42 protein-coding genes and 3 pseudogenes (1 of these 45 running past the window's edge) are annotated in these 57,671 nt (G+C 70.3%); 21 read left to right on the forward strand and 24 right to left on the reverse strand.

The genetic code is table 11. The annotated features are described in order from the left end of the window. Both ACFV2X_RS43920 and ACFV2X_RS43925 read right to left on the reverse strand, forming a co-directional pair. The coding region (locus ACFV2X_RS43920; RefSeq protein WP_385627199.1) for an SDR family NAD(P)-dependent oxidoreductase at nucleotides 1-7,254 on the reverse strand (7,254 nt) is incomplete at its 3' end. 58 nt (nucleotides 7,255-7,312) lie between these two features. Beyond that, complete coding sequence (locus ACFV2X_RS43925) at nucleotides 7,313-10,201, reverse strand: LuxR C-terminal-related transcriptional regulator (protein ID WP_385627201.1); 2,889 nt, start codon at nucleotides 10,199-10,201, stop codon at nucleotides 7,313-7,315. A gap of 293 nt (nucleotides 10,202-10,494) precedes the next feature. Here ACFV2X_RS43925 and ACFV2X_RS43930 point away from each other — a divergent pair, with 293 nt between their 5' ends. Both ACFV2X_RS43930 and ACFV2X_RS43935 read left to right on the forward strand, forming a co-directional pair. Beyond that, nucleotides 10,495-11,655 carry an acetyl-CoA carboxylase biotin carboxylase subunit family protein gene (locus ACFV2X_RS43930; RefSeq protein WP_385627202.1) on the forward strand — a complete coding sequence of 387 codons (1,161 nt, stop codon included), beginning with the start codon at nucleotides 10,495-10,497 and terminating at the stop codon, nucleotides 11,653-11,655. 201 nt (nucleotides 11,656-11,856) lie between these two features. Then, entirely contained in the window at nucleotides 11,857-13,296 is a 1,440-nt protein-coding gene (locus ACFV2X_RS43935; protein ID WP_385627203.1) for a rhodanese-like domain-containing protein, read from the forward strand. A 129-nt stretch (nucleotides 13,297-13,425) separates the two neighbouring features. On the opposite strand, the gene ACFV2X_RS43940 is transcribed toward ACFV2X_RS43935, so the two are convergent. The 3 genes from ACFV2X_RS43940 to ACFV2X_RS43950 all read right to left on the reverse strand — a co-directional run bounded on the left by ACFV2X_RS43940 (nucleotide 13,426) and on the right by ACFV2X_RS43950 (nucleotide 15,466). Continuing rightward, nucleotides 13,426-13,617: a hypothetical protein gene (locus ACFV2X_RS43940; protein ID WP_385627205.1), complete on the reverse strand. Its 192-nt coding sequence runs from the start codon at nucleotides 13,615-13,617 to the stop codon at nucleotides 13,426-13,428. A gap of 155 nt (nucleotides 13,618-13,772) precedes the next feature. Then, complete coding sequence (locus ACFV2X_RS43945) at nucleotides 13,773-15,269, reverse strand: sodium:solute symporter (protein ID WP_385627206.1); 1,497 nt, start codon at nucleotides 15,267-15,269, stop codon at nucleotides 13,773-13,775. Continuing rightward, a complete protein-coding gene (locus ACFV2X_RS43950; RefSeq protein ID WP_089511843.1) occupies nucleotides 15,266-15,466 on the reverse strand; it encodes a DUF3311 domain-containing protein in 201 nt (66 codons plus the stop codon). Before ACFV2X_RS43950 ends, ACFV2X_RS43945 begins: the two co-directional genes overlap by 4 nt. A gap of 307 nt (nucleotides 15,467-15,773) precedes the next feature. Between ACFV2X_RS43950 and ACFV2X_RS43955 the strand changes: the two genes are divergently transcribed. The 4 genes and pseudogenes from ACFV2X_RS43955 (at nucleotide 15,774) to gcl (ending at nucleotide 19,862) form a co-directional block, all read left to right on the forward strand. Further along, the gene (locus tag ACFV2X_RS43955; RefSeq protein WP_385627208.1) at nucleotides 15,774-16,163 is read left to right on the forward strand and encodes a gamma-glutamylcyclotransferase; all 390 of its coding nucleotides are present in this window, start codon (nucleotides 15,774-15,776) and stop codon (nucleotides 16,161-16,163) included. After that, nucleotides 16,163-16,993: a hydroxypyruvate isomerase family protein gene (locus ACFV2X_RS43960; RefSeq protein ID WP_385627209.1), complete on the forward strand. Its 831-nt coding sequence runs from the start codon at nucleotides 16,163-16,165 to the stop codon at nucleotides 16,991-16,993. The genes ACFV2X_RS43955 and ACFV2X_RS43960 overlap by 1 nt, the downstream gene beginning before the upstream one ends. A 120-nt stretch (nucleotides 16,994-17,113) precedes the next feature. Continuing rightward, a pseudogene (locus tag ACFV2X_RS43965) lies at nucleotides 17,114-18,013 on the forward strand (2-hydroxy-3-oxopropionate reductase); the annotation flags it as partial. 70 nt (nucleotides 18,014-18,083) lie between these two features. Beyond that, complete coding sequence (gcl, locus tag ACFV2X_RS43970; RefSeq protein ID WP_385627211.1) at nucleotides 18,084-19,862, forward strand: glyoxylate carboligase; 1,779 nt, start codon at nucleotides 18,084-18,086, stop codon at nucleotides 19,860-19,862. A 30-nt stretch (nucleotides 19,863-19,892) separates the two neighbouring features. On the opposite strand, the gene ACFV2X_RS43975 is transcribed toward gcl, so the two are convergent. The 4 genes from ACFV2X_RS43975 to ACFV2X_RS43990 form a co-directional block, all read right to left on the reverse strand. Next, complete coding sequence (locus tag ACFV2X_RS43975; protein ID WP_385627213.1) at nucleotides 19,893-20,741, reverse strand: mandelate racemase/muconate lactonizing enzyme family protein; 849 nt, start codon at nucleotides 20,739-20,741, stop codon at nucleotides 19,893-19,895. A 445-nt stretch (nucleotides 20,742-21,186) separates the two neighbouring features. Next, nucleotides 21,187-21,564 carry a fumarylacetoacetate hydrolase family protein gene (locus ACFV2X_RS43980; RefSeq protein WP_385627215.1) on the reverse strand — a complete coding sequence of 126 codons (378 nt, stop codon included), beginning with the start codon at nucleotides 21,562-21,564 and terminating at the stop codon, nucleotides 21,187-21,189. After that, nucleotides 21,510-21,641 (reverse strand): hypothetical protein, encoded by a 132-nt coding sequence (locus tag ACFV2X_RS43985; RefSeq protein WP_385627282.1) that lies wholly within the window; start codon nucleotides 21,639-21,641, stop codon nucleotides 21,510-21,512. Before ACFV2X_RS43985 ends, ACFV2X_RS43980 begins: the two co-directional genes overlap by 55 nt. An 18-nt stretch (nucleotides 21,642-21,659) precedes the next feature. Next, nucleotides 21,660-21,905, reverse strand: coding sequence for a hypothetical protein (locus ACFV2X_RS43990; protein WP_385627217.1), 246 nt, complete (start codon nucleotides 21,903-21,905; stop codon nucleotides 21,660-21,662). Nucleotides 21,906-22,376: 471 nt separating this feature from the next. Between ACFV2X_RS43990 and ACFV2X_RS43995 the strand changes: the two are divergent. After that, nucleotides 22,377-23,249, forward strand: a pseudogene (locus ACFV2X_RS43995) (mandelate racemase/muconate lactonizing enzyme family protein). Between the two features lie 31 nt (nucleotides 23,250-23,280). Here ACFV2X_RS43995 and ACFV2X_RS44000 read toward each other — a convergent pair. The 6 genes from ACFV2X_RS44000 to ACFV2X_RS44025 all read right to left on the reverse strand — a co-directional run bounded on the left by ACFV2X_RS44000 (nucleotide 23,281) and on the right by ACFV2X_RS44025 (nucleotide 28,372). Next, a complete protein-coding gene (locus ACFV2X_RS44000) occupies nucleotides 23,281-24,069 on the reverse strand; it encodes an IclR family transcriptional regulator (RefSeq protein ID WP_385627218.1) in 789 nt (262 codons plus the stop codon). 187 nt (nucleotides 24,070-24,256) lie between these two features. After that, nucleotides 24,257-24,412, reverse strand: coding sequence for a hypothetical protein (locus ACFV2X_RS44005; protein WP_179285522.1), 156 nt, complete (start codon nucleotides 24,410-24,412; stop codon nucleotides 24,257-24,259). Between the two features lie 101 nt (nucleotides 24,413-24,513). After that, nucleotides 24,514-25,254 (reverse strand): polysaccharide deacetylase family protein, encoded by a 741-nt coding sequence (locus ACFV2X_RS44010; protein ID WP_385627221.1) that lies wholly within the window; start codon nucleotides 25,252-25,254, stop codon nucleotides 24,514-24,516. A gap of 269 nt (nucleotides 25,255-25,523) precedes the next feature. After that, nucleotides 25,524-26,396, reverse strand: coding sequence for a hypothetical protein (locus ACFV2X_RS44015; RefSeq protein WP_385627222.1), 873 nt, complete (start codon nucleotides 26,394-26,396; stop codon nucleotides 25,524-25,526). A gap of 118 nt (nucleotides 26,397-26,514) precedes the next feature. After that, the gene (locus ACFV2X_RS44020) at nucleotides 26,515-27,339 is read right to left on the reverse strand and encodes an alpha/beta fold hydrolase (RefSeq protein WP_385627224.1); all 825 of its coding nucleotides are present in this window, start codon (nucleotides 27,337-27,339) and stop codon (nucleotides 26,515-26,517) included. A gap of 79 nt (nucleotides 27,340-27,418) precedes the next feature. Then, entirely contained in the window at nucleotides 27,419-28,372 is a 954-nt protein-coding gene (locus ACFV2X_RS44025) for a LysR family transcriptional regulator (RefSeq protein ID WP_385627226.1), read from the reverse strand. 178 nt (nucleotides 28,373-28,550) lie between these two features. On the opposite strand from ACFV2X_RS44025, the pseudogene ACFV2X_RS44030 reads away from it, so the two are divergent. Both ACFV2X_RS44030 and ACFV2X_RS44035 read left to right on the forward strand, forming a co-directional pair. Beyond that, a pseudogene (locus ACFV2X_RS44030) lies at nucleotides 28,551-29,231 on the forward strand (CoA transferase); the annotation flags it as partial. A gap of 43 nt (nucleotides 29,232-29,274) precedes the next feature. Then, nucleotides 29,275-30,438: an acyl-CoA dehydrogenase family protein gene (locus ACFV2X_RS44035; RefSeq protein ID WP_385627227.1), complete on the forward strand. Its 1,164-nt coding sequence runs from the start codon at nucleotides 29,275-29,277 to the stop codon at nucleotides 30,436-30,438. 69 nt (nucleotides 30,439-30,507) lie between these two features. Here ACFV2X_RS44035 and ACFV2X_RS44040 read toward each other — a convergent pair whose 3' ends face one another. Together ACFV2X_RS44040 and ACFV2X_RS44045 are read right to left on the reverse strand one after the other, a co-directional pair. After that, nucleotides 30,508-33,723 carry an alpha-L-rhamnosidase gene (locus tag ACFV2X_RS44040; protein WP_385627228.1) on the reverse strand — a complete coding sequence of 1,072 codons (3,216 nt, stop codon included), beginning with the start codon at nucleotides 33,721-33,723 and terminating at the stop codon, nucleotides 30,508-30,510. Between the two features lie 240 nt (nucleotides 33,724-33,963). Then, nucleotides 33,964-34,314, reverse strand: a complete 351-nt coding sequence (locus ACFV2X_RS44045) for an ArsR/SmtB family transcription factor (protein WP_385627231.1) — start codon at nucleotides 34,312-34,314, stop codon at nucleotides 33,964-33,966. 253 nt (nucleotides 34,315-34,567) lie between these two features. Here ACFV2X_RS44045 and ACFV2X_RS44050 point away from each other — a divergent pair, with 253 nt between their 5' ends. Next, the gene (locus ACFV2X_RS44050; protein ID WP_385627234.1) at nucleotides 34,568-35,344 is read left to right on the forward strand and encodes an SDR family oxidoreductase; all 777 of its coding nucleotides are present in this window, start codon (nucleotides 34,568-34,570) and stop codon (nucleotides 35,342-35,344) included. Between the two features lie 76 nt (nucleotides 35,345-35,420). On the opposite strand, the gene ACFV2X_RS44055 is transcribed toward ACFV2X_RS44050, so the two are convergent. From ACFV2X_RS44055 to ACFV2X_RS44070, 4 genes are read right to left on the reverse strand one after another with little or no spacing between them, the layout of a single operon-like run. Further along, nucleotides 35,421-36,413, reverse strand: coding sequence for an aldo/keto reductase (locus ACFV2X_RS44055; RefSeq protein ID WP_385627236.1), 993 nt, complete (start codon nucleotides 36,411-36,413; stop codon nucleotides 35,421-35,423). Beyond that, nucleotides 36,410-37,084 carry an alpha-L-fucosidase gene (locus ACFV2X_RS44060; protein ID WP_385627239.1) on the reverse strand — a complete coding sequence of 225 codons (675 nt, stop codon included), beginning with the start codon at nucleotides 37,082-37,084 and terminating at the stop codon, nucleotides 36,410-36,412. Before ACFV2X_RS44060 ends, ACFV2X_RS44055 begins: the two co-directional genes overlap by 4 nt. Before the next feature lie 11 nt (nucleotides 37,085-37,095). Beyond that, nucleotides 37,096-37,932: an alpha-L-fucosidase gene (locus tag ACFV2X_RS44065; RefSeq protein WP_385627241.1), complete on the reverse strand. Its 837-nt coding sequence runs from the start codon at nucleotides 37,930-37,932 to the stop codon at nucleotides 37,096-37,098. Between the two features lie 50 nt (nucleotides 37,933-37,982). Further along, nucleotides 37,983-38,576, reverse strand: coding sequence for a TetR/AcrR family transcriptional regulator (locus tag ACFV2X_RS44070; RefSeq protein ID WP_385627243.1), 594 nt, complete (start codon nucleotides 38,574-38,576; stop codon nucleotides 37,983-37,985). Nucleotides 38,577-38,774: 198 nt separating this feature from the next. Here ACFV2X_RS44070 and ACFV2X_RS44075 point away from each other — a divergent pair, with 198 nt between their 5' ends. Together ACFV2X_RS44075 and ACFV2X_RS44080 are read left to right on the forward strand one after the other, a co-directional pair. After that, nucleotides 38,775-39,794, forward strand: a complete 1,020-nt coding sequence (locus ACFV2X_RS44075; RefSeq protein ID WP_385627246.1) for an aldo/keto reductase — start codon at nucleotides 38,775-38,777, stop codon at nucleotides 39,792-39,794. A gap of 25 nt (nucleotides 39,795-39,819) precedes the next feature. Then, nucleotides 39,820-40,710, forward strand: a complete 891-nt coding sequence (locus ACFV2X_RS44080) for an LLM class flavin-dependent oxidoreductase (RefSeq protein ID WP_385627248.1) — start codon at nucleotides 39,820-39,822, stop codon at nucleotides 40,708-40,710. 30 nt (nucleotides 40,711-40,740) lie between these two features. Here the strand turns inward: ACFV2X_RS44080 and ACFV2X_RS44085 are convergent, their stop codons facing one another. Beyond that, nucleotides 40,741-42,252 carry a glycoside hydrolase family 3 protein gene (locus tag ACFV2X_RS44085; RefSeq protein WP_385627251.1) on the reverse strand — a complete coding sequence of 504 codons (1,512 nt, stop codon included), beginning with the start codon at nucleotides 42,250-42,252 and terminating at the stop codon, nucleotides 40,741-40,743. 257 nt (nucleotides 42,253-42,509) lie between these two features. Here ACFV2X_RS44085 and ACFV2X_RS44090 point away from each other — a divergent pair, with 257 nt between their 5' ends. The 5 genes from ACFV2X_RS44090 to ACFV2X_RS44110 are packed head-to-tail and all read left to right on the forward strand — an operon-like array spanning nucleotide 42,510 to nucleotide 47,875. Beyond that, complete coding sequence (locus ACFV2X_RS44090) at nucleotides 42,510-43,580, forward strand: phytanoyl-CoA dioxygenase family protein (protein ID WP_385627253.1); 1,071 nt, start codon at nucleotides 42,510-42,512, stop codon at nucleotides 43,578-43,580. Continuing rightward, entirely contained in the window at nucleotides 43,562-44,887 is a 1,326-nt protein-coding gene (locus ACFV2X_RS44095) for a DUF6271 family protein (protein ID WP_385627256.1), read from the forward strand. Before ACFV2X_RS44090 ends, ACFV2X_RS44095 begins: the two co-directional genes overlap by 19 nt. Continuing rightward, entirely contained in the window at nucleotides 44,884-46,140 is a 1,257-nt protein-coding gene (locus ACFV2X_RS44100; protein WP_385627258.1) for a type III PLP-dependent enzyme, read from the forward strand. The genes ACFV2X_RS44095 and ACFV2X_RS44100 overlap by 4 nt, the downstream gene beginning before the upstream one ends. Further along, on the forward strand, nucleotides 46,137-46,679 hold the full coding sequence (locus tag ACFV2X_RS44105; RefSeq protein WP_385627260.1) for a GNAT family N-acetyltransferase: 543 nt from the start codon (nucleotides 46,137-46,139) through the stop codon (nucleotides 46,677-46,679). The genes ACFV2X_RS44100 and ACFV2X_RS44105 overlap by 4 nt, the downstream gene beginning before the upstream one ends. A gap of 5 nt (nucleotides 46,680-46,684) precedes the next feature. Next, complete coding sequence (locus ACFV2X_RS44110) at nucleotides 46,685-47,875, forward strand: MFS transporter (protein WP_385627284.1); 1,191 nt, start codon at nucleotides 46,685-46,687, stop codon at nucleotides 47,873-47,875. Here the strand turns inward: ACFV2X_RS44110 and ACFV2X_RS44115 are convergent. Both ACFV2X_RS44115 and ACFV2X_RS44120 read right to left on the reverse strand, forming a co-directional pair. Continuing rightward, nucleotides 47,841-49,277 (reverse strand): glycoside hydrolase family 28 protein, encoded by a 1,437-nt coding sequence (locus ACFV2X_RS44115; RefSeq protein WP_385627262.1) that lies wholly within the window; start codon nucleotides 49,275-49,277, stop codon nucleotides 47,841-47,843. The two genes, ACFV2X_RS44110 and ACFV2X_RS44115, sit on opposite strands and share 35 nt — an antisense overlap. A gap of 75 nt (nucleotides 49,278-49,352) precedes the next feature. Beyond that, nucleotides 49,353-52,334: an alpha-L-fucosidase gene (locus tag ACFV2X_RS44120; protein ID WP_385627265.1), complete on the reverse strand. Its 2,982-nt coding sequence runs from the start codon at nucleotides 52,332-52,334 to the stop codon at nucleotides 49,353-49,355. Between the two features lie 173 nt (nucleotides 52,335-52,507). Here ACFV2X_RS44120 and ACFV2X_RS44125 point away from each other — a divergent pair, with 173 nt between their 5' ends. The 4 genes from ACFV2X_RS44125 to ACFV2X_RS44140 all read left to right on the forward strand — a co-directional run. After that, nucleotides 52,508-52,825, forward strand: coding sequence for a hypothetical protein (locus ACFV2X_RS44125; RefSeq protein ID WP_385627268.1), 318 nt, complete (start codon nucleotides 52,508-52,510; stop codon nucleotides 52,823-52,825). A gap of 80 nt (nucleotides 52,826-52,905) precedes the next feature. Further along, the gene (locus tag ACFV2X_RS44130; protein WP_385627269.1) at nucleotides 52,906-54,741 is read left to right on the forward strand and encodes a flavin-containing monooxygenase; all 1,836 of its coding nucleotides are present in this window, start codon (nucleotides 52,906-52,908) and stop codon (nucleotides 54,739-54,741) included. A gap of 35 nt (nucleotides 54,742-54,776) precedes the next feature. Beyond that, nucleotides 54,777-56,435, forward strand: coding sequence for a hypothetical protein (locus tag ACFV2X_RS44135; RefSeq protein ID WP_385627271.1), 1,659 nt, complete (start codon nucleotides 54,777-54,779; stop codon nucleotides 56,433-56,435). A gap of 517 nt (nucleotides 56,436-56,952) precedes the next feature. Then, nucleotides 56,953-57,671 carry the 5' portion of an acyl-CoA dehydrogenase family protein gene (locus ACFV2X_RS44140; protein WP_385627273.1) on the forward strand. 442 nt of this gene lie beyond the right edge of the window, so the window shows 719 of its 1,161 coding nt (coding positions 1-719); its start codon is at nucleotides 56,953-56,955; the stop codon falls past the right edge of the window.

Consider the following 57,671-nt stretch of genomic DNA (forward strand, 5'->3'; position numbering starts at 1 on the left):
CCCCACACCCTCAGCCCACCCCGTACCATCCGCACCCACCCCAAACGCCTTGCACCGCCCATCCACCGACAACCCCCGCTGCCGCGCAAACTCCACGAAGGCACCAGGCGTCGCCATCACCGTCACCCCGCCGGCCAGCGCCATGGTGCACTCCCCGGCCCGCAACGCCTGACACGCCAGATGCAACGCCACCAGAGACGACGAACACGCCGTGTCCACCGACACCGCGGGGCCTTCCAGGCCGAAGGTGTAGGCGATACGGCCCGAGGCGACGCTGCCGGAGTTTCCGGTGAGGACATAGCCCTCGACCTCGGCCATGGTGTCTTGCAGCCGGGGGCCGTAGTCCGTCGGCATCACACCGGCGAAGACTCCGGTCCGGCTCCGCCGCACCGACGAGGGGTCGATTCCCGCGTGTTCGAAAACCTCCCAGGAGGTCTCCAGCAGCAGCCGCTGCTGCGGATCCATCGCCAGCGCCTCGCGTGGGCCGATGCCGAAGAATCCCGCGTCGAACTTGCCCGCGTCGTGGAGGAAGCCCCCGTGGCGGGTGTACGTGGTGCCCGGCCGGTCCTGGTCCTGGGGGGCGTAGAGGCGGTCGAGGTCCCAGCCGCGGTCGGTGGGGAATCCGCTCATGGCATCGGTGCCCGAGGCGACCAGATCCCACAGGCCCTCGGCCGACCGCACACCCCCCGGATACCGACAGGCCATGCCGATGATCGCGATGGCCTCATCCGCCCCCGTCGCCGCCTTGCTCGGAGCAGGAGCCGCAGCCAGGGTGGCCGTATCGGCGCCGCCGAGGAGTCCGTCCAGCAGGTGCTGGGCGAGAGCAGCAGGAGTGGGGTGGTCGAAGACGAGGGTGGCGGGGAGCCGCAAACCCGTCGCCTCCTTGAGGCGGTTGCGGAGTTCCACGGCGGTGAGGGAGTCGAAGCCGAGGTCGCGGAAGGCCGCCTCGGGGGCGATGGCGTCGGGGCTCGGGTGGCCGAGGACCGTGGCGGCGTGGCCGCGGACGAGGGTGAGCAGGGCCTCGTGCTGTGCGGCGGGGTCGAGCCCGGCCAGCCGGGTACGGAGGGCGGAGCGGCCGTCGGGGGTCGAGGGACGTGGCCGGTGGCCGGTGGTGGGGCGTACCAGGGCTTGGAACAGGGGAGGGGCGGTGGTGCCCCGTAGCGCCTTGGTGTCGATTCGGGCCGGGAGCAGCAGCGGTGGCCCGCCGACGAGGGCGTCGTCGAACAGCGCCAGGGCCTCGTCCGTGGCCAGTGGCCGGAGGCCGACGCGGGCCATGCGGGTGCGGTCGGCCTGGTCGAGGTGGCCGGTCATTCCGCTGGCCTCCTCCCACAGCCCCCACGCCAGGGACACGGCGGGGAGTCCCATCGCCCGGCGCTGGAAGGCGAGCGCGTCGAGAAAGGCGTTGGCGGCGGCGTAGTTGCCCTGCCCCGGCGAGCCCAGGACGCCCGCGGCGGACGAGAACAGCACGAACGCGGCCAGATCCAGCCGGCGGGTCAGCTCGTGCAGATGCCAGGCGGCATCGGCCTTCGCGGGCAGAACGGAGTCGAGGTGGCGCGCGGTGAGGGAGCCGAGAGTGGCGTCGTCGAGTGTGCCCGCGGCGTGGACGATGGCGGTCAGCGGGTGTTCGGCGGGGATCTGCCTGAGCAGTTCGGCGAGTGCGGCGTGGTCGCCGACGTCGCAGCTGACGACGGCCGCCGTCGCCCCCAACTCGTCGATTTCAGCGATGAGTTCGATTGCGCCTGGCGCATTGCGGCCACGGCGGCTGATCAGCAGCAGATGCCGTGCTCGGCCGGTGGCGGCGAGGTGGCGGGCGAGTGCGGCGCCGAGGGTGCCGGTGCCGCCGGTGATGAGGACGGTGCCGTCGGGGTCGGGGGTGCGGTCCAGCGTGAGCACGTTCTTTCCGACGGTGCGGCCCTGCTGGAGTTGGCGGAAGGCAGCCCTGGCCTGCCGGATGTCCCAGCAGGTGAGCGGCAGCGGGGTCAGCACGCCCTCGTCGAACAGCCGCAGCACGGTGCGCAGGATCTCCCCGATGCGCTCGGGTCCGGCCTCCATCAGGTCGTACGCCCGGTAGGCGACACCGGGGTACGCCCGCGCCACCTCTTCCGGGTCGCGGAGGTCGGTCTTGCCCATCTCCAGGAACCGGCCGCCGTCGCCGGACACCAGGCGCAGCGAGGCGTCGACGTACTCATGGGCCAGGGAGTTGAGGACGACGTCGATGTTCCGGCCGGTGAACCGGCTCTCGAAGTCGAGGGTGCGGGACGAGGCGATGTGCTCCGGGGGGATGCCGTGGGCGCGGAGGGTGTCCCATTTGCCGGGGCTCGCCGTGGCGTAGACCTCGGCGCCCAGGTGGCGGGCCAGTCGGACGGCGGCCAGTCCCACTCCGCCGGCCGCGGCGTGCACCAGTACGGACTCGCCCGGGCGCAGTCCCGCCAGGTCGACCAGCCCGTAGTAGGCGGTGGCGAACACGACGGGGACGGCGGCGGCCTGGGCGAAGGTCCAGTGGTCGGGGACGCGGATCACGGTGGCCCGGTCGGCGACCGCGAACGGGCCGAAGGCGTCCGCGAACACGCCCATCACCCGGTCCCCGGGCGCCAGGTCGGTCACTTCCGGCCCGACTTCGAGCACCACCCCGGCGCCTTCGCTGCCCAGCCCTCGCTGTCCGGGGACCATCCCGAGTGCCACCAGGACATCGCGGAAGTTCAGCCCGGCCGCACGCACCTCGATCCGTACCTGACGCGGACCCAGCGGGTCGGTGTCGGCCGAGGACGTCACTGGCGTCAGCCCCTGGAGCGTGCCCGCCTCGACGCAGTCGAGCCGCCAGCCGCCGCTCCCCTGTGGCGGCGTGAGCAGGGCGTCCCCCTCGGTGTCGGCTCGAACCAGCCGGGCCACGTGCGGCTGGCCGGCCCGGATGGCCACCTGCGGTTCTCCCAGGGCGACCGCCCGTGGCAGCGCCGCCCACGACTCCTCGACCGGGTCCAGGTCCACCAGGAGGATGCGGTCGGGCTCCTCGGCCTGCGTGGATCGCACCAGTCCGCAGATCGCCGCGCCCGCCAGGTCCGTGACTCCCTCAGCCGACCCGGTGGCCACCGCGCCGCAGGTGACCAGCACCAGCCGCGCGCCGGCCGGCCGCGCTTCGCCGAGCCATCCCTGAAGCAGGTCCAGCGCTTGTCCGGTACGGATACGGGTACGGGTGTGTGCGTCGGCTGCCTTCGTGTCGTCGAGCCCGGCGGCGGCCGGAGGGCAGCCCACGAACACCAGGTCCGGGGGCGGATCGCCCGCGTCCAGGGCCGCCGTCAGTCCGGCGAGGTCCGGGTACCGCCGTACGGGCTCCGCTGCCGCCGTCTCCAACGCGGCGGCCCATCCTGGAATGGCGGGACCGAGCACGGCGCACCGCCCGAGGGCCGTCGTCGGTGGCTCGGACGCGGCGGTCCAGTCCAGGGCGTAGAGGGTGTCGCCCGCTTGGCCGCCGAGGGCTCGCAGATCCTCCAGTGCCACCGGTCGCAGGGTGAGCGATTCGGCCGAGGCCACCGGCGCGCCCGTCTCGTCGGCCACATCCAAGGCCACCGCGTCCGGCCCTTGTGGCCGCAGCCGTACGCGCAGCGTCGGCGTGCCCGGGGTCCGCAGACTGACGCCGCGCCAGGTGAAGGGCAGCAGGCCGTCTCCCGGTGCGCTCTCCTCCTGCCGACCGCTGTCGAGCGCCAGCGGGTGGAGCGCGGCGTCGAACAGGGCGGGGTGGAGGCGGAAACGTGGCGCGTCGGCGGCCACCTGGTCGGGGAGCCGCACCTCGGCGTAGGTCTCCTCGCCGTGCCGCCAGACGGCGCGCAGCCCCTGGAAGGCCGGGCCGTAGCCGAAGCCGGCAGCGTCCAGCGTGTCGTAGAGGCCGCCGATGTCCACGGGCTCCGCACCCGGCGGAGGCCACGCCGCAGCCAAACGCCCGGCGCCGTCGGTGTTGTCGGCGCCGTCGGTGTCGTCGGCTGCGCTCTCGGCCGCCAGCGTGCCGGTCGCATGCCGTGTCCATGCGCCTTGGGCCGCCCCCTCCCGCGCGGGGTCGTCGTCGCGCTGCGCGTAGACGCTCAGTACGCGACGGCCGGTCTCGTCCGGTGCGCCGACGGCCACCTGGAGCGCCACGCCGCCGGTGTCGGGGAGGACGAGCGGAGCGTGCAGGGTGAGCTCTTCCAACTGGGGGCAGCCGAGGTGTTCGCCGACGTGTACGGCCAGTTCCACGTACGCGGTGCCCGGCAGCAGGACGGTACCGGCGACCGCGTGGTCGGTGAGCCAGGGGTGGGTGTGCGGGGCGAGCCGGCCGGTGAGCAGATATCCGTCGCCCTCGGCGAGCCCGACGGCCGCGCCGAGCAGTGGGTGTCCGATCGGGGCCAGCCCGGCGGCCGTCACGTCCCCGGTGCTCGCCGGAGCGTCCAGCCAGTAGCGGCGGCGCTGGAAGGCGTAGGTGGGCAGGTCGGCATGGCTCGCCTCGGGGGCAACCGCCCCGTAGTGGCGGTCCCAGGCCACGGGCAGGCCATGAATATGGGCGCGTGCCAGCGAGGTCAGGATGCGGTGGGCGTCGTCCTCGCCGCGGCGCAGGGAGCCGACGACGGTGGCCGCGGCGCCGTCGGCCTCGGTGGTGTCCTCGATGGCGAGGCTGAGGGTGGGGTGCGGGCCGACCTCGACATACGTCCGGTACTCGGCGGCGCCGAGGGCGCGGACCGCCTCGGCGAAACGTACGGGCCGGCGCAGATTGCGGTACCAGTACCGGGCGTCGAGTCCCATGGTGTCGGCCCACTGGTTGTCCACGGTGGAGTAGTAGGGGATGTCGGCGGCCCGTGGGGCGATCCCCCGCAACAGGCCCAACAGCTCCTGCTCCACCGTTTCGATATGCGGGCAGTGGGAGGCGTAGTCGACCGGGATCCGCTTCGCGTCGACGCCTTGGTCCCGGTAGTGTTCCAGCGCCTCCGCCAGGGATCCCGCGTCGCCGGAGATCACCGTGGCCGTGGGGGCATTGACGGCGGCCACCCAGAGCCGGTCCGGCCAGGTGGTCCGCAGCAGCTCGGTGACCTCGTCCGCCGGCAGTGGTACGGAGGCCATGCCACCCGAACCACGCAGGGTCTGCAGGGCCCGGCTGCGCAGGGCGACAACCTTCGCGGCGTCGTCGAGGGTCAGCGCGCCGCAGATGTGGGCGGCGGCGATCTCGCCCTGGGAGTGGCCGAGTACGGCGTCCGGTTCGACGCCGTACGAGCGCCACAGTTGTGCCAGCGACACCATCACCGAGAACAGCATCGGCTGGACGACATCGGCCCGCTCCCACACCGGGTCCCCGGGGTTCCGGCGCAGAACGTCCAGCAGCGACCAGTCGGCATACGGTGCCAACGCCGCCTCGCACTCCGCCATCCGCTCGGCGAAGAAGGACGAGGTCTCCAGCAGCCGCAGCCCCATGCCGACCCACTGGCCGCCCTGTCCCGGGAAGACGAACACCACACCCGCACCGGCCCCGGCCGCCGCCGCGCCCCGTACGACCGAGCCGTCGGCCGGCCCCTCCCCCGTCAGGGTGTCCAGCCCGCGCAGCAGGGTTTCCCGGTCGGAGCCGAGGACGACGGCGCGGTGGGCGAGGTCCGAGCGGCCGAAGACCAGGGTGTGCCCGATGTCGGCGGGGTGCAGCCGCTCGTCGGCCGCCACGAAGCGGCGCAGCTCCCCGGCCTGGGCCCGCAGCGCCTCGGCCGTCGCGCCCGACAGGGGCCAGGGCAGCGGCCCCGCCACGGCATGGCCGGGGGCGCCCTGCGGCGCGGGAGCGTCGTCGGCTTCCGTCCGCGACGCGGCTTCCACCTGCGACGCGGCTTCCACCTGCGACGCGGCTTCCGTCTGCGGCGCCATCTGCGACACCGTTTCGAGGATCACATGGGCGTTGGTGCCGCTCACCCCGAAGGAGGACACCGCGGCGCGGCGGGGCCGGTCGCACTCCGGCCAGGTGACCGGCTCGGTCAGCAGCCGTACCGCGCCCGAGTCCCAGTCGATGTGCGGCGACGGGTCGTCCGCGTGCAATGTGCGCGGCAGCGTCCCGCTCCGCATGGCCATCACCATCTTGATGATCCCGCCCACGCCCGCGGCCGCCTGCGCATGGCCGACGTTGGACTTCATCGACCCGAGCCACAGCGGCCGGTCCGCGGGCCGCTCCTGACCGTAGGTCGCCAGCAACGCCTGCGCCTCGATCGGATCACCCAGCCGCGTCCCCGTCCCATGCCCCTCCACCGCGTCGACCTCGGACGCGGACACCCCGGCGCTCGCCAGCGCCTGCCGGATGACCCGCTGCTGCGCGGGGCCGTTGGGGGCGGTGAGGCCGTTGCTCGCGCCGTCCTGGTTGACCGCGCTGCCCCGGACCACCGCCAGCGCCCGGTGGCCGAGCCGCTGTGCGTCCGCGAGCCGTTCCACCAGCAGCATTCCGGCGCCTTCTGCCCAGCCGGTGCCGTCCGCCCCCGCCCCGTACGCCTTGCATCGGCCGTCCGCCGCGAGCGCGCGCTGCCGGGAGTACTCGACGAACAGGCTGGGGGTGGACATCACCGTCACCCCGCCCGCCAGGGCGAGTGAGCACTCGCCGGCCCGCAGCGCCTGGCAGGCCAGGTGCAGGGCGACCAGTGAGGAGGAGCAGGCGGTGTCCACGGTCACGGCAGGGCCTTCGAGGCCGAGGGTGTAGGCGACCCGGCCGGATGCCACGCCGCCGCCGCTGCCGTTGCCGACATAGCCCTCGAAGCCTTCGGGGACGGTGTGCAGCCGGGAGCCGTAGTCGTGGTACATCACGCCGGCGAAGACCCCGGTGCGGCTGCCGCGCACCGAGGCCGGGTCGATCCCGGCCCGCTCGAACGCCTCCCAGGAGATCTCCAGCAGCAGGCGCTGCTGCGGGTCCATCGCCAGCGCCTCACGCGGGCTGATCCCGAAGAAACCGGGGTCGAACTCCCCTGCCTGGTACAGGAATCCGCCGCGCTGGGTGTACGAGGTGCCGGCCCGCTCCGGGTCGGGGTCGTACAGCCGCTCCACGTCCCAGCCCCGGTCCTCGGGGAAGGTGCCGATGGCGTCCCGGCCGGCGGCCACCAGCTCCCACAGGTCCTCCGGCGATGCCACCCCGCCCGGATAGCGGCAGGCCATGCCGATGATGGCGATGGGTTCCCGCGCCGCTGTGGTGAGCCCGTGGATCTGTTCCCTCAGCCGCTCGTTGGTCTTGAGGGACGCCCGCAGCGCCTCGATCACCTTGTCGTGGCCAGCGGCCATCGGCATCTCCAACCTGTGGACCTCCGTGGCATCACGGATGGTGTGTTCGGACGGCTCGTCAGAGCGAGGACAGCTCTCTGCGGTCCGTCGCCGGTGTCCCCACCGGACCGATCAGACTCTTCGGCAGTTGCTGGCGGCGGCTGATGCGCAGCTTGCGGTACACGCGCGTCAGATGCTGTTCGACCGTGCTCATCGTCACGCACAGCTGTAGCGCTATCTCACGGTTCGAATTGCCGTTCGCGGCGAGGATGGCCACCCGCATTTCCGACTCGCTCAGCCCCGCCCCCTGGTCACGGCCGGGGAGGTCAGGACGGTCCCCGCCGCACATCGCCTGCCAGGGCAGAATGGCGTCGCACAGCGCCTTGGCGCCGCACTCCTCGGCCATCCGCCACGCCCTGCGCCGTACGTTGTTGGCCCGGACCGACTCGCCGATGCTCCGGTAGGCGGCCCCCAGGTCGGCCAGCGCCCGGGCGAGTTCGAGCCGGTCCCCGCACCGCTGCAGCACCTCGACTGACTGGGTGAGCAGATGCGGGCGCTCCGGCGCGGCGGCGACCCGGGCCCGGAGTCTGAGCGAGACGCCCCGGGTGTGCGGGTCGCTCCACAGGTGGGCGCAGGACAGCTGTTCCGTGATCATCCGCGCCGCCCTGGCGCGCTCGCCGAGGCGCAGGAACGCCTGGGCGGTGTCGGTGCGCCAGGGCAGCACGGCGGGGTGGTCCAGGCCCCAGCGCTGTGCCATACGGCCGGCGGCCAGGAAGTCGCCGAGTGCGGCGCGGCAGTGGTCGGTGGCCAGGTGGTAGTGGCCGCGGGCGCGCAGATACGCCAGGCCGTACACGCTCTGGAACAGCGCGCCCGGCACCGGGTGGTGCAGCACACGGGTCGCGTCGTCGTACCGGCCCATGGCGGTGTACGCGTGGACCTGGCAGGCGAGCGGACCTCCGACGAGCACACTGCCACCGCGGCCGGGCAGGCAGGCCAGGGCCTGCCGGGCGCACTCCTCGGCGTCCGTGAGCACGCCCTTGCGCAGGGCGATCTCGGCGAGGATGGCAAGGAACTCCGCCCGCCAGCCGGGCGAGCGCCGGGCCGTCGCCTCCTTGAGCAGCCGGTGGCACCACTCATCGGCATCAGCCGTACGACCGGCCCGCAGCAGGGTCCGTACGGCGTTGGCCACCACCGCCAGCGTGCCGTCCAGCAGCGGGCAGGCGCGCAGCCGCCGTTCGGCCTCGTCCGCCGCGGCCTCGCTGGTGCCGGGGCCGGGGATGCCCCAGACGGCGGCGGCCGCGCCGGGGCCGGGAGTCTCGTCCCAGGGCTCGCGGGGGGCGGCGGTGTCGGACGAGGGGCGCGGACGGCTCTCGTCGGGGGCGACGGGCCAGGGGCAGGGGTGCACCACCGACGGCCGCACCGCGCCCGGGTCCGTGTCCGGGCCCGCGTCCGTGCCCGGAGCCGCGTCCGAGCCGGGGCCGCCGTCGGGGTCCTTGCGGGGGTCGTTGCCGGGGTGGCCGGCCGTCTGCAGCCGGGCCCGTGCCCAGCCCGCCTCCTCCAGTCGGCCACAGCTGATCAGCAGCCGTACGAGCAGGGCCGCGTCACTGCCCGTCGGCGCGCCGGTGTGCAGGTCCGCGAGCGTGTCGCCGAGGTGGTGTTCGGCTGCGGAGGGGTTGACCCGCCAGGTGGCGGCGGCGAGCGCGATCCGGGTCGCGGCCCGCTGGGGCGGCTCCTGGCAGGCGCGGCAAGCGAGGTCCAGATACCGGATCGCCGCGGGCGCGTCGTCGTCGACCAGAGCCTGGGTGGCGGCGTCACGCAGCACGGCGACCGCCCAGGAGGGGACCGCGGGCTGGGCGGCCAGCAGATGGTCGGCGACCTCAGTGGCCCGGGCGCCCTGTTCGTGCAGCAGCAGGGCGCTGCGCTCGTGCAGCGACCGCCGGTCGGCGGCGTCCAGATGGTCCAGAGCGGCCGCCACGACGACCGGGTGCCGGTAGCGATGTGAATCCGTCAATCCGCTGAGCTCCAGTACCTGGAGGGCGCGGTCGACCGCCGTCGTGTCCAGTCCGAGCAGTCGGCTCAGCAGCGCGGGTGTGGCGGACGGCCCGAGTACGGCCAGTGCGCCGGCGACGTCCCGGATGGGCGTCCCGGTGCGGGCCAGGCAGGCCACTACCGCCTGGTGGAAGGGTCCCCCGGCGGTGGGCCGCGGCACCCGGCCACCGGTGTCCGGCACCGCCCACCGATCCTGCAGCAGGGCCCGCAGCAACAGCGGATTGCCGCCGGTCAGTGCGTAGCACTCGGTGCCGAGGCGGCCGTCCACCGGCTGGTTGCCGAGCGTTTCTGCCAGCCTGGCCACGCCTTCGGGGCCGAGCGGGTCGAGCGTGATGCGCCGGAAGCCGGGGTGGCGCAGCAGTTCGGCGCCGAGCAGCGGATCGCCGCCCCGACCGTACGGGCGCTCCGTGCTGTACGGGCACTCCGTGCCGCCGTACGGGCTGTCCATGCCGTACGGGCTATCCGTGGCGATCAGCAGGATCCTGGCCATGCGGGCGTGGTGGGCGATATGCAGCAGCTGCCGGAGCGACGCCTGGTCCACGTGGTGCAGATCGTCGACCGCGATCACCAGCGGTGCGGACGCGGAGAGCGCGCACAGCGCCCCGCACAGCCGCTCCACCGCCCGGGGCCCGTCCTGTGCCGGGGCGAGTCGCAGCCGCTCGCGGGTCCGGTCCGGCAGCGCCGGGTGCTCGGCCAGCCGTCGTACGAGGCCGAGCGGGGTGCCGCTGTCGCCAGGCAGACCGGGCGCGTCGAGGACCACGGCACCGGATTCGGCCGCGATCCCCACGAACCGCTTCAGGAATTCGCTCTTGCCGCACCCCGGCCCGCCCTCGGCGACCAGCAGCCGGAAATCGCCTGCCGCACACGCAAGGAGCGTCGCCTCCGCCAGCTCTATGTGAGCGCTCCGGTCAATGAGCATGGCCCTCCAGGACTGCTGTCACGGATCATGACTGGTTCCGGACCGCAGTGTGTGCGGGTTCGCTCGAGTCCCGGCGGAGTCACCCTCGTACGTCGGCGGAGCGCCACCCGCCGCCCTCCGCCGGGCCGGGCGAATACGCCCAGGCATGCAGCAATGGAATAAGCGGCCCCATGCCACTTATTACCGAGATCAACTTGTGGCTCACATCACAGGCCGCATTTCCGCATCGCCATGGAATGATGCCACGGTGTTCGCCTCAGGGTTTTGGTCAGCCGTAACGGGGGGAGACAAAAATGCCGAAGATGATTGTCATCGGACATAGGGACGGTCTCGACCAGGCGCTGCAGCGCCGAGGCTTGGAACCTTTCTATATCGTGCAGGCGCCGGTGAACACGCCGGTGGGTCGGCGGTTCAAGCGTGTCACCGACATGGAGAACGCCCAGGAAATATTGCGGGCAGTGCTCTCCGCTCGCCTCGATGATGTGGCAGGGGTGCTGACCGTACATGAGATGGGCGTATTCGGGGCAGCCTATGTGCGGCAACAGATGAGCCTCCCCGGGAATACGGACTCAGCCGCGACTCTCTACTTCCGGGACAAATATCTCCAGAAGAGCAAGTTGTCGCCCCAGATCAAGCGAGCACGCTGCCGATACGCCTCCAGGGATACTTCGTTCGCGGATCTCGCCGGCGAGCTCGGGGATACGTTTGTGATCAAGCCGGCGACCGGTGCCGGCGCCCTCCGCACGAACATCATCCGCTCACCGGAGGAGTATGCGCGGGCCTTGAAGCTGTTCTCGGGCCAGTCAGATGTCGAGATCGTCGCCGAGTCCTTCATCGACGCCCCGGAAGTCTATATTGACGGCATCTGGAAGAACGGCGACCTCCGGTGGTCATCCATCAGCAGTAACCACATTTCACCGCTCAGCGCCGTACAGGGCGGCGTCCTGGCCGCGCACGTACTGGACAGAAGGCAGCATTCAGCACTCTTCCAGCAAGCAGAGACCCTTGCCAGGCAGGCGCTCACCGACCTGAACCCGCCCGATTGCGTCTTCCATCTGGAAGCATTCACGGAAAAATCGGGACTGACTTTCGGCGAGTGCGCCATCCGCCTCCCCGGGGCACTGTCCCCCCAGGTCAATAAATTGACATTCGGTGTCGATCTCTTTGATATCGAGATCAGCCTGGCACTTGGGGAGGAAGTGGCCGAAACGCTGGACAGCGGTGCACCGGAGCGCTTCTACGGGTACCTACTTCTACGTCGCCCCAAAGGGGGAAACCTGACCCAGAAGGATTTCGAGCGCAACTTCCTCTTCGACGAGATCCAATATTCGCCCGACGCACCGGCCGGACCATATGGCCGCGTGGGACAGGCCATCGTCTCCGACCCGGACGAGTTGAAACTGCACCAAACGATGGACGACATCGTGCGATTCAACGAGGCCGGCGGCGCGTAGAAGGCGTACGTCTGGCTGACGACGGCCGATGATGATCCGCACCGCAGGCCGCCCGGCTCGACGCGTGAGCGGCCCCGCGCGGAGTTGACTGCCGAGGCGTCGAGAGTTGTCCTGGAATCACCTATTGCCGAACGTCAATAGGGAGCGGAAGTGTCCGGGAGCCCAGCGGCTGAGACGGGCGGTCGACGCCATGGGGCCGCCGTGCCGGAGCGCGACACCTCGGTGCGGGCCGAGGCGGTCGGTCGGGTCGTGGCGGGCGAGCCGCGGCTGTCGGCGCCGCTGCCCGAAGATCTGGAAGTCGTCCAGCTGGCCACGCTCGGCCTGGGGAATCGCAGCTACTTGATCTCGGATGGCACGGTCGCGGTCGCGGTGGACCCTCAGCGTGACATCGAGCGGATCACCGCCGTGCTCGACTCGCGGGCGTGGCGGCTCGGCGCGGTGGTGGAGACCCATGTGCACAACGACTACGTCACGGGCGGTCTGGAACTGGCCCGTCACTTGGACGCGGTCTACGTGGTGCCGACCGGTCCCGAGCTGGGCTTCGACGCCGTACGGACGGGCGACGGGGACGAGATCCCGGCCGGGGACTTGAGCATCCAGGTGATCGCCACGCCCGGGCACACCGACCATCATCTGGCGTATGCGTTCGCGCTCCGCGGTGGCGTGCCGCGGCTCGTATGCACCGGAGGGTCGGTGCTGTACGGGACGACCGGGCGCACCGATCTGATGGGGGCGGAGGCGGCCGAGCCGCTGGCCCGTCGGCAGTACCGGTCGGCCCGCCATCTGGCCGAGGTGCTGCCCGATGACACCGTGGTCCTGCCGACCCATGGCTTCGGGAGCTTCTGTGCGGCGGCGACGGCCGGCGCGGTCGAGCGCTCGACGATCGGCCACGAACGTGCCACCAATCCCGTCTTCACGCTGGACGAGGACGCCTTCGTCTCCAGTGCCCTGTCCGGCCTCGAGCCCTACCCCGCGTACTACCGCCGGATGGCCACGATCAATGCCACCGGGCCGACACCCCTGGCCGACCTCGGCGCGCCCCGCTCCGCCGACCTGACCGAGCTGGCCGACCGTGTGGCGGCCGGGGAGTGGGTGGTGGATGTACGGCCGCGAGCGGAATTCGCGCACACCCATCTGCGGGGCACCGTGAACATCGACTCGTGCGGGGCCCTCGCCACCTATCTGGGCTGGCTGGTGCCGTTCGACGCCCCGCTCACCTTGCTGGCGACCGACGACGAACAGCTGGAAGCCGTCAGGACGGAGCTCCTGCGGATCGGCTTCGACCATCCCGCGGCCGTCGCCACCGGAAACCCGCTGGAATGGGCGGGCCCCCGGTGGCTGACCTCCTACCCGCGCGCGGACTTCACCACCCTGGCCGCCGCCCTGGCCGGGCGGACCATGGAAATCCTGGACGTCAGGAACGGCGGCGAATGGCGGCGCGGACATCTGCCCGGCGCCCGGCACCTACCGCTGCCCGAACTGCCCCACACCCTTCCGGCCCTGCCGGACACCGAGATCTGGGTGCACTGTCACAGCGGCTTTCGGGCCGCGATCGCGGCCTCCCTGCTGGCCGCCGCGGGCCGTCAGGTCGTACTCGTCGACGACGCATTCGAACACGCCGGGTCCATGACGGGCCCGTGACACGAGGGCGATAGGTCCCCCTGCTCGAAGGGGTGGACCTCGACGAGGTTCCAGCCGTCGGCGAGGTCGTCGGCCAAGCGGCGGGAGAAGAAGTGCACCGCGAAGCCGCCGTGCTCGAAGGTGTCGCCCTCATGAGCGACCAGCGCCGTAATGGGCGTCGCCGGTGTGCCGCACGGTGTACACGAACACCCCGTCGGCGCGGAGGACGCGGCGCACCTCGCCCACCAGCGCGTGGATCTCCTCGGTCGCCCGGACGGCGAGGCCCTCCGCGTGCGAAATACAGCGCGTCACGGCCGTGTCCGGCGCCGGGCTCCAGCACATCGCCCGCTCCGGCCGCATGGAAGACGGTGGCCGCGTGAACGGCGGGGCCGAGGGCTCTTGGCCGTACATGCCGGGGTGGCCGGCGTAGGTGTGTTCCCAGTGGCCGCCGAGCCGGGACCGCCCGCACGCGGTCCCGGCCCGAGGGGCGGGTCGGGTCAGCCGGTGCCGGCCGTGGCTTCGGATTCGGGCCGGAGGCGGACGGCGGTGGCCGGGCTCGCGGTGCGGGTGACGGCGGAGACGGCGGCCATCGTCACGATGTTGAGGACGAGGGCGATGACACCTACGTTGAGGTCCTTCACCGCCTGGGGCAGCCCCGGCAGCAGGCTGCCCACCGTGACGCCGGAGAGGGTGACGACGGCGACCGTGGTGACGCCGACGACGATGCCCGCGGCCGCTCCCTGTTTGGTGACGATCTGCCGTGCCGCGAGGCTCGCCAGCAGGGCGGGGAAGAGCTGGGTGACCAGCGCGTAGCCCATGAGCAGCAGCGAGACGATCGAGCTGCCGCCGTTGAAGGTGAAGTAGAGGGCGATCAGGGCGAGGGCGGGCACGAGCAACTGGGCGAGACGGCCGATGTGCTTATCGCTGGTGTGGGGCCGGGCGAGGCGGTAGACGTTCTTCGCCAGGCAGGTCGCGGAGGTCATGAGCAGCAGGGACCCGGGGACCAGCGCGGTGAGCAGTCCGGCGCCACCGACGATGCCGACGAACCACGAGGGGAAGGTGGCGGTGGTGATGCGCAGCAGGGAGAGGTCCGCGTCGGCACCCTTGAGGCCGGGCACGACCAGGATGGCGGTGAAGCCGACGAAGAAGACGAAGAGCAGGATGAGTTGGTAGAGCGGCATGAAGATGGCGTTGCGGCGGAAGACACGCTCGTTCTGGGCGCTGTACGAGGCGCTGAAGGTGTGCGGCCACATATAGAAGCCGACCGCCGACAGCAGCACGGTGGATGCGAACCACGATGTGCTCATGCCGCTCGAGGGCAGGGTGAGGGTGTTGGGGTGGGCCTGGTCCACTGCCCGGAACATCTCGCCGATGCCGCCGTAGTAGTGCATCGGCAGGTAGATGCCCAGAATCAGCACGACCGCGAGGATCGCGACGTCCTTGAGCACCGAGGTCCAGGCCGAGCCGTGGATGCCGGAGATGGTCACGTACAGGGTCAGCGCCACCGTGCCGATCACAATGGCCCAGTGGGAGGAGATACGGCCGTCGGAGGAGACGGACACGATGATCCCCAGCCCCTTCAGCTGCAGCACGAGGTAGGGCACCATCGCGACGACTCCGACGAGGGCCACCAGCGCGCCGAGCAGCGGGCTGTTGTATTTGGCGACGAAGAAGTCGGACTGCGAGATCAGCCGGTGCTGCTTGGCGTAGCGCCATACGGCCGGCAGCAGCCAGTACGACAGTACGTAGGCCAGTGAGGCGTAACAGAGGATGTAGTAGGCGGGTGCGCCCTTGCCGTAGGCCCATCCCGAGGCGCCCAGGAAGGTGAAGGTCGTGTAGATCTCGCCGGCCAGCAGCAGGAAGACGAAGACCGTCCCGAAGCCGCGGCCGCCCACCGACCACTGTTCGAGATCCATGTCCCTGCCGCGGCGGGCGCGCAGGCCCAGACCCAGGGCCGCGAGGAGGAAGACGAAGATGACGGCGAGGGCGATCATGAGCTCTGCTCCTCCCGGTTCGCCGGGTCCAGACGGTAGATGACGGCCATGGTTGCCGAGATCAGCACGACCCACATGACCAGCCAGAAGAGGATGAACGGCATACCGAGGACATAGGGCGTCACCCGGTTCGCGAAGAAGATCCCGCCGAGGATCCCGATGAACGGGATCGCGCCGAGCAGATGGATGGGTTTCACGTCGAGAACCTCCTGGGCCGGGCCGTACACCGCTGATGGGGCGAGGCCGTCTGGGGTGGGTGGCACGTCTCGCGCGGCGCCGCCGGGACGCCACGCATGGCCATGCCTTGCCAACACATGCCTTGCCAACAGAGGAGACGAGGCAGGCTTTTCATCATGCGGAAACAATTTTTCAGTTGGCAGATGTATAGGTCCGCCTCAAGGACCTGTCAAGGGTTTTCGCCGCCACCGAGGGGGGTTGTTATTCCGCGATGCAGAAAATAATATCCGCATCGCAGAAGCCACCCGTCTCCCGAAGGAGATCCCCATGGCACGCATGTTCCTCAGTGGTCAGGCGATGGAGGGCGGCCCCTTCCATCACCACCTGCGCGGAGCCCCGCTCGTGGCGCGGACCCGTACCGCTTCCGGCTACCGCTTCTTCTCGATCCGGGACACCTGCCCCGGGCTGCTGCCCGACCCCGGCGTCGACACCGCGATGGACGGCGAGGTCTACGACGTCCCCGATGAGGTGCTGCGCGACCATCTGCTGCCCTCCGAACCGCCTGAGCTGGAGTTCGGCATCATCCGGCTCCAGGACGGTTCGTCGTCCTTCTCGATGGTTCTTCGCCGTGGCGAGCTGGAGAAGGGCGTCCACCAGGAGATCACCGCCTTCGGCGGCTGGCGCCCGTACCTCAAGACCCTCGGCCGGGAGAACTGATGAAGCACCGACTTCCCTGCACCGTCAACGCGTCGATCCTCTTCACCGAACTGCCGCTGCTGGAGCGTCCGGCCGCCGCGAAGGCCGCCGGGTTCGACTCGGTCGAGTTCTGGTGGCCCTACGCGACGGCGGTGCCGACGGATGCGGAGGTCGACACCTTCGTCCGGGCGGTGCGCGATGCCGGTGTCCGGCTGACAGGGCTGAACTTCTTCGCCGGGGACATGGCCGGGGGCGACCGTGGACTGGTGTCCTGGCCGGCCCGGGTGGCGGAGTTCCGCGACAACATCGATGTCACCGTGGCGATCGGTGAGCAACTGGGCTGCCGGTCGTTCAACGCCCTGTACGGAAACCGGCTCGACGGCGTCGCCCCGGCGGAGCAGGACGACCTCGCGGTGGAGAATCTGGCGCTGGCGGCCAAGGCCGTCGAGCGCATCGGCGGCACGGTCCTGGTGGAGCCGGTCAGTGGTGCCCCCGCGTATCCGCTGCGCACCGCCACGGACGCGCTCGCCGTCATCGACCGGGTGGCGGCCGAATCCGGCAGCCGCAACCTCCGCCTCCTGGCCGACCTCTACCACCTCGCCGTCAACGGAGACGACGTGGCCGGTGTCATCGCCGCCCACGCCGACCGCATCGGACACGTACAGATCGCGGACGCGCCGGGGCGGGGAGCGCCCGGTACGGGAGGGCTGGACCTCGACGGGCAGCTGGCCGACCTCCAGACCGCGGGCTACACCGGCTGGGTGGGTCTGGAGTACAAGTCCGAGGGCCCGAGCGCGGACAGCTTCGACTGGCTCCCGCGCGAACGGCGCGGCAGCGAACGCCACGCCTGACCGGGATCGGGACACCCGCGTCCACACGGACAACGCCAACTACCCGAACAACCCCGACCAGCCGGACAACGCGGACCATCCAGCCAACCCCGACCACACACCCATGACACGAAGGAACCTACGATGAGTGCCACTTCCCGGAAGATCGCCTTCATCGGCCTGGGCATCATGGGCGGCCCGATGGCCGCCAACCTGGTACGGGCCGGACACACCGTCACCGGATACAACCGCAGCCGCGCGGCCATCGACACCCTGGTCGCGGCCGGTGGCCGGGGCGCCGACAGCATCGCCGAGTCGGTGTCCGACGCCGACGTCGTGATCACCATGGTCCCCGCCGATCAGCAGGTGAAGGAGGTCTTCCTCGGCGAGGGCGGCGTCCTGGAACACGCCGCGCCCGGCACCCTGCTGATCGACATGAGCAGCATCACCCCGCAGACCTCGCTGGAGGTGGCGGCAGCCGCGCGGGACAAGGGCCTGCGTACGCTCGACGCCCCGGTGTCCGGCGGCGAGGCGGGCGCCATCGAGGGCGTGCTGTCCATCATGGTCGGCGGCGATCCGGACGACTTCACCGACGCCGGGCCGGTGTTCGAGGCGCTGGGCACCACCATCGTGCATGTGGGCCCGCACGGGGCCGGGCAGACGGTCAAGGCCGCCAACCAGCTGATGGTCGCCATCCACCTCCAGGCGCTGGCCGAGGCCGTGGTGTTCCTGGAGAACGCCGGAGTCGACCTGGAGGCGGCGCTGGAAGTCCTCGGCGGCGGCCTCGCCGGCTCCACCGTCCTGGCCCGCAAGCGGGACGCGGTGCTGGGCCGTGATTTCAAGCCCGGCTTCCGGATCGACCTGCACCACAAGGACATGGGCATCGTCACCGACGCCGCACGCGCGGTGGGTGCGCCGCTGCCCGTGGGCGCCGTGGTCGCCCAGCTGGTCGCCTCGGCACGTGCCTGCGGCGACGGCGGCCTTGACCACTCCGCGCTGCTGCGCGGGGTCGAGCGGCTGGCCGGCCGCGACCCGCGCTGAGCCCGCACCGGCACAACCCACGCCTCTTCGATGTACCGACTTCGATGTACCGACCGACAGGAGCATCCTCATGGCCCGTATGACCGCGGCCCAGGCGGCGGTGGAGATCCTCAAGCGTGAGGGCACCACCCATGTCTTCGGCCTGCCCGGTGCGGCGATCAATCCGTTCTACTCCGCGATGCGTATGAACGGTGGCCTGACCCATGTCCTCGCCCGGCATGTGGAGGGCGCCTCACACATGGCCGAGGGCTACACCCGCGCCAGGGCCGGGAACATCGGGGTCTGCGTGGGCACCAGCGGCCCCGCGGGCACCGACATGATCACCGGGCTGTACTCGGCCAGCGCCGATTCGATCCCGATCCTGTGCATCACCGGCCAGGCGCCGGTGGCCAAGCTGCACAAGGAGGACTTCCAGGCCGTCGACATCGCCTCGATCGCGGCGCCGCTGACCAAGATGGCGATGACCGTCCTCGAACCCGCCCAGGTGCCCGGCGCGTTCCAGCAGGCATTCCACCTCATGCGCTCGGGTCGGCCCGGGCCGGTACTGATCGATCTGCCCATCGACGTCCAGATGGCCGAGATCGAGTTCGACCCGGAGACGTACGAGCCGCTGCCGGTGTACAAGCCGTCGGCCACCCGAGCACAGATCGACAAGGCCATCGCACTGCTCCAGGCCGCCGAGCGGCCGCTGATCGTCGCCGGGGGCGGGGTCATCAACGCCGACGCGAGCGCGCTGCTGGTGGAGTTCGCCCAGCTGACCGGGGTGCCGGTGGTGCCCACACTGATGGGCTGGGGCAGCATCCCCGACGACCACCCCCTCATGGCGGGCATGGTCGGTCTGCAGACCTCGCACCGCTACGGCAACGCCACGCTTCTGGAGTCCGACTTCGTCCTCGGCATCGGCAACCGCTGGGCCAACCGCCACACCGGCGGCCTGGACACGTACACCCGGGGCCGCACCTTCGTCCACGTCGACATCGAACCCACCCAGATCGGCCGGGTCTTCGCCCCGCACCTGGGCATCGTCTCGGACGCCAAACCCGCGCTGGAACTGTTCGTCCAGGCGGCGAGGGAGCTGAGGGCCGCCGGAGCCCTCAGGGACCGCGGCGACTGGGCCGACAGCTGTCGGCAGCGCAAGGGCACCCTGCTCCGCAGGACCCACTTCGATCAGGTGCCGGTCAAGCCGCAGCGGGTCTACGAGGAGATGAACAGGGCCTTCGGGCCCGATACGCGCTACGTCTCCACGATCGGGCTCTCCCAGATCCAGGCCGCGCAGCTGCTCCATGTCTACCGCCCCCGGCACTGGATCAACGCCGGCCAGGCCGGGCCGCTTGGCTGGACCGTGCCGGCCGCCCTGGGGGTCGCGACGGCCGAGCCGGACGCCACCGTCGTCGCCCTCTCCGGCGACTACGACTTCCAGTTCATGATCGAGGAGCTGGCCGTCGGCGCCCAGTTCCGCGTTCCCTACCTCCATGTGGTGGTCAACAACGCCTACCTCGGCCTGATCCGGCAGGCCCAGCGCGGCTTCGACATGGACTACTGCGTCCAGCTGTCCTTCGACAACATCAACGCCCCCGAGGTGGGCGGCTACGGCGTCGACCACGTCAAGGTCGCCGAAGGACTGGGGTGCAAGGCCATCCGCGTCTTCGAGCCCGACCGCATCGCGCCCGCTCTGGAAGAGGCCAAGAAGCTGATGGCCGAGCACCGGGTGCCGGTGGTCGTCGAGGTCATCCTCGAACGCGTCACCAACGTCTCGATGGGCACCGAACTGGACAACATCACCGAGTTCGAGGAGCTGGCCACCAGCCCCGGCCACGCCCCGACGGCGCTCCGCACGGCCCTGGGGTGACCCTCGGGTGGCCCTGAGTCCTCGGGTTCCTCAGGCGCCGCTGCCGAACACCGCCGACTCCGCGGTCCATGCGGCAGCCTGCTCGCTGAGGGAGAGGCCGAGTCCCGCGCGGTTCGGGATGATCATGCGGCCGTCCTTGAGTTCAAGGCGCTCGTTGAACATCGGCTCGAGCCATTCGAAGTGCTCAACCCACGCCGTACGCGGATAGGCCGCGGACAGATGGACGTGGATCTCCATCACGAAGTGCGGTGCGAGACCCCGGCCCTTGTGGTCGGCGAGCGCCGCGATCCGGAGGAACGGGGTGATGCCGCCCACCCGGGGCGCGTCGGGCTGGACGAAGTCGGACGATCCCGCCTCGATGAGCACCGCGTGTTCGCCCACGCTGGTCAGCATCTCGCCGGTGGCGATGGGGGTGTCGAGTGTGGCCGCGAGGGCGGCGTGTCCCTCGGCGTCGTATGCGTCGAGCGGTTCCTCGATCCAGGTGAGGTTGAAGTTCTCCAGAACACGGCCGACCCGGGTCGCCGTGATCCGGTCCCACTGCTGATTGGCGTCGACCATCAGCGGGACGTCGTCGCCGAGGTGTTCCCGCACGGCCTCGACGCGCTTGAGGTCGATCGACGGGTCCGGGGAGCCGACCTTGAGCTTGATACCGCCCACGCCACGGGCCCGGGCCAGGTCGATGTTCTCCAGCACCTCCTTGATCGGCATCGACAGATAGCCGCCGCTGGTGTTGTAGACGTCCACCGAGTCACGGTGTGCGCCCAGCAGTTTGGCGAGCGGCAGACCCGCCCGCCGGGCCTTGAGGTCCCACAGAGCGATGTCGAGGGCCGCGATGCCCTGGACGGCCACACCGCTGCGACCCATGGACGCGCCGCCCACACCAGCTTGCTCCACAGCCTGCCGGTGTCGCTCGGGTCCTCGCCGATCAGCTCGGGGGCGGTCTCCTTGGCGTGGGCGTAGATGGCGGCCCCGCCGGCGCGCTTGGAGTAGCTGAAGCCCAGACCCTCGTGGCCGCCTTCGGTCCTGATCTCGGCGAAGAGGAAGGCGATTTCGGTGAGCGGCTTCTGGCGGCCGGTCAATACCTTGGCGTCGCTGATGGGCGCGTGAAGGGGCAGATTGACGAGGGAGAGGCGGATCGACTGGATACGGTCGGTGGTCGCCACGCCCGGGGCGGACGCCCAGGGCTTGAAGACGACCGACTCGCTGGGGGCGATGCTCATGGGGTGCTCCTTGTTACCTGGCTTGATGCCTGCGTTGATGCCTGCCGCATTGATGCTCGATACGCGAGCGAGGGTGGAACGGCGGTGGGACGGTCCGGTGCGCCCTACTCCCCCGCCGCCCGCACCGGGTTGACGAGGCGGCCGATGCCCTCCACCTCCGACATCACCGTGTCCCCGGGACTCAGGGCACGCGGCGGGTCCATGAAGTCACCGCATCCCGAGGGGGTGCCGGTGAGGATCACATCGCCGGGCCGGAGCGTGAAGAAGCGGCTGAGGTAGGCGATGAGCGAGCGGACCGAGAAGAGCATGTCGGCGGTGGTGCCGTCCTGCACCTTCTCTCCGTTGACCCACGTCCGTACGGCGAGCGCCTGCGGATCCTTGATCTCGTCGGCCGTGACGACGGCGGGGCCGAGCGGGCAGAAGGTGTCTAGTCCCTTGCCGCGCACCCACTGGCCGTCGTCGGCTTGGAGGTCGCGGGCCATACGTCGTTGGCGACGGTGTAGCCGAACACGACGTCGAGCGCCTTGTCCTCGGGGATGTCGCGGGCCTCGGCGCCGATGACGACCGCGAGTTCGGTTCACCAGTCGACGCGCCGGGTGACCGCGGCGTCGACGACGATGGCCTCGCCGGTGCCGATGGCGCTCGAGGAGAGTTTGGTGAAGGGATACGGCGCCTTGGGGCGCGGCCAGCCCATCTCGGTGATGGTGTCGAGGTAGTTGAGGCCGATACCGAAGATCGTGCCGGGCCGGTGGGGCAGTACGGGCACGATCTCGTCGGCGGTCAGCGATGCGCCACCGGCCGGGACGGGGGCGCCGGCGATCATGTCCTCCAGGCGGAGGCGGCCGGGGGCGAGGCGCCATGTGTCGCCGGGCCCTTCGGCGATGGGCGAGCAGGAACATGGCCACCATGGCGAAGACCCACGGCACGGAGGAGAGCAGGCCCACGGTGACGTCGTTGGTGCCCTTGATGTCCCGGACGATCGACGGCAGCCAGAAGGTGTTGGCCTAGATCGACATCTGGACCGAGAAGTAGACGAAGACGAGCAGCAGGATCTTCGGGTCGCGCAGCACGGACCAGAAGGTCGGGCGGTCATCGCCGTGCCGGCTCATGTACTCCGCGTCCTCCGCGTCGATGGCGGCGGTGAGCTCGCGCTTCTCGTCGGCGGTGAGCCAGCGCGCGTCCTCGATCCGGGAGTCGAGACGGAAGAAGGCGAAGACAGCCCTCCGACATCCGGGAAGACCGCATCCTGGACCGGCTCTCCCTCGGCTACCACCTCACCGCCGGTGGCCCTCATGTGGCGGCCGCCAGCGGCATCGACATCGCGCTCTGGGACGCGCAGGCCCGCGCGTTCGGCGTACCGGTGGCCCACCTTCTGGGCGGCCGGCTCCACGAACGGGTCGACGCGTACGCCTCCTCCGGCTATGTCACGGCCACCCGCGACCCCGGCGAATTCCGGGACACGATGGCCGCCCACGCTGCCGAGGGCTTCACCGCCGTCAAGATCAAGATCGGGCTGACGCCGGATGAGGACCGGCAGCGTACGGCCGCCGCCCGCGCGGCCATGGGCGACGACGGTCTGGTGATCGTCGACTACAACGCCAACTGCACCGTCGCGACCGTCCGCCGCTCCCTGGCCCGGATACGGGACCTCGACCCGTACTGGGTGGAGGAGCCGCTGCCGCCCGAAGACAGCGTCGGCTGGCGCGAGTTGCGCGATGTACATCTGCCGCTCTCCGGTGGCGAAGCCCTCTACACCCGCTACGGCTTCCGCGACCCCATCGCCGAGCACCGCTTCGATATCGTCCAGCCCGACCTGGCCAAATGCGGCGGCTTCACCGAGGCCCAGGCCATCCGCCAACTCGCCGCGGCCTTCAACCTGCGGCTGTCGCCGCCCTGCTGAGGCACCGGGGTCGCCCAGGCCGCGACGCTCCAGTTGCTGTCGGCGACACCCCGGGCGCCCTTCGGCATGGCCGGCGGAGAGCCGCTGATCTTCGAATTCGACCGGGGTGAGAGCCCGCTGCGCGAGGGCGTCCTCGCAACACCTCTCACACCGGAGAACGGCACCGTGGCCATCCCCGACGGCCCCGGTATCGGGGTCACCGTCGACGAGGAATGGGTACGCGCCCACCGGCTGGAGGACCACAACGTCCTGGTCCGGGCGCACTGACCTTCATGGCCCCGCGCCGCGGGGCCGGCACTCAGCGCCGTACGTGGCCGAGGCCCGCTGAGATCTCGGCGGCCGCCTCGGCCACCAGCGGACCGACTTCGCTCAGGATCCGTTCCATGCGCTCCGCCACTCCGGCGACGCTGATCGCCGCGACGGGCATACCGGTGTGGTCGTGAACAGCGGCCCCACAGCAGCAACTGGACTCGTCGAACTCCCGCCGATCCTCCGACCAGCCGCGGTCCCGCGTCTCCTGGAGGATCTTCCGCAGATCGCCGACCGAGTCCTCATCCACCGGAGATTCGCTCGACGCCACGAGCTCCGCCAGCTTCTCCTCCAGCGCCTGCTCCGGAAGAGCCGCCAGGTAGGCCCGCCCCAGCGAGGTGCAGTGCAGTGGCCGCCCCGCCCCCAGTTCGCTCGTCACCGCCACCGGGCGCGGACCGCGCTCGCGATGCACGAACACCATGTTCACACCGTTCGGCACCCCGAGGCTGGCCGTCTCCCGGGTCTCCCGCATCAGCCGGGAGATGATCGGCATCGCCGTGGCGGTCAGATCCGTCGAGCTCACCGCGGCGGAGGCCAGTCGCGTGGCCGAGGGCCCGAGCCGCAACAGCCCGCTCCCCTGCTCCACGGCGAGCCAGCCGCCCTCGACAAGGCGGTCGACCAGTCGGTAGGCGGTGCTGCGGCTGAGCCCCAGCGTCGCGGCGAGGTCCTGGGTGGAGCATGTGCGGGCCACAGCCATGTGGTCGAGGATGGCCAGACCGCGGTCCAGAGCGCCGGAGCCCGGCCCGAGAACAGAGGAGGTGGTGGCGGGCGAGGTCATACAGCCTCCGTGAGTGAAACGCGGTGTCAATCAATGAGACTACATCTCGGAGCGCCGCCGTTCGACCGTCCGCCGTTCGACCCCTCCGGTGCAGACCCCCGCCCGGGCGCCGCCGTCGCCCGGAGCCCCTGGCCGCGAGGGATACGAGGTCGCTCTCGCCCCCGCGACCAGGGCCGACTCGACACGCCTATTTGGTGAAGAATCCTATGTAGGACGAGACGAGGGCGGAAACCAGCCAGTACAGCCCGTAGGCGATCCCGATGATGATCAGCACCGCCAGGGCACTGTCTATCTTTCCCACCAGTGTGGACGGAGTTCGGGGCTCCAGGTCATGTGAGCTCATCTTTGAAACATACGACAAGAACGCTGCACGTGTGGCTGCTTGTTAAGGTTTCCGCGGCCACCGGTTCATCTGACCCGGTGTCGACTCGGCCGGCGACGGGCTCAGGGAGCGGTGACGACCGCGCCACCGCCAGCTCCGGCGGTGATCCGGCCGGGGCACAGCCCCCGTGCGGCGAGCCCGCTGAGGATCTGCGGCACGGCGCTGACGGTGGTCTGGTAACCACCGTCGTGCATGAGGATGATGCTGCCCGCCCGCATGGTGGCGGCGGCCTGGACGATCTGCTGGGTGCTGGCGCCGTTCCAGTCCTGGGAATCCACGCTCCACAGGACCTCGGTCAGCCCGAGACGGGCCGCGTCCGCCTTGACCTGCGCATTGGTCTCCCCGTAAGGCGGCCGGAAGAGGGTGGGGGACTGTCCGGTGATGCGCTTGACCGTGTTCTGGGCGGTGGCGATCTCGGTGTACGCGGCCGGTTCGCCGATCTGGGTGAGGTGGGCGTGGGTCGCGGTGTGGTTGGCGATCCACATGCCCGCCGCCTGCTCGGCCTTGAGCAGGTCCGGGTACTGCTCGGCGTGCTGCCCCCAGATGAAGAAGGTGGCCTTGGCCCCGCCCGCCCGCAGAGCGCCCAGCAGCGCCTGCGTCGATGCGGGGTTCGGTCCGTCGTCGTACGTCAGACCCACGTACCCGTTGGGGCAGTTGGCCCAGGCCGCGTCGGTGCGTGCCTCGCCGGGCGTGGCCGCCAGGGAGGCCGCCGCCGGGGAAGCAGCCACCGAGAACGCCGCCATGGCGGCGGTGGCCGCGGCGATGAGCGCGATCCGTAAGCGGTTGCGCGCGTTTCCGAGCATTCTTCCTCCTTGAGCGCGGGTTCGGGCGAGGGGCAGTGTTACGCGGTCGGAGTATGCTGCGAGACCGATGCAACGTCAACGCTTGCTTCCGGAATTATTCCGGAAGCAACTCCCCGCCTCACTTTCGCCGATGACCTCCTGAACTGTGTCTTCTCAGCATGGGGCGGAGGCACCCGGCAGCGATGACGACGTTGGGAGGGTCGGGTCCGAAAAATTTCCGGTAATCCGCTGCGCCAGTGTGCACCGCGCCCGGCCGCCGTGCGGAGCGCTCATGCGAATGTCACCTCGGCGGTGGCGTGGCGTGCCTCCCGGTGGGTGGCGATACGGAGCTCGGCCCGCCCGTCGGCGGCCGTGCCGTCGGCCAGGATGCGCTCACCGGCGAAGACCGGTCGCCGCAGCCGGTAGGACAGGGCACGTACACGCCGCTCGGGGGCGTTGCGGCGGACCAGTTCGAGCATGAGCAGGGCCAGCAGGGGGCCGTGGACGACGAGGCCCGGGTAGCCCTCCGTGTCGCGGCAGTACGGGGCGTCGTAGTGGATGCGGTGCGCGTTGGCGGTCAGGGCGCTGAACCGGAACAGCAGCGTGGGGTCCGGTTGCAGGCTCAGCCGCCACGGGCCCTCGGCCGTGGCGGTGGCCTGGTCGTCGAGTGCGGTCGGATGCTGTCCGCCGGGGCCGCGGCCGGAGCGGTAGACGATGTCCTGTTCCTCGACCACGCACAGGCGGCCGGACTGCCGGAGCTCCTGGCGCTCGGTGATGAACAGCAGCTCGCCGGTGCGGCCCTGTTTGGGTGTCACCGCGCGCAGGCTGCTGACGCGTTCGGTGGGCTCGCCGAGGCGCAGCGGTTCGCTGATCTCGCAGCGTCCCCCGGCGAACATGCGCTGCCGGTCGGGGATGGGCGGCAGAAAGCGGGCGGCGCGCAGATGGCCATCGGCGCCCAGTTCGTGGTGGGCGGGCCAGTGCAGGAAGTAGAACCACTGCCACAGGGGTGGCAGCGGAGCTCCGGTTCCGGCGACCGTGTCGGACAGATCGAGGAGTGCGGACACGGCGCTGACCGGACCCGGGTTCAGGAGGTCCTCGTCGGTGGCCGGGGCGGGGCGCCACGATGCGACGTAGGAGCCGATCGGGGGCGGGGTGGCTGGCATGGTCTGTCCTTGCGTGCGGCTCGGCGGCCCTCAGGTCGCTCGCCCCCATCATGTGTGCTGATGGCTGGAGTTGGACAATGGAAAACAGTGATGGCCACATGCCGTGGTGGCATGAGACTCACACGTCGTCCGCGGTGTCCGGCTCCGCCAGAAACGACGCCACGATCGCCCCGGCCGCCGGGCGGCACTCTTCGAAATATCCGTGCCGGGCGCCCTCGAAGATGTGGGTACGCGCCCGGGGAATGCGCGCGGCGAGCAGCGGTGCGTTCGCGGCGGGCGTGAGCCGGTCCTCCGCTCCGTGCAGGATCAGCGTGGGCGCGCTGATCAGCGGGAGTGCGTCCCAGGCATCGTGTTCATTGCTGGCCACCAGATGGCGCCGCCGGGCGTGCGGCGGCATGGCGGGGTCGCCGAGGGTCGTATAGGGCCCGGGGTGTCCGGAGCGCCAGGCCGGGGTGTACATGAGGTCGGTCAGCGCTTCCCTCGCCGCCCGCGCGTCGGCCTGCGCCAGGGAGCGCCGCACCGCCATGTCGCGTTCCCTCGCCTGGGGCCCGCCGGGCGAGGTGCAGCCGAGGACGAGCCGCCGGATCCGGTCCGGATGGCGGGCGGCGGCCCACTGGGCGACCCGCCCGCCCATGGAGGTCCCGTACAGGTCGGCGCGCTCGATGCCCAGGTGGTCGAGGACGGCGATCACATCGTCGGCGAAGCCCGGCGTCGAGTAGGGCTCATCGGGTTTGCCGCTCTCCCCCGTGCCACGCCAGTCCATGGTGAGGGTGGTGTGCGTGGTGTGGAAGTCCGCCCGTATGCCGTCCCACCAGTGGTGGTTGTTCGCCTGGCCCGCCAGGAGCACCAGCGGCCGTCCGGTGCCCTGGCGCTGATAGGCGAGGAGGGTGCCGTCCAGTGCGCGGGCGTGGCCGTTCGGCTGGCGGCCGTCGGTGGGTGTCATGCGGGTTTCTTGCCTTTCCTCGTTGAGCTGTCTGGTTCTCACCGGGCTGTCCGGCGAGCTGTTCCCTGGCCCGCGGGCGTCATGTGTCGTCGGTGCGGGCGATCTGCGCGTGCGGTTGGGCGGAGGGCCATCGCCCCTGTTGCACGGCCGAGGCGATATGGCGGACCAGCTCGCGGGCGACGACCTCGGCCGCGGGTGGTGTCCGCCCGTTGCGTGGTGTGGCCAGGACGATCGAGCGCCACACGTCGGGGTCGCACAGCGGTGCCGCGCTGAGCGTGCCATCGGCCACGTCCTCGGCGATGCCCACCCCCGGCAGGATGGTCCAGCCGTGGCCGGCCCGGACGAGCTGTTTCTGCAGCCGCATGGAGTTGGTCTGCACGACGATGTCCATCTCGACCGCGGCCCGGGCGGCGGCCCCGTCGATCAGGCTGCGCAGGGCGTGTCCGGCCGCGGGCATGACCAGCGGATGCTCGGCGACCCGCGCGAGGGGGACGGGGCGCTCGCCGCGCAGCCCCTCGGACGGGGGCGCGACCACCCACAGATGCTCGCGCACCAGGGGGCGGACGTTCGGCGACGGGGTGCCGGCCAGGTTGTAGAGCAGCGTCAGGTCAAGGTCGCCGTCGTCCAGCCACTGCTGGAGGTGCCCGGAGTACGCCGTCATCAGGCGCAGCTCGATCCCGGGATGGTCGCGGGCGAGCGCGGACACCAGTGGCTCCGCCAGCAACTCGGTGGTGCTCTCCAGCAGGCCCACGGTGACGACGCCGGTCACCACGCCCGGGGTCGGCTGGACCTCGACACGGGCGCGCTCCAGTTCGTTCAGGGCCCGGCGGGCGCGGTCGACCATGATGGCACCGGCCTCGGTCGGCCGCATGCCCTGCCGGGTCCGCTCGAAGAGGGCGACGCCCAGCTCCTGCTCCAGGGTGCGGATCTGCCGGGTGACCGCGGGCTGCACCAGATGCAGCAGCTCTGCGGCGCGGGTGACCCCGCCGACCTCGGCGACCGTGACGAGTGCCTTGAGTTGTTTGACGTCCACCGCCCGCACTCCCTGCCATCCTGACCCGGCATGGCCGCATCACAGATTGTTATTTCACGAACATCGTCATGAGTGTCCATGATGACAAGTCCTGGTCAGTCAGTTGTCTGGAGGTCGCCCATGACCGAGCCGCCGCTCTCCGGTATCACCGTCGTCAGCGTCGAGCAGGCGGTGGCGGCCCCGCAGCCGGGACATCATGGAGCGGCTGCTCGGCGAGGCCGATGTGTTCGTGCAGAACCTCGCGCCGGGCGCGGCGGCCGACCGGAAGGCGTACGACCTGCTGGTGCAGTGCCGGACCGGTCTGGTCTCGCTGACCGGCAACGAACACGGCCCGGCCCGGGTGGGGGTGTCGATCGCAGACATCGCGGCCGGGATGTACGCGTACTCGGGGATCCTCACCGCGCTCTTCACTCGCGCGACCAGCGGTGTCGCCCGTGCCGTGGAGGTGTCCCTGTTCGAGGCGCCGGCCGAGTGGCCGGCCGCCGACGGCAGGGAAGTCCTCTTCTCCGTCCAGAACGAGCGGGAGTGGACCGCGCTGTGCGAGTGGTTCCTGGACCGGCCGGAGCTGGCCGACGACCCTCGGTTCGCCACCGGACCGGCCCGGGTGGCCCATCGCCAGGAACTCGACGCGATCGTGGCCGAGCGGTTCCGCGCCCTGGCGAGCGGGGAGGCGATGGAACTGCTGGACGCGGTGGGCATCGCCAACGCGGGGGTGAACAGCGTCGAGCAGTTCCTCGACCATCTCGTACTGGACGCCCGGGGTCGCCGGCGCGACATACGCATCCCGCGGGCCGTGGTGCCCGCGCTGGGACACAGCGCCGCCGATATCGACACCCTCCGGGCCGACCGCGCCATCTGAACCGCCCGCCCGCACACACCCCGTCTTCCAGGAGCCTCACACCATGAGCACCCTCGATATCCTGTCCGAGGACGAGCAGTTCGCCGTCAGTACGGTGCGCGACTTCGTCGACAGGGACGTCAAACCGGTCGTCCAGGCGCTCGAACACGCCAACACCTACCCCGAGGCCCTGATCGAGCGGATGAAGCAGCTCGGTATCTTCGGACTCGCCGTCCCCGAGGAGTACGGCGGCACCCCCGTCTCCACCCCCGGCTACGTCCTGATCACCGAAGAACTCGCCCGCGGCTGGATGAGCCTGGCGGGCGCGATGGGCGGCCACACCGTCGTCGCCAAGCTGCTGCTGCACTTCGGCACCGAGCAGCAGAAGCGCCACTATCTGCCGAAGATGGCCACCGGCGAGATCCGCGCCACCATGGCCCTCACCGAGCCGGGCGGCGGCTCCGACCTGCAGGCCATGCGTACCGTCGCCCGCAGGGAGGCGGATGGCTATGTGGTCAGCGGTTCGAAGACCTGGATCACCAACTCCCGCCGCTCTCGGCTCATCGCCCTGCTGTGCAAGACCGACCCCGATGCCACCCCCGCGCACCAGGGCATCTCCATCCTGCTGGCCGAGCACGGGCCCGGTCTGACGGTCTCCCGCGATCTGCCCAAGCTCGGCTACAAGGGCGTGGAGAGCTGTGAGCTGTCCTTCGACGGCTACCGGGCACCGGCCGACGCCGTGCTGGGCGGTGTCGAGGGCGAGGGGTTCGCCCAGATGATGAAGGGGCTGGAGACCGGCAGGCTCCAGGTCGCCGCCCGTGCGCTCGGGGTCGGCCGGGCGGCGTTCGAGGACGCGCTGGCCTACGCACAGGAGCGCGAGTCGTTCGGCACACCGATCTGGAAACACCAGTCGATCGGCAACTACCTCGCCGACATGGCCACCTCGCTGACCGCGGCGCGCCAGCTCACCCTGTACGCGGCGCGCGAGGCCGACGCGGGCCGGCGCGTGGACATGGAGGCGGGCATGGCGAAGCTGTTCGCCTCCGAGACCGCCATGCAGATCGCGCTCAACGCCGTCCGTATCCACGGTGGTTACGGCTACTCCACCGAGTTCGACGTGGAACGTTACTTCCGCGACGCACCCCTGATGATCGTCGGTGAGGGCACCAACGAGATCCAGCGCAATGTGATCGCGGCTCAGCTCGTCAGGCGAGGAGGACTGGAATGAGGATCGTCGGCCTGCTCTCGGAGGTGGAGCTCGCCCGGGCCGCCGTCCCCGGCCCGGGCGAGTGCCATCTCAGGGGGCGGTGAAGCGATACGAGCCGGAGCCCACGCCGTAGACGGCGCAGCCATCGTCGAGGCGCAGGAAGGTCGCACCGGCGTGGCTGATCCGGGACGCGGCGCGGGAGGTGGCGGCGGGCAGCCATACCTCGGCGGTCGTATTGACCGGCACGGACACGTCCAGGGTTAACGCGCCGTCATTCGCCCGCCTCCACCGCGTGGTGATCGGGCCGTAGAGGGAGTCGTAGCGCCCGTTCGCCTCGTGTACGTCACCGCCGGGGCGGGGCCGGATGACGATGCCGCGGAAGCCGGGCTCACCGATGCCGATGCCGGTGATGTTCTGGTACATCCACTCGCCGACCGAGCCGTAGGCGTAGTGGTTGAACGAGTTCATACCCGGATCCTGGAAGCTCCCGTCGGGTCTGAGGGAGTCCCAGCGCTCCCACATCGTCGTCGAGCCCCGGTCGATCTGGTATCCCCAGGACGGGAACGTCCGCTGTTCCAGCAGTTGGTAGGCGACGTCGGTGTGGCCGGTGGCGGTGAGCGTGGGCAGCAGGCGCGGGGTGCCGAGGAAGCCGGTGGACAGATGCCGGTCCTTGCTTCGGATCAGCTCGACGAGCCGGTCGGCGGCGGGTGTTCGCGCGCTGTCCGGCAGCAGGTCCATGGACAGCGCCAGGACGTAGGCCGTCTGGGTGTTGCCCTTGATGGTGCCGTCGGCGGACACATACGCCCGGTTGAACGCCTCACGGATCTTCGCGGCCAGCGTGTCGTACGGCGCGGGGTCGTGGCCCAGCACCCGGGCGGCCTTGGCCACCAGCTGCGTGCTGTGCGCGAAGTAGGCGGTGGCGATGACGTCCTTGGGAGTCTCGTCGTCCACGTTGAGCCAGTCGCCGTATCCTTCGGCGGGCCGCAAATACCCGCTGCTGTGCTTCTCCAGATACGTGATCCAGGCGCGCATCGCGGGGAAGTTGTCCGCCAGTACCTGCCGGTCCCCGTATGCCTGGTAGAGGTTCCATGGCACGGTGACGCCGGCGTCGCCCCAGCCGGCCGTGCCCTCGCCGAGGTTGCCGATGCGGGGCGCGACATCGGGGAACGCCCCGGCGTCGGACTGCCCGTCACGCATGTCTCGGAGCCACTTGGCGAGGAAGCGGGCGGATTCCATGGTGTAGGCGGCGGTGGCGGAGAAGACGTTGATGTCTCCCGTCCACCCCAGCCGTTCGTCGCGGGCCGGAGTGTCGGTGGGGATGGACAGGAAGTTGCCCCGCTGGCCCCAGGTGATGTTGCGGTGCAGTTGGTTGAGCATCGGCACATCGGTCGTGAACGACATGGTGAAGGGGGCTCCGGTGTGCATGACGCGTCCGGTGACGGCCTTTGTGTCCGGGGTGCCGGGGTAGCCGGTGACCTCGACATAACGGAAGCCGTGGAAGGTGAAGCGCGGCTCGAACGTCTCCGTCCCCGAGCCCTTCAGGGTGTACGAGTCGGTCGCCTGGGCGGTGCGCAGATTGGCGGTGTAGAGCATGCCGTCCTTGTCCAGCACCTCGGCGTGGCGCAGCCGCACGGTCCGCCCGGCCTCGCCACGGACCCGCAGCCGCACCGAGCCCACCATGTTCTGGCCCAGATCGAAGACGTACACACCGGGCTTGGGCTCGGTGACGCGGACGGCGGCCAACTCCCTCGCCACCCGGATCGGGGCATCCGCCTGGGCCACCAAGGACACGGCGGATGTGGTGTCGGCCGGTACGGCGTCGACGGACTTCCAGAGGGCGTCGTCGAACGCGGCAGAGGACCAGCCGGCCACTTCCAGCCGGGCGTCGTACTCCTCTCCGGCCATCAGGTCGGCCGTCAGGATCGGGCCCGTGGCGCAGCGCCAGTCCGCGTCGGTGGTGATGCGGTCGGTGCTGCCGTCGGTGTACGTGACCTCCAGCTCCGCCCGCAGGGCGGGCCGCTCGCCGTACTGCTCCTGCCCGAGCCAGGCGACGCTGCCGGAGTACCAGCCGGAGGCGAGAATCACGCCGATGGCGTTGGGGCCGCGCCGGAGCAGATCGGTGACATCGTACGTCTGGTACTGGACGCGCTTGCGGTAGTCGGTCCAGCCGGGGGCGAGCTGGTCCCGACCGACGCGGTGGCCGTTGATCTCGGCCTCGTAAAGGCCGAGTGCCGTCGAGTACAGCCGCGCCCGCGCGACGGGCTTCGCGGTGAGCCGGAAGTCGCGGCGCACCAGGGCGGGCCGCTGCGCCGCCCGCACTCTGCCCCACGGCCCGCCGCCCCACGGGGCGAGCACCTTGGCGGCGGGCCAGCCGCCGTCGTCGTATCCGGGCAGGTGCCAGTCGCCGGACGGCTCCGCGTCGGTGGCCTTCCAAGCGGCGGAGGTGGTGAGGGAACGGACACCGTCCGCGTCGGTCAGCTCCAGGACGCCCAGCAGTCCGGCGGGGCTCGACGAGGCGTTGACCGCGGCGACGGCGATGGTGTTGGCCCCCTCGTGGAGCAGGGCGGTGACATCGACGACCACCGGATGGCGCCAGTTCTCCTGGACGGGAGCGCGCCCCCCGATCTCGGTGCCGTTGACCCACGCGGTGAACCCGTCGTCGGCGACCAGCGCCAGACGGGCGAGCCGCGCACTTCCGGACACGTCGAAGGAGCCCCGGAAGTACCGGGTCCCGGCGGGCGCGCTGGAGGCCGGGTCGCCCTCGGGGTACCAGACCCAGTCGGCCTTGGCCAGATCGGGACCGCGGGTCACCGTGTCCGGCGCGGCGACCCACTTCGCCGCCCCCTGGTCCTCGGTGCCCAGCCCGGTCTCCCACCACGTGGGCTCGCTCCAGGGCGAGGGCTTGCCCTGGCCGTCCCAGACCCGGACGGCCCAGTGGTAACGGGTCCGGGCGCGCAGCTTCGGGCCGTCGTACGGGACCGACACGGACTGGCGGGAGCTCACCTTGCCGCTGTCCCAGACGTCCGGGGCGCCGATCCGGCCCGGGGAGGTCGCGACGCGCACCTGGTACGCGCTCTGCGCTTGGTTGCGCCGGTCCGAGCCGAGCTGCCAGCTGAGGCGGGGATGCGGGGTGTCCAGACCGAGCGGGCGGTCGGCGTATTCCACGGTGGTCTTCTCGACCCGGAGCCCGCCGTATCCGGGCTCGGCCGCCTCGGCTTCCCCGGTGGTTGCCGCGAGGGCGGTGAGGCCGGTGAGGGCGGGGCCCGCGGCGGTGGCGGTGCCGAGGAGGTTCCTTCTGCTGATCACATGCGTCTCCCGGGTGAGGAGGGCTTGGCAAGAGCAGGGCAGGGCTGCGCATATCCGAGATATGAAACGATTCAACCACGGGGCGCACTACGGCTCGCGCTCGCACACCCATGTGAGTGCTACACGGCAACGGTGGAGACTTTTGACTCCCGGAGGCAGCGACGTTCACTGTCGCGTCAGAATTGAATCGTGTCAATGCTTTGCACAGCGACTGTCCGGAAGCGACTGCGACCGGGTGTCTCAGCGGGCGGAGACGCCTGCCTCCGGAGCGGATGCGGCCACCAGCGCCGGCAGCAGGCCCGGGAAGCGCTCTTCCATGTCGTCCGTGCGGAGCGCGTTCATCTTCGTCGTCCCGACGTAGTACTGCCGGATCACCCCCGCCTCCCGCAACACGTTGAAGTGGTGCGTCAGCGTGGACCGGGACACCGACACATCGAAGGTGCCGCAGCTGATGTCCTCGTCGGCGCGGGCAAGTTGGGACACCACGGCACGCCGCACCGGATCCACCAGGGCGTCCAGCACCTGCTGCAACGAGACCTCCGCCATGGCCGGGTGCTCCACCGTCCGTGAAGAGGTGCGGGGGCGGGCCATGGCGACTCCTTGGGGCGACTTCTGCGCGTTCAGGTCATAGTACGACGTACATCGAATGCCGATGAGCGTCAAATTTTCGTGGGCTCCCCGAGAGGCGGCGGCTCGCTTCCCCGGAGACGATGCGTTCATGGAGTCCCGCTTCCCCGTGAGGCAAGTGGCGAGCGGCTGTGGACGCCGCGCCCCTCATGCCACTTCCTCTGAAATCTCATGAAAGCTCACGAAAATCCATGAAGGCTCATGAAAGGTATGCACCATGGCCACGCAGACTCCCGCCCGTCCCCTCGCCGGCCGCGTGGCGGTCGTCACCGGTGCCTCCAGCGGTATCGGTGAGGCATCTGCCGAACACCTGGCCTGGCTGGGCGCCCGTGTCGCCGTCCTGGCCCGGCGCGCGGAGCGGCTGAATGACCTGGTCGCCCGGATCGAGAAGAACGGCGGCCAGGCCCTGGCCCTGACGGTCGACGTGACCGACACCACGGCGGTTCGGACGGCCGCCGAGCGGATGGCGGCCGAGCTGGGCGGTGCCGACCTGCTGTTCAACAACGCGGGCGTCATGCTCCCCGCACCGATCGAGGAGCTGGCCACCGACCAGTGGCAGCGCCAGATCGACCTCAACATCACCGGCCTGATGAACACCATCGGCGCCTTCACCCCCCAGCTCGTCAAAGCCGCAGGGGAGCGCGGAGTGGCCGACCTGATCAACACCTCGTCGATCGCGGCCCACGGCGTCTTCCCGAACTTCGCCGTCTACTCCGCCACCAAGGCCTACGTCACCCACCTCTCCCGCCATCTGCGGGTCGAGCTGGGCCCCAAGAACGTACGCGTCTCAGCCATCGAGCCAGGCATCGTCGGCACGGAACTGCAGAACCACGTCACCGACGACGGAGCCCTCGCATGGCTGGAGAGCTCCAAAGAGACGGTGGAATGGCTCACCCCTCAGGACATCGCGCAGACCATCGGCTTCATCGCGAGCCTCCCGCCACGCGCCAACCTCCAGCAGGTCACCATCATGCCCACCGCCCAGCCCAGCTGACCGCCACCGGTCGCGGGGACGAGACCCGGGTCAGCTCTCCCGGATCTGGTCCGCCACCGTGACGACAACGGTTCGGTCAGGGGGTGAGTACGTCCTGGGGCAGCAGCCCCTCCGCGCGCAGATCCCGCCAGAAGTCCCCGGGCACGGAAGCCCTGAACTGCGCTGCCGCGTCGGCGACTTCGCCCGGTGAGCGCGCGCCGACGAGAACGCTCGCGACCGGGTCCGGCGCCGCCGAGAAGGCGAGGGCAGCGGCGCGCAGCGTGGTGCCGTACCGCTCGGCCACGGCGCGCATACGGCGGGCGCGGTCCAGCAGGTCCGGAGGGACGGCCGCGTAGTCGTACATCGCTCCCGGGCGAGGGTCGGCCAGTACCCCGGAGTTGTAGACGCCGCCGATGACCACGGATGTGCCGCGTTCCCGCGCCGCGGGCAGCAGGGCGGCGTCGGCGCGCTGGTCGAGGAGGGTGTAGCGGCCCGCGCACAGCACGGCGTCGACGTCGGTGTCCCGGACGAAGCGGGTGAGCATTCCGGCCTGGTTCATCCCGGCGCCGATCGCGCCGATCACGCCCTCCCCGCGCAGCCGCTCCAGCTCCGGATAGCCCTCGCGGAAGGCCCGCTCGGCGTGGTCGTCGGGGTCGTGGAGGTAGACGATGTCGACCCGGTCGAGACCGAGGCGGCTCAGGCTGTCCTCGATCGAGCGGCGGACACCGGCCGCGCTGAAGTCCCAGACGCGCCGGTGGACGGGGCGGCCGTCCCGGCCCGGCTCCGGGGGCTCCAGCAGGCGGCCGACCTTGGTGGAGAGCACATAGCTGTCGCGGGCACGGGTGCGCAGGGCCCGGCCGAGGCGGCGCTCGGCCAGGCCGGCGCCGTAGTGAGGCGCGGTGTCGAAGTAGCGGATACCCGCGTCCCAAGCGGCGTCCACGGTGGCGTACGCCTGCTCGTCGCCGACCGGTGTGAACAGGTGGCCGATGGCCGCGGACCCGAAGGACAGCGCGGTGACCGGGACACCGCTGCGGCCGAGTGTGCGGATGGTCGGGGCGGCCGCCTCACCGCCGGACGCGCGGCGGGTCATGCCGCCGCCCGCTCGGCCTCGTCGGCGCCCAGCCGGCCGGTGTCGATCCGCAGGACCTGGACGTACGGCGTCGGGGGCCGGGCGGGGAGGGTCACCTCCAGGGCGTCATCACGCACGATCCACCGCGGGGGCTCGGAGGCCGCCGCCCCGAGCAGGGTGACCCGCCGGGGCGGGGCGGGCAGCAGCCCCGTGGTCCGGCCCAGGCTGCGGATGCGTACGGTCCGGTTGTCCGGCCACGCCATGAGGAAGGCGTAGAGCACCTCCGGCGCCCGGGTGAAGCGGATGTCGCTCGCGGTGTAGGTGAGGGCCGACTCCCTCGCGCGCTCGCCGCTGACGCTGGTCGGCCCCTCGCCGTGTCTCGCCCAGGGGCGGGTGGCGAAGACCGCTTCGCCGCAGCGCTCGACCCACGCGCCGAGGGAATCGAGGACGGTCGCGGTGGCGTCGTCCAGGGTGCCGTCGGGCAGCTGGGGCACGTTCAGCAGGAGGCAGCCGTTCTTGCTGACCGTGTCGACGAGCAGACGGACGATCTCGTCCGCCGTCTTGTAGCGGTAGCCGTCGCAGTAGAACCAGTCGCCGATGCTGGTGTCGTACTGCCATGGCTCGGGGTCGGTGTCGCCGAGCTGCTGGCGTTCGACGTCCAGGAGCACGGCCCCGCGGTCGCGTCCTGGCACCGTCTTGATGCTCACCACGCCCTCGGGCACCCGGTTGTAGTAGTCGGCGAGGAATTCCAGGCCACGCTTGCTGGGCGGGGCGGCGGGACAGACGCTGCCGCTGTCGAAGGGCAGCCGCGAGTCGCGAGGTAGACCAGTTCGGGCCGGTGGCGGGTGGTGACATCGCGCAGCCGGGCGTAGAAGTCGTCGATGAAGTCCGGGTCCGGCGGCTCGCCGGGGCGGCGCGGCCGGCCGTAGAGGGCCCGCGGGTCGAGCCCGTCCCACCACAGGCCCCGGCCGTCCTCAGCGGTGAGATGCCCGTCGTACGGAACACCGGCCGCCGGCCCCTCGGCGTCCGTGGCGAAGGCGGCGTCCAGCCACCGCCACGTCCAGGAGCCGGCGTGCATGCTGACCCCGAAGCGCAGGCCCGCGCCGCGTGCCGCGGCGGCCCAGCGCGCGACGATGTCGCTGCGCGGCCCGACGTTGACGGCGTTCCAGGGCTGGTGGGCGGAGTCCCACAGGTCGAAGTTGTCACAGTGCGCCGCCATGGAGACGAAGCAGCGCGCGCCGGTGCGCCGGAAGCGGTCCATGAGCTCTTCGGGGTCGAACTTCTCGGCGCGCCACAGCCCGCACAGGTCCTTGTGGCCGAACCGGGAGGGGTGCCCGTACCGCGTCCGGTGCGCGGCGGTCTGCCGGCTCGTTCGTTCCCGCTCGAACTCCTCGGTGCCGTCGTAGGGGCCGTACAGGTGGCGGGCGTACCAGTCGCCGGACCGGGCGACGGACTGCGGGGGATGTGCAGCTCCGCCGGGTCGGTGGTATCGGCGTCGATCAGCGCCATGCGGCGGGCGGGGCAGGTCGGCCGACTTCACGGTCGCGGTGGACTACGCGTTGACGGTGGCGGCGCCCGGCACCGCCTGAGTCATCCAGGCGGCAGGCGTAGTCCCGCGATGAGGAGTTCGACCAGTCGTCGTGCGTCGTAGTCGGGATTGTGCTCGGCGCCGATGCAGAGGTTTCCGACTCCGCGCATGAGCTGGATGGCCGGCACGTCGGATCGGATCTCGCCGGCATCGACCGCGGCGTCGAGCAGCTGGGTGCATACGGGCACGAGGCGGTCGAGGAAGTAGGCGTGCAGCGTCTCGAAGCCGGCGTTGTCGGACTGCAGCACGGCGGCGAGTCCGTGCTTGGTGACCAGGAAATCGACGAAGAGGTTGATCCACTGCCCCAGTGCGGCATGCGGGGTCGCGCTGCTCGCCAGCAGGGCCGGACCGGCCTCGGCGCATGCCTCGACCTGGTGCCGGTAGACGGCGATGATCAGATCCGCTCGCGTCGGGAAGTGGCGGTAGATCGTGCCCACCCCGACGCCGGCCTTCGCCGCGATGTCGCGTACCGGCGCTTCCACGCCTGACGCGACGAAGATCGAGGCGGCCGCGTCGAGCAGGGTCTCCTGGTTGCGCCGGGCGTCCGCCCGCTTGGACCGGGCCGCGCGTCCCGCGCCCTCGTCGCTGTCGTTCACCGCACCGCTCCCTCCACTGCCAAACCGCTGCCGAGCCCTGATCTGGCCGGGCTTGCCAAACGGAACAACGTTCCGTATCGTCTTTTCCGGAACGAGGTTCCGCTTGCTCATGATGCCAGAGCAGGGACCCGGCAGCCAAACCACCCTTTGTCATCACGCGATACCGCCACGCTTCATCCGCAGTGGAGGAACACAGTCATGCAGTACCGCACCTTGGGCCGCACCGGTGTGCAGGTCAGCTCTCTCGCGCTCGGCGCCATGAACTTCGACAGCATCGGGCGCACCACCCAGGACGAGGCCACCGCCATCGTCGATGCCGCTCTCGAAGGCGGGATCAACCTCATCGACACCGCCGATATGTACAGCGCGGGCGAATCGGAGGAGATGGTCGGCAAGGCCATCGCCGGCCGCCGCGACGACATCGTGCTGGCCACGAAGGCCGGCATGCCGATGGGCGACGAGCGCAACCATCGGGGCAGTTCGCGCCGCTGGCTGGTCACCGAGCTGGACAACAGCCTGCGTCGGCTCGGTGTCGACCACGTCGATCTCTACCAGATCCACCGCTGGGACCCGAACACCAGCGACGAGGAGACACTGTCGGCGCTGACCGACCTCCAGCGTGCCGGAAAGATCCGCCACTTCGGCTCCTCGACGTTTCCCGCATACCGCATCGTGCAGGCCCAGTGGGCCGCCCGCGAGCACCACCTGAGCCGTTATGTCACCGAGCAGCCCAGCTACTCGATCCTGCAGCGCGGTATCGAGAGCCATGTGCTGCCCGTGACCGAGCAGTACGGGCTCGGTGTGCTGGCGTGGAGCCCGTTGGCCGCGGGCTGGCTGTCGGGCGCGGTCCGCGAGGGCCGGGAGATCACCACCAGCCGCTCGACGTTCATGCCGGAACGCTTCGACATCGCCATCCCCGCCAACCGGGCCAGGCTCGACGCCGTCGAGCGGCTGGCCGAAGTCGCCGACGAGGCCGGTCTGACCATGATCCAGCTCGCGCTCGGATTCGTGACCGCGCATCCCGCCGTGACCAGCGCGCTCATCGGCCCCCGCACCCTGGACCATCTGCACACGCAACTCGCCGCCGCCGACACCGTGCTCTCCGCCGATGTGCTCGACGCCATCGACGCGATCGTCGCGCCCGGTGTCGACCTGGCCCCGCACGAGAAGCACGACACACCGCCCGCGCTGCTCGACCCGTCGCTGCGGCGCCGCTGACCGTAGGGAAAGGATCAACAGCTCCATGCCGTACACACCCCGGCCTCGTTTCGGCATCATGACCGCCCCCATGCAGGTCGGCTACCACGACGTCCTGCGGGTCTGGCGCGAGGCGGACACCATCCCGGAGATCGAGCACGCCTGGTTGTTCGATCACCTCATGCCGATCGGCGGCGACCCGAACGGACCGACGCACGAGGGCTGGACACTGCTCTCGGCCCTCGCCGCCCAGACCCGCCGGCTGCGGCTCGGCTTGCTGGTGACGAGCAACCGGTTCCGGCCGCCCGCGATGCTGGCCAAGATCGCCACGACCGTCGACATCGTCTCCGGCGGACGGCTCGACTTCGGCATCGGCGTCGGCTCACGCCCCAGCCCTCCCGCGGCACACCGCGAGTACGCGGCACACGGCCTGCCCTTCCATGACACCGCGCACGCCGTGGGGAGCCTCGCCGAAGCCTGTACGGTGATCCGGCGGCTGTGGACCGAGGAGGAGCCGTTCGACTTCGACGGCACCTACCACCAGCTCACCGGGGCGTTCGGCAACCCCAAACCCGTCCAGCGCCCCCATCCGCCGATCCTGATCGGCGGACGCGCGGCCTCGACACTGCGCGTGGTCGCCGAACACGCCGACATGTGGAACATCCCCGGCGGCGACATCGACGACGTCATGAGCCGCAGTGCGCTGCTCGACCGCTACTGCGCCGAGATCGGTCGCGACCCCGCCTCGATCACCCGCTCGATCCACCTGTCCGTCTCGTACGACCGGCCCGGCACCACCCGGGACGCGATCGCCGAGGCGATCGACGCCGGCTTCGGACACATCGTCCTCGGGCTGTCGACGCCCTACCCCGTCAACGTGGCCCGGTGGGTCGCCGACGAGCTCATCAACACATCGGCCCGGGGCAAGTCCTCGTAGCGCCCGCGTACGGCCGTGGCGCGCGGAGCCCTACCTCGTCCCCGCCAGGACCTCCGCCGCGGCCACCCCGGACGCCGTGGTCGCGCCATGAGTGGAAATGTGCACCGCGCCGGGGGCGGTGGCGCCCGGCAGGCCCATCTCCACGACGATCGCGTCCGGGCGCGCGGTGACGAGGTCCGCCAGGGCGCCGCCCATCCATGGGTGCCGGGAGGCGTCCCTGACGACGACCACCAGCGGGCGTCCGGAGGCGGGGGTCAGCGCGGACGCCTCCAGAGTGGCTGCCTGCGTCCGCAACTCCTGCGGGTGGATCCGGACGGAAGTCGTGCCGGGAAGCCGCTCGCTCAGCGGTGCGGCGACGCCCCAGGGGGTCTCCTTGCCGATGGCCAGGTTGGTGGCGGGCACCAGCTCCACCACATGCGGCGGCGCGGCCAGGGGCAGTGACTCCGCCACGGAGCCGGTCATACGGATGGCCCGGCGGGCGGCGACGAAGCCGATGACACCGTCGGCCGCGCCGGCCGGGGCGGACCGGCCCAGCTCCGTCGACCACTCGGCGAACGCCCGGACCCGCTCCGACGCCTCCGCCAGCCGCTCCTCGGCGAGTTCCCCGGCGGCCACGGCGTCGACGAGGGCGGTGGCGAGCAGTCGGGCGGTGGCCTCCTCGGCGCTCTCCCCGCCGACGCAGACGGCATCGGCCCCGGCGGCGAGAGCACGCACCGTGGCCCCGTCGATCCCGTAGCGGTCGGCGACGGCCCCCATCTCGATGGCGTCGGTGACGATCAGCCCGTCGAATCCGAGTTCCTGGCGCAGCAACCCGCCGAGGATTCGGCGGCTGAGGGTGGCGGGCAGCTCCGGGTCGTAGGCGGGCACCAGGAGGTGGCCGCTCATGACCGCGCGGACCCCCGCGTCCAGTGCGGCGCGGAACGGCGGCAGGGCCTGGGCGGCGATCCGGTCGAGGTCGGCGTCGTAACTGGGCAGGCCGTGGTGGGAGTCGACGGCGACGTCCCCATGGCCGGGGAAGTGTTTGGCGCAGGCGGCGACCCCGGCCGTCTGGAGTCCTTTGATCCACGCGGCGGCGTGCCGGGACACCGTTTTGGCGTCCGCCCCGAAGGACCTGACCCCGATGATGGGGTTGTCCGGGTTGGAGTTGACGTCCACGGTGGGCGCGAAGTTGAGGCTGATGCCCGCTCCACGCAGTTGGCGGCCCAGGTCGGCGGCGACGGACTCGGTCAGCTCGGTGTCGTCCACCGTCCCGAGGGCGAGGTTGCCGGGGCGGGTGGAGCCGGTGGCGGACTCGATCCGGGTGACATCACCGGCCTCCTCGTCGATCGCTACGATCAACGACGGATTCTCGGCACGGAGTTGCGCGGTCAGCCGGGCGAGCTGGTCCGGGGATTCGATATTGCGCGAAAAGATCACGACGGAGGCCAGGCCGTTACCGATGTCACGCAGGATCCACTCCGGCGCCTCCGTGCCCACGAACCCCGGTTGCAGGACGGAGAGCGCGAGTCGTCGCAGGTCCGTGCCGGGCTTGCTGGTGGACATCGACCACGCCTTTCGGGGAACGCCAACACACCGACAACACCGACGCCGCCCACGACATCGATGATCTTTGGTACAGACCAACGGATACTCGCCCAGTCGAATCGCCGGTGTCAAGGCGCGGAGCGCCGGGGCCGCCACCAACACGCCTAGGGAATTCCCTTGTTGACAACGTATATGGTCTAGTCCATTTTTATGAAGGCGTCAGTACCTCACGGAGCGCAGTGAACACTACGCCCCGGCACGTTTTGGAGCACTGCATGCCAAAGCCCGATTACTTGTTTCGGTCCCCCTCGGACGTCCCCTACTTCAGCTCGGACGGCGAGACATACCTCGCCCGGACCCAGCTGCGGGACCTCACCAAGACCCACCGACTGCGTGTGTTGTCCGAGGACGACTTCGCCTTCTGGCAGACCTACGGCTACGTCGTGGTGAAGCAGGCGATTCCCGCCTCGGCGGCGCGCCGGTTGCTGGACTTCACCTGGGACTTCCAGGGGCTCGACCCCGGCCGCCCGGACACCTGGTACCAGGACCGCGAGTGGCGGTCCGACCTGGACCGTGAGCTGCACATCTACGGGTTCGTCGAGGCGTACCACCACCAGCTCATCTGGGACAGCCGCCAGACGCAGCGGGTCTACGACGCGTTCGTGGACGTATGGGACTGCGAGGAACTGTGGGTCAGCCTGGACCGGCTGAACCTGAACCCGCCCAACGTCAAGAACCGCGACCGGGCCCTGATCGCCCCCACGGAGCGGGGGTTCGACATCACACTCCACTGGGATGTCGACACCACCCTCAGTGTGCTGCCGCAGCGGGTCCAGGGCATCATCGCCCTCCATGACACCGAACCGGAGCTCGGCGGCTTCCAGTGCTGCCCCGAGTTGTTCCACCGGTTCGACCACTGGCGGGCGTTCCAGCCGGCCGACCGCGATCCGATCCGGCCCAAGATCGACCGGGCCGAGATGCCCGTCGTGCGGCCGCAACTCGAGGCCGGGGACCTGCTCATCTGGAACGGGCTGCTGGCCCATGGAGTGGCGCCCAACACCTCGCAGAACGGTGTGCGGGCGGTCCAGTACCTCGCGATGATGCCCGCCCTCGAATCCCACGAGCAGCTGCGGAATTCGCGAGTCGAGTCATGGCGCCACCTCACCACGCCGACCTGGAACGGCACCCTGCTGGGCGACGCCGACAAGCCCGAAGCCCTCAGGTACGGCACCGCCACGCTGGACGATCTGGGCGCCAAGCTGCTCGGACTCACCTCGTGGAACGGGACGGACATCAACCAAGGCGAGCGAAGCGGCGAGGAAGCAGCGTGCGACGCATCTGCCTGACACTCCCCACCAACCGGGCGTGCCCCGCGATGGTCACCGCCATCGGTGAGGAAGCCGCCTACGCGGCCGCGCACTTCGACGTCGAGGTGCATCTGCTCGTCCTGGACTCCTCCGACGCGTATCGGGAACACGCACGGGCTCTGAACTCCGCGCACGGGGTGCCGCGGGTCGTCGTCCACCACCTCGACGAGGCGGAGCAGCGCGACTTCCTGCGCCGGGTGATTCACCGGACCGAGCACACCAAGCATGAGCTGCTGCTCGACCTGATGCTTCCGGCCGGGCTCTCCTACGGCGCCTGCACCAACCGCGCGTTTCTGATCGCCGTGGCACTCGGCTGCGAATCCGTCCACCGCAGGGACTCCGACAGCCGCTACCAGGTGCTGCGCGGCGAGACCGTGTTCCCCGTCCACCAGGAGCTCCTGTCGCTCGGCAAGCGCGCGTCCGACGCGGCGCACGGTGTCGGCGAGACGGCGCTCGCTCCTGAGAACACCCACAAGCGGGTGGCGATGGTGGCCGGCTCCTTCCTGGGCGAGCTGTCCGTGGACATCGACGAGATCCGCCGGCTCGACCCGGACGTCTACTACGACGTGGTCGGCCTGTGGGCGCCGGGCCACTGGTCGGACGAGCAGAAGCGGGAACTCGTCGAGGAGTCCTTCCAGGGGCCCAGGACCGGCCCGTTCACCGGCGACCGGACGACCTTGACCGTCGTCGACCCCATGCATGTGGACATGTGCAACATCAGCTTCCACCAGGTGCATGAGCGAGTGCCGCTGCCGCCCGCCACCGACACCATCGGCAGCGACTACTTCCTCATCCACCTGGTCCACGCCGCCGCGCTGCCCGGCGTGCTGCACAACCGCCACATCGTGAACTTCTACACCGGGGAACGCCGCACCGGCCCGGGGTTCATGGCCTACCAGCTGCGGTTCGCCAAGTTCTTCCTCTCGATGCTCTACTTCAACTTCCTCTACGACGAGATGGCCGAGGCCGGCGAAGCGCTCCTCGACGACGAAGGACGGGTTCGGGCGTCCGCCATTGCCGAGCTGGCAAGGAAGAGCACCCTGCTCGACCAGGCAGAGAACGTCCAGCGTCTCGACACCATCGAGGCCGCGTACCGGAAGCTCGGCGGCAGATACGCCACGTTCGCCGCTTTCCTGGCGTCGCGCCGCGAGCGTCTGCTCGACGAGGCGCAGAGCGACATCGCCGACTTCGCCCTGCTGGTCGAGGCGTGGGAGGCGCTGGTACGGGCGGCCCGCGACACCGCCCTCGCACAGGCTCCGGAACGTCCGGGGCGAAGGTCACGATGACGCACGAGGGCATAGCAGGCATAGAGCCTGCCGTGGGCATACGCTTGTCCGCCGGGCTCGCGGCCACCACCGACGACCGGATCGTCTTCGACCTCACCGGAATCGAGGAGCGCTACGAGTCCCTGCTCCGGGAGTTGCCCGGGGTCGCCGTCCGCTTCGCGATGAAGGCATGCCCGGTCGACGAGGTGCTGGCCCTGCTGGCCGGGGCGGGCGCCGGGGTCGATGCGGCGAGCGTCCCGGAGATGGAACAGGCGCTGCGGGCGGGTGTGCCGATCGGCAGAGTGCACTACGGCAACACCGTGAAGTCCGATCGGAACATCGCCGACGCCCACCGGCTCGGCATCAGGGACTTCGCGACCGACAGCCTGGAGGACGTGGCGGCCATCGCCGGACACGCCCCCGGCGCCCGGGTGTTCTGCAGACTCAGCACCGACACCCGGGGAGCGCTCTGGACGCTGAGCGACAAGTACGGATGCTCGACCGACGACGCGGTGACCATCCTGGAAACGGCGCGGAAGCTGGGTCTGGTGCCCTCCGGCCTCTCCGTACACGTCGGCTCGCAGCAGATGACACCCGAGGCCTGGCGCGACGCCTTCGAACGCCTCGCGGACACCCTGGCCACCCTGGGCCGCCACGGGATCGCCCTGGACCACATCAACCTCGGCGGCGGCCTCCCCGTCCCGGGCTATCTCGACAAACACGGCAGACCGCTCGATCCCCCGATCGACAAGTTGTTCGCCGTCATCAGGGAGGGCATGGCCCACCTGCGCGCCATCGGCGGACACCACCTCGACTTCATCGTGGAGCCGGGCCGCTACCTCGTCGCCGGGCAGGGAGCCATCCGGGCACATGTGTCCCGGCTGTCCGCGCGGCGGGGCCTCGACGGGCGGCGCCAGTACTGGCTGTATCTGAGCTGCGGCAAGTTCAACGGCCTGTACGAGATGGACGAGTTGCAGTACCCGCTCGTCTTCCCCACCCACGCCGGCCCCGGCACCCGCCGGGTGCCCGCTGTCGTGGCCGGACCCACCTGCGACAGCGACGACGCCTACTCCCATGAGCACGGTCTGGTCCAGGTGCCCGAGGCGCTGGCGTCGGGCGACCCGGTCTGGGTGCTGTCCTGTGGCGCGTACGCGATCAGCTATACGACCCAGGGCTTCAACGGCTTCGGCCCACTCCCCTACACCTGCATCGACGGCGGCGCCACGGGCGGGTCCGGCGGGTCCAGCGGGTCCGGGAAGGCGTGTGACGGATGAACGACGAGGTGCGCATCCGCCGTATCGCAGAAGACGACTGGGACGGCATCGCGGCGCTGGAGTCCCACACCTACACCGGCCTCGGGCTGTCCGAGGGACGGGTGGCGCTCGAATCCCGCGCGCGCGTATCGCCCGCCACGTGCCGCGCGCTGGAGGTGGGCCCCCGGCTGGTGGGCTATGCGCTGGCGCTGCCCTATCCGATGTACCGGTACCCGGACCTGGAACGGCCCGAGGAGACCGCGTACCCGTCCACCAATCTGCATCTGCACGACCTGGTCATCGCGGAGAACTTCCGGCGCAGGGGGCTGGGACGGCGCCTGCTGCGCCATCTCACCGCGTCCGCCAGGGCACACGGATACGAGCAGATCTCGCTGGTCGCCGTCGGGGGCAGCGCGACGTACTGGTCGGCGCGTGGCTTCACCGCCCACCAGGAGGTCGTCCCCCCGGACGGCTATGGCCCGGACGTCATCTACATGTCGAGGGCGGTGCCGTCCGGCGTGTCCGCTCATGGCGCGTCATCGCAGAAGGAGCAGGTTTGATCCACATACCGCGGGTCCGAGATCCCTTCTACCGGAGCCAGCTGGCGATCGCCGCGCTGTTCTGCTCGCTCGGCTTCCAGTACGCCACCTGGGCCTCGCGCATCCCCGCCCTCAAGGCCGATCTCGGCCTGACGGCCGCGGAGGTGGGCTTTCTGCTGATGGCCGCGGGGGTCGGCGCGAGTGTGTCGTTCCCTCTTGTGTCGGTGCTGATGAGGCGGCTTGGCTCACAGCGCCTCGCGCTGCTGTCGGCCCTGGGCTTGACGCTGGTGCTCATCGCCCTGGCCATGGCGCCGAACTATCCCGTTGCCCTGGCGGTCGTGTGCTGCGACGGGGTGCTCGTGGGCTGTCTGAACGTCGCCATGAACGCACAGGGCGCCGCTCTCGAAGTCCGGCACAAGCGCAACGCCATGGCCAAACTGCACGCGACGTTCAGCGGCGGCTCACTGCTCGCCGCCCTCCTGGCTTCCGGTGTGAACGCGATGACCTCGACGGTCGCCGTGCACTTCGGCGTGGCCGCCGTCGTCCTGCTGCTCCTGTTCGGCTACGCCCGCACCGGGCTGCTGGCGGAGGACGAGGCCGCCGAGGAGAAGCGGGACGAGACGAAGAGCCGCAGCGGATGGTCCCTGCCGACCCGTATGACGCTGTGGATGTGCTGCGCCATGGTCTTCGGCACCGTCACCGAGGGCGCCATCAACGACTGGTCGGCCCTCTATATGACGGATGTCGTCAAGGCGTCGGCACAGCTGGCGCCCCTGGGGATCGCCGTCGTCTCGGGCATGATGGTGCTGGCCCGACTGTTCGCCGACGGCTGGCGCGCCCGCTGGGGCGATGGGCGGGTCGTCGTCCTCGGCAGCGCCCTGGCCGGGACGGGGCTGGCCCTCGCCCTGCTGAGCGGCGGTGTGGTTCCGGCCCTGATCGGGTTCTCCTGCGTCGGCCTCGGCATCGCGGCCGTGACCCCTTGCGTCTATGTCGCCGCGGCGAAGCAGGGCCCGGACGCTCTGGCCCTGGTCGCCGCCATGGGCACGACGGGCCTGCTGGCCGGGCCCCCGGTCATCGGATTCGTGGCGAACTCCAGCAGTCTGGTGTGGGGCCTGGGCGTCGTGGCCGCTTCGGCGGCCGTGGTGTCCCTGTGCGGTACGCGCGTCCAGTGGACGCCACCCGCTAACGCCTTGGGAACGGGAGTTCCTGGCCGTTGACGTAGACCCGCCGGAAGGTCAGCTCGTCGGTGTAGGCGATGCTGTCGGGGTTGAGGATGCCCGTGAACACGGAACGGGAGAGGCTGACGCCCCGCAGATGGTCGGTCTCCAGGCCGACCAGTTGCAGCACGGCGCGGGCGCCGTCGATCTCCATCCGGTCCATGTGGATGTTCCGTACGGACACCGGCAGCGTTCCGCCCTCGCCACCGTTGTAGTTCATGTTCACGAACACCACATCGCGCTCGACGTTCCGCCCGGTGAAGTTCCGGATGTGCACCCCGTCGATATAGCCACCGCGCTTCTTGCTCGCCTTGACGTACAGCGCGTGCTTGACGGGGTAGCGGCCGGGGAAGTCCGGCGAGTTGATCTCGCAGTTCTCGGCGAAGATATCGCGCACCCCGCCGGACATCTCGCTCCCGACCGTCATCCCGCCCCAGCGGCCGGAGAACCGGCAGTCGCGTACGACGATGTTCCGGCTCGGCACGCCGACGCGGTGGCCGTCCTCGTCGCGGCCGGACTTGACGGCGACACAGTCGTCGTTGGTGTTGAAACGACAGCCGGTGATGAGCACGTCGGAGCAGCACTCCGGATCGCATCCGTCGGTGTTGTAGAGCGTGCTGTCCACGGTGACATCGCGCACGGTGACGTTGTGCGACAGCACAGGGTGCACGGTCCACATCGGCGGGTCCACGATGGTCAGGCCGCTGACCAGGACATTGCGGCAGCGGTAGAACTGCACCATCTTCGGCCGCAGATAGTGGCCGTCGCCGAAGACACGCTCGGCCACCGGCACGCCCGCGGAGCCCATCTGGCGCAGCAGGCTCTGGTCGGGACCTTGCAGTCCGCTGGTGCGGTACCAGCTCTCCCACGGCCCGAGCCGCGCCTGTCCGTCGAGTGTGCCGGAACCGGTGACGGCGACGTTGCGCTCACCGTAGGCGTAGATGAAGGGCGAGTAGTTGTAACACTCGGTGCCCTCCCAGCGGGTGAGCACCACCGGCAGGAAGTCGCGCGGATCGGGGCTGAAGGCGATGGTGGCGCCCTCGGTGACGTGCAGGTCCACGCCGCCGCGCAGATGGATCGCGCCGGTGAGGAAGCGCCCTTCGGGGACGAGGACATGGCCGCCGCCGGCACGGTGGCAGGCAGCGATGGCGGCCCGGAACGCCTCGGTGTTCATCGTCCGCCCGTCGCCGACCGCGCCGTGGTCGGTGATGGCGAAGGTCCGGCGAGGGAAGGCGGGCGGCCTGATCCGGGCCAGGATCTTCGGCACCGGGCTCCACACCCCGGTGTACGGGGCGGCCGCGTATACGGACCCCGCACCCGCGGGCAGTTGGGAAAGCAGCGCGCCTGCCGCCAGCAGACCGCCGGTGCGCAGCGCGGCGCGGCGGGAAGCTCTCGGGTGCATGGCCTGACTCCTCGGCGTCGTCGGTGTTCCAGGAGCGTTCCAGAACCCTTTCGCGACCTTGATCAGCGCTCGGACTCAGCCGAGGGAGATCCGGTCGAGGTCCGGGGCGGACTCGGTGGCGTTGGAGATCTCGATCGTGTTGGCGCCGGGTTTCAGGGTGACGGGGACGGAGGTCGTGCGAGGGGTGGTGTTCCCGGTGTCGGTCACCGTCACCACGGTCGGCGGGCCGCCGTTGACGCTGACATGGAACGAGCGGGTGCCGTTGACCGTGTAGTCGAGGTAGAGCGTGCGCTGCCCGCCGTCGGGGACGACGACGTCGGGGAAGGTCACGGCCGCCCGTTCGCTGCCGCCGATGTTGCGCACCTTCTCGGCCCCGGAGCAGGGTCCGCAGCTCGTGATCCCGGTGCTACCGAGCTGGTTGGCCGAGTCCTCCGCCTCGCGCGCCCAGATCCGGCCGGCGGGCAGCGGCCGCACCCGGACGGGGTCCGAGACGGACTTCTCCCGGCCGAGCAGCGTGAAGTCCGCCGTGACGGGGATGTCCGCCGAGCCGGCGTCCTGGCGGGGTGGCGAGGTGAGGGTCCAGCTGCCCGTCAGCGTCTGGCCGAGCCGCAGCGACCGGGCCGTGACCGGGCCGCCGTCCGCGGTCCAGCCGGCCGGCAGCCGCGGGGCGAGGCTGACGCCGTCGAGCTGCTCGTCGTCGTCGAGCCGGAGCGACGCCGTGACGGTGATCGACCGCTGGCCGGGGCCGACCCACTGCAGACCGTGTGGCCGGACGGTGAGCGTGGTCTTGGGCGTGTACGAGGCCGGGGGCAGGGGCGCGACCGCGATCCGGTCGAGGCCGGGGCCGCGGGCGGCCGTGGAGAAGATCCGTACGGTGTTGGCGCCGGCCTTCAGCGGCACGGAGACCGCCGTGCTCTCCGGCACCCCTCCTGCCCTGTCGGGGTTGTTCGCGACGACGGGCACCTCGACCGGCGCCGCGCCATTGACACTCACGGACAGGGAGGAGGTGGCCTCCGCGGTGTGGTCGAGCTGGAGCCGGTAGTCGCCGGCCTCGGGGACGCGGACATCGCGGTACGTCACGGAGTTGCGCGGCCCCCCACCGAGCCCGACGACGCGCCGCGCGCCGGAGCAGGCGCCGCACTCGACGGAGCGGGCCGCACCCGCCAGCCGGTTCTCCCGTGCCTCGGCCTCCAGCGGCAGCGGGGTGCGGGTGGGCTTCGGGCGGCCGTACGCCACCTGGATCTCGTCGATGCGCAGCTGGTCGAAGAACTCCGGCGCCTGCGGGCCGCCCCACAGGCTGCGCACGTCCAGCTTGAGATAGCGGGCGTCATGGTCGCCGATGTCGATGATCTGCACCCCGCGGGCGCTGCGCAGCGCGCCCGCGCGCACCTGCGTCCAGCGCTTGCCGTCGCCGCTGGCGTAGACGCGGTAGTCCTTGATGCGCGCGGAGTCCTCGGGGCGGCCGAAGGACGACCGTGCGTGCGTCGGGGACCATTCGCGCTGGTTCACCGCCAGCGCCGTGGCGCGTTTGCGGGCGCCGAGGTCGAGGGTGACGGAGACGGGCAGCTCGCCGTCGCTGTCCCAGTAGGTCTCGTGGTTTCCGTCGGCGAGGTCGGCCGCCAGGTGTCCGGCGCGCGCGGACGAGGCGGTGGCGTCGACGCCGGACTGCGGGTAGTAGGGCTGACGGCCGTCGGTCTCGACCTTGAACACCGTGTCGTACGGATCCCAGTCGCTGATGCCGAGGATCGACAGGTGGCCACCGGACTGGCTGAAGCGCATCGCCTCGCCGGTGCGCAGGTCGGTGACGCGGCGCACCGTGTAGCCGTTGTCGCGCAGCCGCAGCAGATCGGTCCGCGGCCGTGTGACCACGTGTACGTACTGGGTGCGGTCGCCGTCCTCGCCCCGGCCCACGGTGACCACGCCGTGGGCGCCGTCGTTCCAGAAGCCCGGCTGCATACCGCCGTACATATAGCCGCCGCCCTCGACGCCGTACACCGACTCCCGGACGGGCTCGACCCACCGGCCCATGAAATCGTTGAACTCCTCCTGCTGTGACGGCAGTTTGCCGTTCACCATCGGTGTCTCGGCCATGAGCGATTTGATGGAGGACCCGGCGTTGGTGATGTAACGGCCGGTGCTGAGCCGGGCGTCGACCTGGTGGTCGCCGCCGTCGTACCACCAGTCGCCGGTGGTCGGCAGCTTGTAGTCGGCCTCGGTCAGCCGTGGCATGGGGACGGTCACGGCGGCGGGGTAGTCGTACGCCGGGGTCATGCCGGTCTTCTGTTCGTTGCTGACCGTGTCCATGATCGGCGTGTCCTCGTTGTTGTTGCTCAGCAGCCAGGACGGCCGGCGCTCGCGGATCTGCTCGTAGAGGCCCTGCTCCTCCCAGTACTCGTTGTCGTTGTCGATCCAGATGCCCGACAGATCCGGGTAGTTCCGCATGACCTCGAAGAACAGGTCGTAGCTGAACATGCCGAAGCCGCGGCGCGTGGTCAGGTCGACCTGCCGACCCTTGTACGCGGAGTAGGCGGCCGAGTCCAGCGTCTCGGTGCCCGACTCGTTGTGCCACTGCGGGTCGTCGGTCATGTAGAGGATGATGTGCACGCCCTTGGCCTTGCCCGCGGCGACCAGTTCGCCGAGCAGATCGCGCTCGGTGGCACAGCTGCCGGGGATCTTCGAGGGCCAGGGGCGGGCGTAGCCCAGCCTGCTGTGGAAGGTCGCCAGCACGATGTACGAGGCGCCGAGCTTACGCGCCTCGTCCACCCAGTAGTCCGCGCTCCAGCCGCCCTCGGTGACATCGCGCTCCCACTCCCGGCAGTTCTGGTGCTTGGGGTAGGTGAACATGCCCCAGTGCAGGAAGAGGCCGGCGGTGGACGCGCGCAGCCACTCCTGCCGCGGATCCTGGACCTCGGCGTCGGCCGCGGGGGCGGAGAGAAGGCCGACGGCCAGGGCGAGTACGAGTGCCGCGCACAGGGTGCGCCACCAGGTGCGCGCGGCGCGTGCCGCTCGGGCTGCGGGGATGCGTAGGGGGCGGAGCGGGATCCTCAGCGTGGGCATGTCCTGTCCTCCGTGAACGTTCCCATGAGCGTTCACGGAGCACTGTCCGGCCCACCCGGCCGCCGTGTCAATATGTGTGAAACGGCGGGACGTTGCGCGGATACGATCCATTGACGCCCGTCGTCGCCGCGGCGGTGATCGGGGCGGGAGCGTTCACGTGAGCGCTCTCGTACGTGTCCCGGCAGACCGTCTCCCGCGCGGTCAACGACAAACCGGAGATCGGCCCCGCCACGCGGCAGCGGGTGCTGGAGGTGGCCGACGAGCGCGGCTGGCAGGTCGCCATCTACAGCACCGGGTCCGCCCTGGAACGGGAGACCGCGGTGGCCGCGACCGTGGTGGACCATGTGGACACCTGCGTCGCCCTTCTGCTCGACCCCACCGCCATCGAGCTCATCCAACGCTCCGGTATGCCCTTCGTGCTGGTCGACAAGGAACTCCTCGGTCGCTGTCGCCGTGGCGGACACCGTGGCAGACATCGTGGCCAAATTTAAATCAATCGATTGACTGATTGAAGGTGCACTGGGTTGACTGGCGCGCAGACCGCAATCATGGAGCAAGGAGACTTCCCGTCGTGAGTGGTGTTCCCCCCACAGCCCCCGGCCTCACCCCCACCGATCCCGAGCAACTTGGCTTCGATCCGGACGAGTTGCGAGCCCGCTACCGCGCCGAGCGTGACCGCCGGATCCGCCCCGACGGCAAGGCCCAGTACCAGAGCACCACCGGCCAGTTCGGCTACTTCGAGGACGACCCCCACGCCGACCGTGGGTTCACCCGCGAACCGCTGCGCGACCGGGTCGAAGCGCTGGTCATCGGCGGCGGGTTCGGGGGCCTTCTCGCCGCGGCGCGGCTGCGGCAGGCCGGCGTGGAGTCGATCCGAGTGATCGAGAAGGGCGGCGACTTCGGCGGTACCTGGTACTGGAACCGCTACCCGGGCATCCACTGCGACATCGAGTCGTACGTCTATATGCCGCTGTTGGAGGAGGTCGGATACGTCCCGAAGTGGCGGTACGCGCCGGGAGAGGAGATCCGGCTGCACGCCTGCGCCATCGCGCGCCGCTTCCACCTCTACGACGACGCCTGCTTCCAGACGCAGGCAACCGAACTGCGCTGGGACGAGGCCGAGTCGGAGTGGATCGTCTCCACCGACCGCGGTGATGAGATGCGGGCGCGCTTCGTCGCGGTGGCCGGCGGGACGCTCAGCCAGCCCAAGCTTCCCGGCATCCCCGGGATCGAAAGCTTTAAGGGGCACACGTTCCACACCAGCCGCTGGGACTACGCCTATACCGGAGGGGATGCGGGTGGCGGCCTGGACAAGCTCGCCGACGAACGCGTGGCCCTGATCGGCACGGGCGCGACCGCCGTCCAGGTCGTGCCGCATCTCGGGGCCGACGCACGACACCTGTACGTATTCCAGCGCACACCGTCCTCGGTGGATGTGCGCGACAACCGGCCCACCGAGTCCAAGTGGGCCGAGTCGCTCGGGCCGGGCTGGCAGCGGCGGCGCATGGAGAACTTCCTCAAGGTCGTCACGGGCGTACGGGCCGACGAGGACCTGGTGAACGACGCCTGGACCAGCAGTGCCCGGCTGTACGAGAAGATGATCCCGACCAACAGCTATGCCCACATCGAGCCCGAGGAACGGGAACGCGCCTACGAGATCTCCGACTTCCAGAAGATGAACGAGTTGCGGGCCCGCGTGGACACCCTCGTGGAAGACCCGGAAACGGCGGAAAAGCTCAAGCCCTGGTACCGCTATATGTGCAAGCGGCCCACGTTCAGTGACACCTATCTCCAGACCTTCAACCGGCCCAATGTCAGCCTGGTGGACACGGCCGACACCCATGGCGTGGAGCGGATCGCCGAGAGCGCGGTGGTCGTCGGCGGGGTGGAGTACGACGTCGACTGCATCGTCTTCGCGACCGGATTCGAGGTCGGTGTCTCGGGGGTCATGTCCGGGAAGCTCCCGGTGTACGGCAGGGGCGGGGTGTCCCTGATGGACTCCTGGAAGGAGGGCCCGAGGACACTCCACGGGTTCTACAGCCACGGCTTCCCCAACCTCTTCCAGCTCGGCCCGGTGCAGAACGCCAGCGCCGTCAATTTCGTCCACGTCCTCGACGAGCAGGCGCGCCATATCGCCGAGGTCGTCGCCGAGGCGCGCAAGCGGCAGGCCCGGTATGTCGAGCCGACGGTCACGGCGCAGGACCAATGGGTGGCGACGATCCGCCAGAGCGCTGCCGACCTGCAGAAATTCCATGCCGAGTGCACCCCCGGCTACTACAACAACGAGGGCCGGCCGCGTCAGCGGAGCGAGTCCTACGGCGACGGCCCGGTCGCGTTCCATGAGCTGCTGCGGCGCTGGCGTGGTGCGGACGACGGGATGAACGACGTCCTTGTCGAGGCTCAGTGAAGACCGGGGGTTCCGAGAAGGTGGGCAACGACGCGATGGTGTCACCCAGCCGGTTCGACGCGACCGGCCGCAGCCGGGCCACCAGCAGCCGTTGGGAGGTGCAGCGACTCAACCAGCCCAACCGGCTGTGGGGTTCCAACGGGGTCGCCTTCGGGCCCGACGGGCGGCTGTACGTCGCCCAGTTCCTCGCCGGGCAGATCAGCGCCGTCGACCCTGCCACCGGGGACGTCGAGGTGATCATGCCGATGGACAGCCCGGTCCAGTCACCGGACGACCTCGCCTTCGGGGCGGACGGCTCGATGTACATCACCGACCTGGTCCCCGGCCGGGTGTGGCGCCGCAGCCCCGAGGGGGCGTACACCCTCGTGTCCGACGAGGTCACCAACCCCAACGGCATCACGTGCATCGGCGACCGGCTCTTCATCAACGAGATGAAACCCGACGGCCGCCTGATGGAACTCTTCCCGTCCGGCGGTAGCCCGGTGGTGCTCACCGAGGGGCTGGCCATGGGCAATGCGATGCAGCTCGGCCCGGACGGCCATCTCTACTATCCGCATATGCTCAGCGGCCAGGTCTGGCGGATACCTCCGGACGGCGGTACGCCCGAGGTGGTCGCGGAGGATGTGCACCAGCCGGTCGCGGTCCGCTTCGACCAGGGCGGTGTGCTGCATGTCCTGTCGCGGGGCGTGGAAGGCATCGTGACCCGCATCGATGTGCACGGCACCGGGTCTCGGGCGCTCGTCCACAGCGGTGTGGTGGGCCTGGACAACGCGGCGTTCGACACCGAGAACAGGATGTTCCTCTCCAGCTACGCCAGCGGCGGCATCATGGAGATGCAGTCCGACGGCAGGACTCGCGAGATCGTGCCACGCGGGCTCGACGGGCCCTACGGGGTGACGGTCGATCTGGGTGGCACGGTGTACGCGGCCGACCACTACCGCCTGGCGAGCCCCGCCGTCTCCCCCGACACCTCCCGCGAAAGCTCCCTGCAAGTCTCCGTCGACGACGAGCCGGGGGCCGTGACCACGGCCGCCTTCCTGTGCTTCTCCCATGGGATCGCCGCCGACGGCGAACTGCTGCACCTCACCTCGCAGTTCGGTGACGTCCACACCTACGACCCGGTGCACAGGACCACCCGGAACCGGGCATCCGGGCTGAGGCAGCCCCTGGGGATCGCCGTGGGGCCGGACGGCTCGCTCGTCGTCGCCGAGGCGGGCGCCGGCCGGGTCGTGGCCATCGACGACAACGGCACCGTCACTCCGCTCGCCGAAGGGCTCGACCACCCCGTGGATGTGGCCTTCGACGAGGAGGGGCGCTGCTATGTGAGTGACGACCGGCTCGGGGCGGTGCACCGGATCGACGACGGGGAGACAGTGACCGTCGCGGACGGTCTCGGGGCGCCGCAGGGACTGGCGGTCCTGGGTGACGAGCTCTTCACTGTGGAGACCGGTCACCGCAGGCTCCGGGCGATCTCACTCACCACGGGGGAAAGCAGAATCGACGCGGAGGACCTGCCGGTCGGACCGCCCCCGGGCGTCGTCCCCCGCGCCCAGCCCGCGCTGTTCACCGGCGGCCTGCCGGGAATGGCCATCCGGTTCGCCGGCCTCGCCGTCGCCCCGGAGGGCTCCCTGCTCCTGTCTGCCAACGGCGAGGGCACCGTACTCCGGCTGACCCCGGTCCGGACCGGCGCCTGACAACTGCCCCGGGAGAAGCGGGAGAAGAATGACGCTCGCATCGTCGTCTGGGCTTCGTATAGGTCCAGACGGCGGTGGGCGACGCCTCTCCGCATAACCTTCCATTTGACACCTTCCCCTCCTTCCCATCAGCTTTGCCGGAAGCATTGCCGCCGACGGAGGCATGGGTTAGCCTCTTTAGCTGTTGTGGAGTGACGGGCCTGAGCGACCTCACCGTGCAAGTTTGCTGAAAGAGTTCCGCCCATAAAGACGCCGCCCGATATTGGGAATTGGCGCGGCTGACTCGGATCACCCCGTTCCGCTTGGCACAGCAGGAACCTGTGGGAACAGCCGACCAGAGCGGCGACGCCATTGCATCGGGCCGACTCAGCCCGAATGACATGTTCCTCTTCAATCTCATCGGCCGTTGGTCCTTCTTGGCCCACGCCCGACCTCCCCGAGCCTGGAGCGCCCACCGCCGCGCTCACCACGGGGCTGCTGAACAGTGCCTTCACCCCAAAGAGCGGAGAAACCACTGATGATCAGCCAGCTGACGACGGGACAGCGAGCGGACTGGAGGCGGTTCCGGAAGTTCGCGGATACGGCCCTGGCGCCCCGGGCGGATATGTGCGACGCGGAACAGGAACTTCCGCGGGCGATTGTCAAGGACCTCGCTGATGAAGGATGGATCTCCTCGCTGCTGCCGGAGGACTGGGGCGGCTCGGCCAGGGACACCGTGACCTACGGCCTCCTGTCCGAGGAGATGGGGCGCGCCTGCTCCACGGTGCGCAATTTCGTCGCCGTCGAGGACATGGTGTCCCATTCCATCTGGAAGTGGGGTACGCCCGCGCAGCGCGCACGCTGGCTTCCGGCCGTCGCCGCGGGCGAGGCGGTCCTCGCGTTCGCCCTCACGGAGCCCGGAGTGGGCAGCGACGCCAAGAGCGTAACGACCGAGGCGCGGCCCGACGGCCCTGATCTGGTGCTGAACGGCGTGAAGGAATGGATCAGCTTCGGTCAACTCGCCGACGCCTTCCTGGTATTCGCCCAGTACGAAGGGCACCACACCGCTTTTCTGGTGGACCGCGACTCTCCGGGCATATATGTCGAACCGCTGCGAAACCTGCTCGGCCTGCGGGGCTCGATGCTGGCCCGGATCACTTTCGACGACTGCCGTATCCCCTCTGACGCCATGGTCGGCCGCCCCGGCTCGGGGCTCGCGTTCGTCGCGTCGTCCGCACTCGACATCGGCCGTTACAG

The sequence above is a fragment of the Streptomyces sp. NPDC059679 genome (assembly GCF_042734105.1).
Taxonomy (GTDB): domain Bacteria; phylum Actinomycetota; class Actinomycetes; order Streptomycetales; family Streptomycetaceae; genus Streptomyces.

What these genes read in the sequence shown, in the direction of transcription:
- ACFV2X_RS44090 (WP_385627253.1), top strand. Translation starts at nt 42,510, where the DNA reads ATGCCAAAGCCCGATTACTTGTTTCGGTCCCCCTCGGACGTCCCCTAC.
- ACFV2X_RS43980 (WP_385627215.1), bottom strand. Translation starts at nt 21,564, where the DNA reads ATGGCCCGCGACCTCCAAGCCGACGACGGCCAGTGGGTGCGCGGCAAG.
- ACFV2X_RS43990 (WP_385627217.1), bottom strand. Translation starts at nt 21,905, where the DNA reads ATGATCGCCGGCGCCCCCGTCCCGGCCGGTGGCGCATCGCTGACCGCC.
- ACFV2X_RS44115 (WP_385627262.1), bottom strand. Translation starts at nt 49,277, where the DNA reads ATGCACCCGAGAGCTTCCCGCCGCGCCGCGCTGCGCACCGGCGGTCTG.
- ACFV2X_RS44100 (WP_385627258.1), top strand. Translation starts at nt 44,884, where the DNA reads ATGACGCACGAGGGCATAGCAGGCATAGAGCCTGCCGTGGGCATACGC.
- ACFV2X_RS43925 (WP_385627201.1), bottom strand. Translation starts at nt 10,201, where the DNA reads ATGCTCATTGACCGGAGCGCTCACATAGAGCTGGCGGAGGCGACGCTC.
- ACFV2X_RS43945 (WP_385627206.1), bottom strand. Translation starts at nt 15,269, where the DNA reads ATGATCGCCCTCGCCGTCATCTTCGTCTTCCTCCTCGCGGCCCTGGGT.
- ACFV2X_RS44135 (WP_385627271.1), top strand. Translation starts at nt 54,777, where the DNA reads ATGGTGTCACCCAGCCGGTTCGACGCGACCGGCCGCAGCCGGGCCACC.
- ACFV2X_RS44000 (WP_385627218.1), bottom strand. Translation starts at nt 24,069, where the DNA reads ATGACCTCGCCCGCCACCACCTCCTCTGTTCTCGGGCCGGGCTCCGGC.
- ACFV2X_RS44105 (WP_385627260.1), top strand. Translation starts at nt 46,137, where the DNA reads ATGAACGACGAGGTGCGCATCCGCCGTATCGCAGAAGACGACTGGGAC.
- ACFV2X_RS43930 (WP_385627202.1), top strand. Translation starts at nt 10,495, where the DNA reads ATGCCGAAGATGATTGTCATCGGACATAGGGACGGTCTCGACCAGGCG.
- ACFV2X_RS44005 (WP_179285522.1), bottom strand. Translation starts at nt 24,412, where the DNA reads ATGAGCTCACATGACCTGGAGCCCCGAACTCCGTCCACACTGGTGGGA.
- ACFV2X_RS44015 (WP_385627222.1), bottom strand. Translation starts at nt 26,396, where the DNA reads ATGCCAGCCACCCCGCCCCCGATCGGCTCCTACGTCGCATCGTGGCGC.
- ACFV2X_RS44020 (WP_385627224.1), bottom strand. Translation starts at nt 27,339, where the DNA reads ATGACACCCACCGACGGCCGCCAGCCGAACGGCCACGCCCGCGCACTG.
- ACFV2X_RS43955 (WP_385627208.1), top strand. Translation starts at nt 15,774, where the DNA reads ATGGCACGCATGTTCCTCAGTGGTCAGGCGATGGAGGGCGGCCCCTTC.
- ACFV2X_RS44050 (WP_385627234.1), top strand. Translation starts at nt 34,568, where the DNA reads ATGGCCACGCAGACTCCCGCCCGTCCCCTCGCCGGCCGCGTGGCGGTC.
- ACFV2X_RS44075 (WP_385627246.1), top strand. Translation starts at nt 38,775, where the DNA reads ATGCAGTACCGCACCTTGGGCCGCACCGGTGTGCAGGTCAGCTCTCTC.
- ACFV2X_RS44045 (WP_385627231.1), bottom strand. Translation starts at nt 34,314, where the DNA reads ATGGCCCGCCCCCGCACCTCTTCACGGACGGTGGAGCACCCGGCCATG.
- ACFV2X_RS43940 (WP_385627205.1), bottom strand. Translation starts at nt 13,617, where the DNA reads ATGTGCTGGAGCCCGGCGCCGGACACGGCCGTGACGCGCTGTATTTCG.
- ACFV2X_RS44085 (WP_385627251.1), bottom strand. Translation starts at nt 42,252, where the DNA reads ATGTCCACCAGCAAGCCCGGCACGGACCTGCGACGACTCGCGCTCTCC.
- gcl (WP_385627211.1), top strand. Translation starts at nt 18,084, where the DNA reads ATGGCCCGTATGACCGCGGCCCAGGCGGCGGTGGAGATCCTCAAGCGT.
- ACFV2X_RS44080 (WP_385627248.1), top strand. Translation starts at nt 39,820, where the DNA reads ATGCCGTACACACCCCGGCCTCGTTTCGGCATCATGACCGCCCCCATG.
- ACFV2X_RS44010 (WP_385627221.1), bottom strand. Translation starts at nt 25,254, where the DNA reads ATGCTCGGAAACGCGCGCAACCGCTTACGGATCGCGCTCATCGCCGCG.
- ACFV2X_RS44120 (WP_385627265.1), bottom strand. Translation starts at nt 52,334, where the DNA reads ATGCCCACGCTGAGGATCCCGCTCCGCCCCCTACGCATCCCCGCAGCC.
- ACFV2X_RS44055 (WP_385627236.1), bottom strand. Translation starts at nt 36,413, where the DNA reads ATGACCCGCCGCGCGTCCGGCGGTGAGGCGGCCGCCCCGACCATCCGC.
- ACFV2X_RS44035 (WP_385627227.1), top strand. Translation starts at nt 29,275, where the DNA reads ATGAGCACCCTCGATATCCTGTCCGAGGACGAGCAGTTCGCCGTCAGT.
- ACFV2X_RS43960 (WP_385627209.1), top strand. Translation starts at nt 16,163, where the DNA reads ATGAAGCACCGACTTCCCTGCACCGTCAACGCGTCGATCCTCTTCACC.